50 protein-coding genes and 2 pseudogenes (2 of these 52 cut by a window edge) are annotated in these 57,671 nt (G+C 63.6%); 40 read left to right on the top strand and 12 right to left on the bottom strand.

Features of this window, described 5'->3' with window-relative positions; genetic code table 11:
- The 6 genes in view from C7440_RS15070 to C7440_RS15045 are tightly spaced (at most 39 nt apart) and all read left to right on the top strand, a layout consistent with a single transcriptional unit that may run on beyond the window.
- Positions 1-948, top strand: the 3' portion of a protein-coding gene (locus tag C7440_RS15070; RefSeq protein ID WP_017524654.1) for a type 4b pilus protein PilO2. The gene continues 456 nt to the left of window position 1, outside the view; 948 of the gene's 1,404 nt are visible here — the last part of the coding sequence; the start codon falls outside the window, past its left edge; the stop codon is at positions 946-948.
- A complete protein-coding gene (locus C7440_RS15065; RefSeq protein ID WP_133244300.1) occupies positions 899-1,318 on the top strand; it encodes a hypothetical protein in 420 nt (139 codons plus the stop codon). The genes C7440_RS15070 and C7440_RS15065 overlap by 50 nt, the downstream gene beginning before the upstream one ends.
- A 2-nt stretch (positions 1,319-1,320) precedes the next feature.
- Positions 1,321-3,084 carry an ATPase, T2SS/T4P/T4SS family gene (locus tag C7440_RS15060; RefSeq protein ID WP_243410937.1) on the top strand — a complete coding sequence of 588 codons (1,764 nt, stop codon included), beginning with the start codon at positions 1,321-1,323 and terminating at the stop codon, positions 3,082-3,084.
- Positions 3,081-4,211, top strand: a complete 1,131-nt coding sequence (locus C7440_RS19900; RefSeq protein ID WP_165832605.1) for a general secretion pathway protein — start codon at positions 3,081-3,083, stop codon at positions 4,209-4,211. Before C7440_RS15060 ends, C7440_RS19900 begins: the two co-directional genes overlap by 4 nt.
- 39 nt (positions 4,212-4,250) lie before the next feature.
- A complete protein-coding gene (locus C7440_RS15050; protein WP_116519096.1) occupies positions 4,251-4,820 on the top strand; it encodes a type 4 pilus major pilin in 570 nt (189 codons plus the stop codon).
- A 10-nt stretch (positions 4,821-4,830) separates the two neighbouring features.
- Positions 4,831-5,883 (top strand): type II secretion system protein, encoded by a 1,053-nt coding sequence (locus tag C7440_RS15045; RefSeq protein WP_116519095.1) that lies wholly within the window; start codon positions 4,831-4,833, stop codon positions 5,881-5,883.
- 46 nt (positions 5,884-5,929) lie between these two features.
- Here C7440_RS15045 and C7440_RS15040 read toward each other — a convergent pair whose 3' ends face one another.
- Positions 5,930-7,153, bottom strand: a complete 1,224-nt coding sequence (locus tag C7440_RS15040) for a urate hydroxylase PuuD (protein ID WP_116519094.1) — start codon at positions 7,151-7,153, stop codon at positions 5,930-5,932.
- 52 nt (positions 7,154-7,205) lie between these two features.
- Positions 7,206-7,559 carry a hydroxyisourate hydrolase gene (gene uraH, locus C7440_RS15035; RefSeq protein ID WP_017524647.1) on the bottom strand — a complete coding sequence of 118 codons (354 nt, stop codon included), beginning with the start codon at positions 7,557-7,559 and terminating at the stop codon, positions 7,206-7,208.
- 153 nt (positions 7,560-7,712) lie between these two features.
- Between uraH and C7440_RS15030 the strand changes: the two genes are divergently transcribed.
- The 13 genes from C7440_RS15030 to trmD all read left to right on the top strand — a co-directional run bounded on the left by C7440_RS15030 (position 7,713) and on the right by trmD (position 21,475).
- A complete protein-coding gene (locus C7440_RS15030) occupies positions 7,713-8,477 on the top strand; it encodes a GntR family transcriptional regulator (protein ID WP_017524646.1) in 765 nt (254 codons plus the stop codon).
- On the top strand, positions 8,474-9,418 hold the full coding sequence (puuE, locus tag C7440_RS15025) for an allantoinase PuuE (RefSeq protein WP_116519093.1): 945 nt from the start codon (positions 8,474-8,476) through the stop codon (positions 9,416-9,418). The genes C7440_RS15030 and puuE overlap by 4 nt, the downstream gene beginning before the upstream one ends.
- Entirely contained in the window at positions 9,415-9,936 is a 522-nt protein-coding gene (uraD, locus tag C7440_RS15020) for a 2-oxo-4-hydroxy-4-carboxy-5-ureidoimidazoline decarboxylase (protein WP_116519092.1), read from the top strand. The genes puuE and uraD overlap by 4 nt, the downstream gene beginning before the upstream one ends.
- 32 nt (positions 9,937-9,968) lie before the next feature.
- On the top strand, positions 9,969-11,018 hold the full coding sequence (gene alc, locus C7440_RS15015; RefSeq protein WP_116519091.1) for an allantoicase: 1,050 nt from the start codon (positions 9,969-9,971) through the stop codon (positions 11,016-11,018).
- 24 nt (positions 11,019-11,042) lie between these two features.
- On the top strand, positions 11,043-11,588 hold the full coding sequence (locus C7440_RS15010) for an ureidoglycolate lyase (RefSeq protein WP_017524642.1): 546 nt from the start codon (positions 11,043-11,045) through the stop codon (positions 11,586-11,588).
- A gap of 154 nt (positions 11,589-11,742) precedes the next feature.
- The gene (gene xdhA, locus C7440_RS15005; protein ID WP_017524641.1) at positions 11,743-13,203 is read left to right on the top strand and encodes a xanthine dehydrogenase small subunit; all 1,461 of its coding nucleotides are present in this window, start codon (positions 11,743-11,745) and stop codon (positions 13,201-13,203) included.
- Positions 13,200-15,590: a xanthine dehydrogenase molybdopterin binding subunit gene (gene xdhB / locus C7440_RS15000; RefSeq protein ID WP_116519090.1), complete on the top strand. Its 2,391-nt coding sequence runs from the start codon at positions 13,200-13,202 to the stop codon at positions 15,588-15,590. The genes xdhA and xdhB overlap by 4 nt, the downstream gene beginning before the upstream one ends.
- A complete protein-coding gene (gene xdhC, locus C7440_RS14995; protein WP_116519089.1) occupies positions 15,587-16,621 on the top strand; it encodes a xanthine dehydrogenase accessory protein XdhC in 1,035 nt (344 codons plus the stop codon). Before xdhB ends, xdhC begins: the two co-directional genes overlap by 4 nt.
- An 84-nt stretch (positions 16,622-16,705) precedes the next feature.
- Positions 16,706-19,330 (top strand): alanine--tRNA ligase, encoded by a 2,625-nt coding sequence (gene alaS / locus C7440_RS14990; RefSeq protein ID WP_116519088.1) that lies wholly within the window; start codon positions 16,706-16,708, stop codon positions 19,328-19,330.
- A 4-nt stretch (positions 19,331-19,334) separates the two neighbouring features.
- Entirely contained in the window at positions 19,335-19,583 is a 249-nt protein-coding gene (locus C7440_RS14985; protein ID WP_116519087.1) for a sulfurtransferase TusA family protein, read from the top strand.
- Between the two features lie 147 nt (positions 19,584-19,730).
- Positions 19,731-19,985 carry a 30S ribosomal protein S16 gene (rpsP, locus tag C7440_RS14980; RefSeq protein WP_017524636.1) on the top strand — a complete coding sequence of 85 codons (255 nt, stop codon included), beginning with the start codon at positions 19,731-19,733 and terminating at the stop codon, positions 19,983-19,985.
- A gap of 30 nt (positions 19,986-20,015) precedes the next feature.
- Positions 20,016-20,633, top strand: a complete 618-nt coding sequence (gene rimM, locus C7440_RS14975) for a ribosome maturation factor RimM (RefSeq protein WP_116519086.1) — start codon at positions 20,016-20,018, stop codon at positions 20,631-20,633.
- 5 nt (positions 20,634-20,638) lie between these two features.
- Entirely contained in the window at positions 20,639-21,475 is an 837-nt protein-coding gene (gene trmD / locus C7440_RS14970) for a tRNA (guanosine(37)-N1)-methyltransferase TrmD (protein WP_116519085.1), read from the top strand.
- Positions 21,476-21,552: 77 nt separating this feature from the next.
- On the opposite strand, the gene C7440_RS14965 is transcribed toward trmD, so the two are convergent.
- The gene (locus tag C7440_RS14965) at positions 21,553-24,402 is read right to left on the bottom strand and encodes a valine--tRNA ligase (RefSeq protein ID WP_116519084.1); all 2,850 of its coding nucleotides are present in this window, start codon (positions 24,400-24,402) and stop codon (positions 21,553-21,555) included.
- A 350-nt stretch (positions 24,403-24,752) separates the two neighbouring features.
- On the opposite strand from C7440_RS14965, the gene ndk reads away from it, so the two are divergent.
- The 20 genes from ndk (at position 24,753) to C7440_RS14865 (ending at position 46,810) form a co-directional block, all read left to right on the top strand.
- The gene (gene ndk / locus C7440_RS14960) at positions 24,753-25,178 is read left to right on the top strand and encodes a nucleoside-diphosphate kinase (RefSeq protein WP_017525238.1); all 426 of its coding nucleotides are present in this window, start codon (positions 24,753-24,755) and stop codon (positions 25,176-25,178) included.
- A gap of 37 nt (positions 25,179-25,215) precedes the next feature.
- Entirely contained in the window at positions 25,216-26,376 is a 1,161-nt protein-coding gene (rlmN, locus tag C7440_RS14955) for a dual-specificity RNA methyltransferase RlmN (protein ID WP_116519083.1), read from the top strand.
- A complete protein-coding gene (locus C7440_RS14950; RefSeq protein WP_017525240.1) occupies positions 26,373-26,879 on the top strand; it encodes a helix-turn-helix domain-containing protein in 507 nt (168 codons plus the stop codon). The genes rlmN and C7440_RS14950 overlap by 4 nt, the downstream gene beginning before the upstream one ends.
- On the top strand, positions 26,876-28,171 hold the full coding sequence (ispG, locus tag C7440_RS14945; protein ID WP_116519082.1) for a flavodoxin-dependent (E)-4-hydroxy-3-methylbut-2-enyl-diphosphate synthase: 1,296 nt from the start codon (positions 26,876-26,878) through the stop codon (positions 28,169-28,171). The genes C7440_RS14950 and ispG overlap by 4 nt, the downstream gene beginning before the upstream one ends.
- A 22-nt stretch (positions 28,172-28,193) precedes the next feature.
- Positions 28,194-29,480: a histidine--tRNA ligase gene (gene hisS / locus C7440_RS14940; RefSeq protein ID WP_116519081.1), complete on the top strand. Its 1,287-nt coding sequence runs from the start codon at positions 28,194-28,196 to the stop codon at positions 29,478-29,480.
- A gap of 3 nt (positions 29,481-29,483) precedes the next feature.
- Complete coding sequence (locus tag C7440_RS14935) at positions 29,484-30,119, top strand: YfgM family protein (RefSeq protein WP_116519080.1); 636 nt, start codon at positions 29,484-29,486, stop codon at positions 30,117-30,119.
- Between the two features lie 3 nt (positions 30,120-30,122).
- The gene (bamB, locus tag C7440_RS14930) at positions 30,123-31,280 is read left to right on the top strand and encodes an outer membrane protein assembly factor BamB (protein WP_116519079.1); all 1,158 of its coding nucleotides are present in this window, start codon (positions 30,123-30,125) and stop codon (positions 31,278-31,280) included.
- Positions 31,281-31,285: 5 nt separating this feature from the next.
- A complete protein-coding gene (gene der / locus C7440_RS14925; protein ID WP_116519136.1) occupies positions 31,286-32,743 on the top strand; it encodes a ribosome biogenesis GTPase Der in 1,458 nt (485 codons plus the stop codon).
- Complete coding sequence (hisC, locus tag C7440_RS14920) at positions 32,740-33,816, top strand: histidinol-phosphate transaminase (RefSeq protein WP_116519078.1); 1,077 nt, start codon at positions 32,740-32,742, stop codon at positions 33,814-33,816. The genes der and hisC overlap by 4 nt, the downstream gene beginning before the upstream one ends.
- A 118-nt stretch (positions 33,817-33,934) precedes the next feature.
- The gene (hfq, locus tag C7440_RS14915; RefSeq protein ID WP_116519077.1) at positions 33,935-34,174 is read left to right on the top strand and encodes an RNA chaperone Hfq; all 240 of its coding nucleotides are present in this window, start codon (positions 33,935-33,937) and stop codon (positions 34,172-34,174) included.
- A gap of 76 nt (positions 34,175-34,250) precedes the next feature.
- Positions 34,251-35,357: a GTPase HflX gene (gene hflX, locus C7440_RS14910; RefSeq protein WP_116519076.1), complete on the top strand. Its 1,107-nt coding sequence runs from the start codon at positions 34,251-34,253 to the stop codon at positions 35,355-35,357.
- Positions 35,323-36,630 (top strand): FtsH protease activity modulator HflK, encoded by a 1,308-nt coding sequence (gene hflK, locus C7440_RS14905; protein ID WP_017524076.1) that lies wholly within the window; start codon positions 35,323-35,325, stop codon positions 36,628-36,630. The genes hflX and hflK overlap by 35 nt, the downstream gene beginning before the upstream one ends.
- A 12-nt stretch (positions 36,631-36,642) precedes the next feature.
- On the top strand, positions 36,643-37,530 hold the full coding sequence (gene hflC, locus C7440_RS14900) for a protease modulator HflC (RefSeq protein WP_017524077.1): 888 nt from the start codon (positions 36,643-36,645) through the stop codon (positions 37,528-37,530).
- 165 nt (positions 37,531-37,695) lie between these two features.
- The gene (locus C7440_RS14895) at positions 37,696-38,859 is read left to right on the top strand and encodes an ATP phosphoribosyltransferase regulatory subunit (protein WP_116519135.1); all 1,164 of its coding nucleotides are present in this window, start codon (positions 37,696-37,698) and stop codon (positions 38,857-38,859) included.
- Between the two features lie 81 nt (positions 38,860-38,940).
- Positions 38,941-40,236, top strand: coding sequence for an adenylosuccinate synthase (locus tag C7440_RS14890; protein WP_017524079.1), 1,296 nt, complete (start codon positions 38,941-38,943; stop codon positions 40,234-40,236).
- Positions 40,237-40,303: 67 nt separating this feature from the next.
- Positions 40,304-40,852 (top strand): phosphoribosyltransferase, encoded by a 549-nt coding sequence (locus C7440_RS14885; RefSeq protein ID WP_017524080.1) that lies wholly within the window; start codon positions 40,304-40,306, stop codon positions 40,850-40,852.
- A gap of 193 nt (positions 40,853-41,045) precedes the next feature.
- The gene (rpsU, locus tag C7440_RS14880) at positions 41,046-41,258 is read left to right on the top strand and encodes a 30S ribosomal protein S21 (RefSeq protein ID WP_017524081.1); all 213 of its coding nucleotides are present in this window, start codon (positions 41,046-41,048) and stop codon (positions 41,256-41,258) included.
- Positions 41,255-43,144 carry a DNA primase gene (gene dnaG, locus C7440_RS14875; RefSeq protein WP_116519075.1) on the top strand — a complete coding sequence of 630 codons (1,890 nt, stop codon included), beginning with the start codon at positions 41,255-41,257 and terminating at the stop codon, positions 43,142-43,144. The genes rpsU and dnaG overlap by 4 nt, the downstream gene beginning before the upstream one ends.
- Before the next feature lie 234 nt (positions 43,145-43,378).
- The gene (rpoD, locus tag C7440_RS14870; RefSeq protein ID WP_116519074.1) at positions 43,379-45,649 is read left to right on the top strand and encodes an RNA polymerase sigma factor RpoD; all 2,271 of its coding nucleotides are present in this window, start codon (positions 43,379-43,381) and stop codon (positions 45,647-45,649) included.
- Between the two features lie 204 nt (positions 45,650-45,853).
- Positions 45,854-46,810: a Gfo/Idh/MocA family oxidoreductase gene (locus C7440_RS14865; RefSeq protein WP_116519073.1), complete on the top strand. Its 957-nt coding sequence runs from the start codon at positions 45,854-45,856 to the stop codon at positions 46,808-46,810.
- A 6-nt stretch (positions 46,811-46,816) separates the two neighbouring features.
- Here the strand turns inward: C7440_RS14865 and C7440_RS14860 are convergent, their stop codons facing one another.
- The 9 genes and pseudogenes from C7440_RS14860 to C7440_RS14825 form a co-directional block, all read right to left on the bottom strand.
- On the bottom strand, positions 46,817-47,029 hold the full coding sequence (locus C7440_RS14860) for a DUF3820 family protein (protein ID WP_116519072.1): 213 nt from the start codon (positions 47,027-47,029) through the stop codon (positions 46,817-46,819).
- 5 nt (positions 47,030-47,034) lie between these two features.
- Positions 47,035-47,487 carry a MarR family winged helix-turn-helix transcriptional regulator gene (locus tag C7440_RS14855; protein ID WP_116519071.1) on the bottom strand — a complete coding sequence of 151 codons (453 nt, stop codon included), beginning with the start codon at positions 47,485-47,487 and terminating at the stop codon, positions 47,035-47,037.
- A gap of 39 nt (positions 47,488-47,526) precedes the next feature.
- Positions 47,527-48,678: pseudogene (locus tag C7440_RS14850) on the bottom strand (FAD-dependent oxidoreductase).
- 42 nt (positions 48,679-48,720) lie between these two features.
- Complete coding sequence (locus C7440_RS14845; RefSeq protein ID WP_116519070.1) at positions 48,721-49,719, bottom strand: VOC family protein; 999 nt, start codon at positions 49,717-49,719, stop codon at positions 48,721-48,723.
- Between the two features lie 99 nt (positions 49,720-49,818).
- Positions 49,819-50,523, bottom strand: a complete 705-nt coding sequence (locus C7440_RS14840; RefSeq protein ID WP_243410934.1) for a hypothetical protein — start codon at positions 50,521-50,523, stop codon at positions 49,819-49,821.
- An 84-nt stretch (positions 50,524-50,607) separates the two neighbouring features.
- Positions 50,608-50,862 (bottom strand): annotated as a pseudogene (locus C7440_RS20320) (Rieske 2Fe-2S domain-containing protein); the annotation flags it as partial.
- A 106-nt stretch (positions 50,863-50,968) separates the two neighbouring features.
- Positions 50,969-52,207, bottom strand: coding sequence for an MFS transporter (locus tag C7440_RS14835; protein WP_116519134.1), 1,239 nt, complete (start codon positions 52,205-52,207; stop codon positions 50,969-50,971).
- A 458-nt stretch (positions 52,208-52,665) separates the two neighbouring features.
- Positions 52,666-54,984, bottom strand: coding sequence for an ATP-binding protein (locus C7440_RS14830; RefSeq protein WP_165832603.1), 2,319 nt, complete (start codon positions 54,982-54,984; stop codon positions 52,666-52,668).
- A gap of 8 nt (positions 54,985-54,992) precedes the next feature.
- Entirely contained in the window at positions 54,993-57,098 is a 2,106-nt protein-coding gene (locus tag C7440_RS14825; protein ID WP_165832602.1) for a TonB-dependent receptor family protein, read from the bottom strand.
- A gap of 125 nt (positions 57,099-57,223) precedes the next feature.
- On the opposite strand from C7440_RS14825, the gene C7440_RS14820 reads away from it, so the two are divergent.
- Positions 57,224-57,671: the 5' portion of a response regulator transcription factor gene (locus C7440_RS14820; RefSeq protein WP_116519066.1), read on the top strand. Its footprint extends 374 nt past the window's final position; only the first 448 of its 822 coding nucleotides appear in the window; its start codon is at positions 57,224-57,226; its stop codon lies beyond the right edge, outside the window.

Here is a 57,671-nt window from a genome sequence, read left to right as displayed (position 1 = left end):
GCGTCAGACGCGGGCACGGCATTGAAGAACACGGGCCATCGCCGCCGCCGGTGGCTGCTGGGCATGCTTGTGTTGGCCGCGACGGTTCTTGCATGGGTTGCGCTGAAGAACCCGGCGGATTCGGCGGTTGCGCGGCCGGGCTCTTTTGGCTTGGACGAGCACGAGATCCTGTTGCGATGGAGCAAGGCCTTCGCCTTGGCCGAGCAGGGCATTGCCATCCACGGCGTGGCGGCCACGCATGCCGTGCTGCGCCACTTGTACCAGGTTCCCGCCGCGATTGCGGGCTGGACGCTGCTGCGGGTCAATTGCAGCGCAAGCGCCAGCTCGTGGCGCTGCAATGCCGACTACGACCGCAAGCGACATGGCGCCGACAACCAGGGCCTGCTTGCGGCGGCGCCGCAAGACTGGCAGCTGGAGTTCCCCACGATAGACAGGGCGGGCGCCTCCTGGTCCTTCCGTACCGAGATTACGCCCATGGGGCGTGGCCACATCGATACCGCCGCCGACATTCGGCGCCACGTTCAAAGCGCCTGGCAGGGCATACGTCCGGCCTTCAGCCGTGTGGTGCTGGGTCCCGCGCGCCCGGTCGAGGTTCCGCCACCCCTGGATGACGCGGGCCGCCCCTTGCCGCGCCCCGCGGGCCTGCATGGCTATGCAAAAAGAACCGTCGATTTTGAAGGGCCGCTGCGCTCCATTAGCCTGTTGCTGCCTCATACCCGTTCCATTGCCTGGCGATCCATCACATTGGTCCTGGGCGACACCCCGCATCCCACGCTTGTGTCCAGCCGCTTGCGCGCCACGTTTCAAGGAGACCTTTATGAACTCTACGAAGCCGATAACTCCGCGAATGCCCCTTCTGCCGAGCAGGCTCACGTATCGGCCATGGACGAGGGCGGCAGTGCTGCTGGCCATGGCAGCGGGCTGCATGGGCCAGCCCCGGGCGAATGAGGTCGATCAACTGGCCTCCGACCAGATCTCGGTGCGCGAGCTGATGCGGCTTGAAACAGCCCAGGCCCTGCAGCGCCTGCGTGCCGCGGGCAAGCCCGCCATGGGCACCACCGCCTTGAGCACGGCCTTGCCGCTTGCCGCGCAGCCTTCGCCGGCCCGTCTCGTCGCGATCTACGGGGTGGGGGCCAAGCTCATGGCCGAGGTCCGGGTCGACGGCCAGACCTTGCTTTTCGTGCGCGGGCGCCCTGAAGCCGTGGGGCCTGGCAGGGCGCATGCCATGCGCCTTCTGGGCATCTCCGGCCGTTGCGTCGAGGTGTCGCTGCGGGGGCGGCAAGAATCCCTTTGCGCCGATCCGGCTGGCAGGCCCTAGCCATGCGAACCCCCTGGTCCAGGCTCATGCAGCCCCATCTGGCAGAAACCTCGGCGGCCCTGCCGCGTTTCGACAGCATCGACGCGCCGGTGTTCGAAGGACTCGACGACATACTGGCCATGCGGCCCGCCTTCCTGCGTTCGCTCAGCCTCGAGCTGGATGTCGAGGCGCTTGCCGCAAGGCTTTGCCCCATACTGCTCGAGGACGGCACGGTGGCCATACTGGCCCTGGCGGAACATGTCGGCGGCGATCAGGCCGACGCTCTTGCCCGCCATGCGGTCAGGCGGGGCTATCGACTGGCCCGGCAACAGCGTTATGTCCTGCCGGCTCCCCTGCTGCTTGCCATCGCGCGGGGCCAGGTCACTCCGGGAACCGCTGTGCACCGCAATGCACCCGACCCTTGTTCCGGAACGGCGCTTTCCGATGCCTTCCAGGACATGCTCGAATGGGGTGTACGCCATGGCGCAAGCGATCTGCACATCAACATCCACCTGCGCGAGGCCGAGTCCGAAGTCCGTTTCACGCTGTCGGGGCGCTACGTCGCGCCCGAGCGTTTCCAGCGCCTGCCCACCCGTACGCTCATGGACATGCTGGCGGTCGTATGGATGGAGGTCAAAAGCGGCAACGGGGCGGTGTTCGACCCTTCGGCCGAGCAGCAGGGCAGCCTCGTCAAAAGGGTGGACGGCCGCAGGGTGCTGCTGCGCTGGGCATCGCTGGCGGCCGAAAGGGGCCCCAGCGTATGCTTGCGCCTGCTTCACCGCGACGCGCTGGTCCAGATGCCTTCGCTGGCCAGCCTGGGCTACTTGCCGCATCAATGTTCGGCCATCGAGTCCGCCCTGGCCACGCAAGGCGGGGCCATCGTGTTTTCGGGCCTGGTGGGTTCGGGCAAGTCGACCAGCCTTGCCGCGATGATCGCGCGCGTGCCTTCCGACCGCAAGGTCATTACCCTGGAGGATCCGGTCGAGTACCTGATTCCCAATGCCGTGCAGAACAGCGTGGCGCGCGAGCTTCGGGAAACCGCCCACGACGATTACGGTTCAAAGCTGCGCACCTTGAAGCGCTCGGCCATGAACGACGTGCTGCTGGGCGAGGTGCGCGACCTTGAGTCGGGGCGCGCCTTCCTCGATCTGGTCGGTTCGGGAGTCAGCGTGTATACCACTACGCACGCCGCATCGGCCGCGCTGGTGGGCGACAGGCTGGCGTCCGACTTCATCGGCGTGCCGCGCGATTTCCTGGCCACCCCGGGCGTGCTCAAGCTGCTCGTGCACCAGGCGCTCTTGCCCGCGCTCTGCGCAGAGTGCGCCCTGAGCCTGGACGGTGTTGCCGAACTTGCCGAACCGCCCGCGGGAGCCGCGTCGTGGCAGTCGTGGCTGGACCTCCTGCAACGGCTCTATGGCGCTGACCCAGGGCAGCTGCGATGGCGCAATCCGGCCGGATGTCCTTCGTGCCGGCAGGCCGGCACGCTGCAACTGGCGGGTTATCGCGGCCGCACCGTGGTGGCCGAGCATATCGAGCCGGCACAAGAACACGAGCTGCTGCATTGCATGCGCCGGGGCGACAGTCTCGCCTATCTTGGCAAGCCTCATGCGGCCTTTCCGGGCATGCATCGCCCGGAAGCATTCACCTCCATCCTGCACTGTGCGATGTACAAGGCGCTGTCGGGCGTGATCGACATGCGCGACGTAGAGCGTGCCTTCGTGCCGTTGTCCAGGCAGGCGCGCCTGCAGTGCCTGGGGCAGGGGTCGGTCACGAGAATGCGGGCATGAGGCACTGGAGTCTTGCCGACGCTGCCGTCGCCCTGTTCAGCGCCCTGCTTGCCCGCCTGGACCGCCGGCTGTTCATGCCGGCGCGCGCCGACTACTACGAATTTCTTTCGGCCGTGATCAAGGGCGCCAAGGGCCGGCACACATTGCGCGACATCTTCGACCGCGATGCCCGCCGCTACGCGGGCACGGTGCGGGGCCGCTTGTCCAGCGCCTGGAGTCGCGGCTATCCGGCGGCCGGAGGCGATCTTTACGCCACCTGGCTGGGCTGTTTTCCCGCCAGCGAACTGGCCATCATCCGTGTTGCGCAGTTGTCGGGCAACGAGACGCTGGTGCACACCCTGGCCGATCTGGCCCATGCGCTTCGACTGTCGAAACGGTCGCGGCACATCGTGTGGGTCACCGTATGGTCGGGCGTGCTGTCCTTGTGCGTGCTGGCGGCCACCATCATGGCCGTGCCGCAGTTCACCGTGCCTCGCCTGGCACAACTGTTTGGAGCACTGCCTTTCGACTATTTCGGCTATTGGACGCAGGCCCTGTTCGCTTTCGCAGCCCTGGTGCGGGCGGCTTGGGCGCCGGTCCTGGCGGCATTGCTCGCTGGCGTCGCCATGCTGTGCTGGTCCATCCCCAACCTGACCGGAGCCCTTCGCAATCTGCTCGACCAGGTGTCGATCTGGAAGATTCACCGATGTCTCGGCGCCTTGCGCTTCATGTCGGTGCTGACCGTGGTGCTGCAGCGGCAGGGGGCTTCTTCCACCCAGCTGCGTACGGCAGTGGCGCTGCTCTGCGCCGGCGCGTCGCCCTGGATGCGCGGGCATCTCGAGGGCATGCTCGATCGCATAGACCATGGCCTGGTCGGCGCGGAAACCTTCGACACCGGCCTGCTCGATCGTGATCTGTACTGGTATCTGCAGGACATGGCCGAGGCGCGGGGCCTGGTGCGCGCGCTGGTGCTGCTGCGCGATCGCCTCGATGGGAGGGTGCTGCCGCAGGTGGCAAGGCAGGCTCAGGTGCTGCGCTGGGCGCTGCTGGTCTGCTGCGTGGCGGGCATGCTGGCACTGGGGCTGTGGCATTACGTCGTCATCGACGAATTGCGCCGTTCACTCATGATTTTCCACGCGAGCCAATGAGTGCGGCTCGCTTATTTTCAACGTTCCAAGGAGCTTTCCATGATCCACGCATTCTGCAACGCCGATCGCCAGCGAGGCTTTTCACTGGTCGAGGTCTCCATCGTCACGGCCATCGTGCTGCTGCTGGCCATCATAGGCATACCGGCCATAGGCAGCTACGTGGTCGAGAACAAAGTGCCCAAGGCGGGCGAGGAACTGGCCCGCTTCATCCTGCAGACCAAGGTCAATGCGCCCAACGGCACATCCTTGCCCTATGCCGCCATTGAAACCGCGCACTTTGCCTCTCTGGCGCGCGACTCGAGCGTCTTCTCGGTCGTCGGCGCCGATGCCGCCGCCAGGGTATTGCACGGCTTGGGCTCTGAAGGCGAGGTCACGGTGCAGCCGGCGGACTCGGGCGCCGCATTCTCCATCGGGCTGTCGCGTGTCCATCATGCCGCGTGCCCGTCGCTGGCCTCCATCCTGCAGCGCGTATCCGATGTCATCACGCTGACGCCCGACGGCGGCGGAGCGGTCGTCGTCAAGGACGCCACCACGTCCTACAGCGCGCTGGCGGTCGAGACTCAATGCGTGCGCGGCGACGCCAACGACTTTCTCTTCACCGTCAGCTAAAGGCGTTCCCATGACGGCTGGTTCTGGCTGCCCGCCACGCGCAACGACTGCAGGAACGCGCTGTCAACAAGGCTTCGTCCTTATTGAACTGGCCGTCGTATTGCTGATCGCGACCCTGGCGGCCGTGTTCGCCGCGGACCGCCTGGCCCAGGGCGCCCGCGACGCCGTGGCCGAGGCCCATGCGGCCTGGATGTCGTCCTTGCGGTCGGCTGCGCAGCGATATGTCGAACTGCATGGGCTCGTCCTGGCCGAAGAGGGCGGCGCAGCCCGGGTGCAGGGTTTTGCCAATGCTTTCGAGCCCACGGTGGCCGAGCTCAAAGAGACCGGCTTTCTGTCGCCGGGCTTTCCCGCCCGCGGCGCTCGCGGCCTGGGCGGGCGGGTGCTGTTGATACGCGGCGACGGCTGCCCGGCCGGCCTCTGCTCGATCGAAGCGCTGGTCTATAGCGATGGCGCTCTTGCTCGTGACGCCTCGGGCGGCCATGATTCCTCGATGGTGGCGCATTGGCTGAGTGTTTCCGGGGGACGAGGCGGCGCGGTCATGCCTGACCGACCCCATGTGGTCAGTGGCGCCGCCTTTTCCTTTCCCAACCCGCCGGTCGCGGGCATGCAAGCCCTGCCTGTCGGCACCGTGGCGATGTCGGTTACCACCGAGCAGCTTGCGAGTCTTGCCTACCTCAGGGTAGAAGACCGGCGCGACCCCCGCTTTCAGGGCTCGGCAAGCATTGCGGGCGACCTGAGCACCGGCGCGGCATTGCAGGTGCACGAGCATATTCGTATCGCCAGCCAGGCTCGGGCGCAAACCCCTTGCGATACGGGGGGTGCGATCGTGCGCGAGCAGAACGGAGGCCTGCTGGTATGCCGCGAAGGGCTGTGGCGCTCGGCTGGAGGCAGTGGCGGCGGAGGCTATTCGATCAACAGCCTGGCGGGCTGCGTCGCGGCAGGCGCCAACCCCATCACCGGCAACTGCTCCTGCCCGGCCGAGCACATGGCGGTGCGTATCGCCGACAGTACGTCGGCCGTGCCTTCCGAGGGCCGCACGCGCGGGTATATATGCGTGGGATGAGCAGGCCGCCCGTGCCGGGGCGGTGAGGGGCAGGCGCGTGATTCATTCAGGGCTTGCTTTGGGGCGCCGTCCACGCCGCGATGGTGTCGCGTTCGGCCTGGGTCATTTGCGTAAGATTGCCCAGCGGCATGTAGTTGTTGGCCACCACCTGCTTGACGAGATCGGGATGGGCAAGAAGCCCTTGCTCGGTTTCAAGAACCATGCCGGCGGGAGGGGCGGGAAAGCCCGGCTGGGTGGGATGTGCGGCGTGGCATTGCACGCAGCGCGCATGCATAATCTGCATGACCTGCGCCGTGCTCACGGTTTCGCCCTGGGCGTCCTGGCCTGTGGGTGCCGGCGCTGGCCGGGGTGCCGCGAGAAAGCCGATGGCCACCAGCAGGGCGACGCCCACGACCGGATACGCCAGCTTGTTCTGCCCGCTATGGCGCAGCACGAAGTACTGTCGTATGGCCGCCCCTGAAAAGATGAACAGGCTCAGGATGATCCAGGCATAGGGCCCGCTGTAGGTGAACGAATAGTGGTTGCTGAGCATCAGCAGCACCACGGGCAGGGTGAAATAGGTGTTGTGCACCGAGCGCTGCTTGCCCCGCTTGCCATCCAGCGGGTTGGGTTCGCGCCCGGCCTTCAGGGCATCGACCATGCGATGTTGCCCCGGGATGATCCAGAAGAATACGTTGGCGCTCATGCAGGTGGCCATGACGGCGCCGGTGATGAGGAATGCGGCGCGGCCCGGGAAAATCATGCAGCTCAGGTAGGCCACAACCACCATCATGACGGCCACCGCGACGCTAAGCACGCCGTCGCGTTCCATATTGGGGCTTATGCGGCGGCACAGCTGATCGTAGACGATCCAGCCAAGCAACAGGAAGACGATGGCGAGCAGGCTGGCCTGCCAGCCCGACATCGATGCGGCCCACGCCCAGCTGCTGCCCGGGTTGACCAGGTAGAAACCCGGTTTCAGCAGGTACATGGCCGCGAACAGGGCGAAGCCCGACAGCCATGTCGTGTAGGCCTTCCAGAACGACCAATGCAGGTCGTCGGGCAGTTCGGCCGGATTGGTGAGGTACTTCTGGTTGTGGTAGAAGCCGCCGCCGTGCACGCCCCACATCTCGCCGAATACGCCCCGCCTTTTTCCCTCGGCCGATTGGGGCGGGCGCAGGCTGTTGTCGAGCATGACGAAGTAGATCGATTCGCCTATCCAGGCGATGGCGGCCACCACATGCAGCCAGCGCAGCAGCACATTGCCGTATTCCAACAGGTAAGCTTCCATGGGTGTCAATCCCTTTGCGCGGCGCGCCCCGATGCGGGCGGCACACCCGGCATCAGCTGCCGCGGTAAGTGGAGTAGGACCAGGGCGTGACGACGAGCGGCACGTGGTAGTTCTGCTGCGCGTCGGCCACGCCGAAGTTGATGGCGACCTGGTCGAGAAACGGGGGATCGGGCAGGACGGTGCCCTTGGCGGCGAAATACTTGCCCACCTGGAACACCAGTTCGTATCGGCCCGGCTGCAGGCCGTCGCCTTGAAGCAGTGGAGCGTCGCAGCGTCCGTCGGCATTGGTAAGCACTTGCGCCAGAAGCTGCTTTTCGGCGCCCTGGATGGCGTAAAGCTGTATGCCCACCCCGTTTGCCGGCGTGCCGTGCAGGGTGTCGAGTACATGCGTGGAAAGCTTTCCCATGGTGTCTCCGGTTGCCTGCTCGAGCTGCCAGGTTTTTATCGCAAGAGGGAATCTGGCCGAAAACCAGATTGTCAACAATTTATGTTGACGATTCTGTTTTACATGCCAATAATTGTCAATAGCGGTTTGCCCATATTCTTCGACGGAGTAAACATGCTTTGCCTTGACCAGCATGCCGAACGCGACAGCGAAATCGCGGCGCCCAGAGCCTCGTCCTTGTTGGAAGGCGGGCTTGGGGGCGGCGAGGCCGACCGCGTCTATGCCGATATTTTCGACGCCGTCATGGATCGCCGCCTGCTGCCCGGCGCCAAGCTTACCGAGGCCACGCTGTGCGAGGTCTTCGCCTGCTCGCGCGCAACTGTGCGGGCGGCTCTGGCCCAGCTGGCGCACGACAAGATCGTGGTGCTCCGGCCCAATAGGGGCGCCTTCGTGTGGCGGCCCAGCCAGGCCGAAATGCGCGATGTCTTCGAACTTCGCCGGGACATGGAATGTCTGTTGATCGACAAGCTCGTGACCCTGACCGACCTGGCCCGGCGCCTGCAGCCCCTGCGCGACATGGTGCGCCAAGAGCACCAGGCCTTTGAGTGCGGCGACCGCATCAGCTGGCTCAGGCTGTCCAACGCCTTTCATGTAAAGCTGGCGCAATTGGCCGGCAACGAGGTTCTGACCGAGCTCATGCACAGCCTGTGCTCGCGTACCACCCTGATCATCGCCTACCGCGACACCCCCGCGGCCAGCACCTGCTCGTATATCGAGCACGAGCGCATACTCGATCTCCTGGCGGTGGCCGACCGCGAGGGTGCCCGCGAAGCAATGTCACATCATCTGAGCGATTGCGAACAACGCATGCTGCAGGTTTCGTCGGGGCGTACCGACCCCTGGGCAGCCTTCAGCGTCAAGCCCGAGGAGCAACCATGAGCCAAGCCTACCCCCGCGATCTCGTCGGCTATGGACGCAACCCGCCGCTGGCCGACTGGCCCGGCCAGGCCCGGCTGGCGGTGCAGTTCGTGCTCAACTACGAAGAGGGCGGCGAAAGCTGCGTGTTGCACGGGGACGAGGCGTCCGAGCAATTTCTGTCCGAGATCATCGGCGCGGCGGCTTATCCCGATCGGCACCTGTCGATGGAGTCCATCTACGAATACGGTTCGCGGGCCGGTGTCTGGCGCATCTTGAAAGAGTTCGAGCGCCGCGGGCTGCCGCTTACCGTCTTCGGCATCGGCATGGCGCTGGAGCGCAATGCCGAAGTCGCGCAGGCGCTGGTCGAGCTGGGCCACGAAATCGCGGCCCACGGCTATCGCTGGATCCATTATCAAAGCGTGCCTCCCGAGGTCGAGCAGGCGCACATGCGCCAGTGCGTGCAGGCCATCCAGGCGGTTACCGGCAGTGCGCCGTCGGGCTGGTACACGGGGCGCGACAGCCCGAATACCCGCCGGCTGGTGGTCGAGCATGGCGGCTTTCTGTACGACTCCGACTACTACGGCGACGACCTGCCGTTCTGGTGCGAGGTGGGCGTGTCAGACGGCTCGGTCAGGCCGCACCTGGTCGTGCCCTATACCCTTGATTGCAACGACATGCGCTTTGCCACCGCGCAGGGGTTCAACACCGGCGATCACTTCTGTTCCTATCTCAAAGACGCCTTCGACGTGCTGTACGCCGAGGGCGAGCATACGCCCAAGATGATGTCGATCGGCCTGCATTGCCGGCTGGTGGGCCGGCCGGGGCGTTTTGCCGGCCTGCAGCGCTTTCTTGATTACATCCAGCAGCGCGAGCGGGTGTGGATATGCCGCCGCGTCGACATTGCGCGCCATTGGGCCCAGCGCCACCCCTACCGGGGCGAGGCGGCAAGGACAATCGCATGAACATCACGCTTGCCGAGCTCAATGCCTTGCCCGTCGGGCGTTTCATAAGCCTGCTGGGGGGCGTCTTCGAGCACTCTCCGTGGGTGGCCGAGCAGGTCGCATCCCTGCGTCCCTTCGACAGTGTCGATGACCTGCATCGGGCCATGGTCGAGCGCGTTGCCGCCGCGGGGCCTCAGGCGCAAATGGAGCTCATCCGGGCCCACCCCGAGCTTGCCGGAAAGGCCGCCGTCCGCGGCGAACTCACGCCCGAGTCCACCTCCGAGCAGCAGGGCGCCGGCCTCGATCGCTGCACGCCCGACGAGTACAGCAGGCTTACCGCGCTGAACCAGGCCTATCGCGAGAAATTCGGATTTCCCTTCATTCTGGCGGTGCGCGGCCACGACAGGCAAAGCGTCATCCGTGAATTCAGGCGGCGGCTGGCATTGTCGCCGCCTGAAGAAACCGCCGAATGCCTTGAGCAAATCTACAAGATCGGGCGGTTTCGCCTCGATGACCTGGTCCGCAAGCCCGGTACCTGAGCTTGCCTCTTCTTTTTCTGGAGTGATGTCCCATGGCCGCCCCCAATTTGCCTGTTGGCACAGTAATCAACGCAGCACCCGTCACCGAGCCGCCGGTTTTCGCCGTGCGCCATGCCAACCTGGCTTCGGCCGATTTCGGCGCGCGCGTCGTGTCGTGCTCCGACGATTTCTTTGGTGAAGCCGACCGCATGCTGCAGTCGTCCGAATCGGTGTTCATCGTGGGCAAGTTCGATGACCACGGCAAGTGGGTCGACGGCTGGGAAACAAAGCGGCGTCGCCAGGGCGGACATGACCACGCGGTTGTGCGGCTAGGCCTGCCGGGCGTCGTCAAGGGGCTGGACATCGACACCAGCCATTTCACCGGCAACTATCCGCCGGCGGCGTCGGTGCAGGCCTGCTATTGCGCTGGTGGTGCCGACCCCGGCGCGGACGCCGACTGGGTCGAGCTTCTTCCCGCCACCTCTCTGTCGGGCGGCTCCCACCATTTCCTGCCCATCAGCGACGAACGTCCCTTTACGCATCTGCGCCTGAACATCTATCCGGACGGTGGTGTGGCCCGCTTCCGGGCCTATGGCCAGCCCTTGTGCGACTGGGCTGCAAAAGACCCGGACGCCCTGCACGAGGTCTCGGCGCTGGCCGCCGGCGGCCGCATCGTCAGCTACAGCGACGCCCACTTCGGCGTGCCTTTCCGCATGGTCATGCCGGGCCGCGGCGTGAACATGGGCGACGGCTGGGAGACCCGGCGGCGCCGCGACCCGGGCTACGACTGGTGCATCGTTGAACTGGGCCACGCCGCCGTGGTCGAAAAGATAGAAGTCGATACGGCGCATTTCAAGGGCAATTATCCCGACCGCGTCTCCATACAGGCGGCGCGGGTCGAGCAGGGCACAGACCAGTCCATCACCACCCAGGCCATGTTCTGGCCCGAGCTTCTGGGCGAGCAAAAAACCGAGATGGACAAGCAGCATTTTTATTCGGGCGATCAGATCCGTGCATTGGGCCCGATCACCCATGTCCGGCTCAATATGTTTCCCGATGGCGGCGTCAGCCGGCTGAGGATATGGGGGCGGCTGGCCCGATAGGGCGGCGGCGCTCAAGGAGAGATCATGGCCATACTCAAGCTCGAACGACTGGACAAGGAAGCCTTCGCACCCTTCGGCGATGTAATCGAGATGGGCGGACGGCCCTGGTTTCCGATCAACGGCGGGACCACCCGGCGATATCACGACCTGGGGCGTATCCAGCTCGGGGGCGACGACGGCCAGGCCGGCATCAGCATGGCGCGGGGCGATGCGTTCCAGCTTCCGTTGCGCATTGCCATGCTCGAACGCCATAGCCTGGGCAGCCAGGCCTGGATTCCCTGCAGCCAGACACCGTTCATCGCCGTGGTGGCGCCCGACGGCGCGGGCGACAGGCCGGACGAAGCCGCCATCCGCGCTTTCTACGTGGGCCCCGGCCAGGGCGTGAACTACCACCGGGGAACCTGGCACCATCCATTGATGGCGCTGGGCCGCCAGGGCGACTTCATCGTCATCGACCGCATCGGCGATGCGCCCGATTGCGACGAATACGTCCTGCACGAAGTACGCAGCATAGACGGCAGCTTCCGCAACCAGGCCGACGCCGTGGCGCTGCCGCCGGCAGGGGGCTGAAGGCCGCCGCCCGGGGTTCCCGGCCCGCCTTGCGCACACCGCGGGGCATGTTCGGAGCCCGGCTTATATTTAGGTATATAGTGTCCTTGCAGGGGCACGCATTACAAGAGCGGGCGAGGCAAAGGCCTTTGCCGTCGCCGGCCATGGAGACAACATGAACGTTCGAGGCGTCATCCGTTTTTACCTGAACGGCGTGCTTCACGAAGTTACGCCGCATTCGCCCACCCAGACCGTGCTTCAGTACCTGCGTGAAGACCGCAGGCTCACAGGCACCAAAGAGGGCTGCGGCGAAGGCGACTGCGGCGCGTGCACTGTTACGCAGGCCAGCCTGCAGGCTGACGGCCGCCTGGTTTTCCAGGCGATCAATGCCTGTATCCGCTTCTTGCCCACACTTGATGGCAAGGCGATGTGGACGGTCGAAGCACTGGAAGAAGGCGATTCGCTGCATCCGGTGCAACAGGCGATGGTCGATCATCACGGCTCGCAATGCGGCTTTTGCACGCCCGGCTTCGTCATGTCGATGTACACCATGTACCAGAACGGCCATACGCGTCCGGCCCGCCACGAGGTGTTCGACCACCTGTCGGGTAATTTGTGCCGCTGCACGGGCTACCGGCCCATTATCGATGCGGCCTGCGGCATGGATGCCTACCCGCCGGCCAGGCTCGACCACGAGGCGGTGCGCGGCCAGTTGCAGGGCTTGCGCGATACAAATGCGGGCATGCTGGCGATCGAGGCCCCGGGGCAATCTTATTTTGCGCCGACCACAACCGACGAGCTGGCCGAGCTTTACCTGCAACACCCCGACGCCATCTTGCTGGCCGGCGGAACCGACGTCGGCCTTTGGGTCACCAAGCAGCTCAAGACCCTGCCCGCCGTCATCTATCTGGGCGATATTGCCGAGCTGAACCGAATCGAAAAAACAAATGGGGCTTTGCGCATAGCCGCGGCGGTTTCGCTCAACGATGGCTACGAGGCCGTTGTCCAAGAGTATCCCGAGGCACACGAACTATGGAAGCGCTTTGCCTCCATGCCCATACGCAATTCGGGCACCCTGGTGGGCAACCTTGCCAATGGTTCGCCCATTGGCGACAGCGCGCCCCTGCTCATCGCCATCGGGTCCACCGTCATCCTGCGCAGGGGGGCGAGCCGCCGCGAGCTGCCGCTGGAAGATCTGTATCTCGACTACCGCAAGCAGGCTCGCGAGCCGGGCGAATTCGTAGAAGCCGTGGTCGTGCCCCGGCGCAATCCGCAATGCCGGGTGGCCACCTACAAGCTTTCCAAGCGCTTCGACCAGGACATCTCGGCCGTTTGCAGCGCCTACGCCCTGACTGTCGAACAAGGCAGGGTGGCTTCGCTGCGCATCGCCCATGGCGGCATGGCCGCTACGTCCAGGCGGGCACGCCACGCCGAAGAGGCCCTGCTGGGGAATGAATGGAGCGAAGCAAGCGTCGCGCTGGCAATGCAGGCGCTCGACCGCGATTACCAGCCCCTGACCGACATGCGGGCCTCGGACGACTACCGCCGAAAATCGGCTCGCAACCTGTTGTATCGCTTCTATCTTGAAAGCACCGGTCAGGCCGATGCGCGCATCCTGATGAAGGGGGTGTCATGAACAAGCCATATCAGACCGTCGGAAGGCCGCTGGCGCATGAAAGCGCTCGGCTGCATGTCACGGGCCAGGCGCAGTACACCGACGACGTGCCCGAGCAGCAAGGCACGCTTCACGCGGCGCTGGGCCTTTCGTCCCGTGCCCACGCCGCCATTGTTTCCATGGACCTGTCCAGGGTGCGGGCGGCGCCCGGCGTCGTGGAGGTCGTCTGTCTCGACGACGTGCCGGGCGAAAAATACCTGGGCGCCTACATCCACGATGAACCGGTCTTTGCCGATGGCCATGTCCAGTACGTCGGCCAGCCCCTGTTTGCGGTAGCCGCCATTTCGCACGACGCGGCGCGGCGGGCCGCCCAGCTGGCGCAGGTGCAATACCAGGAACTTGAACCGGTGCTTTCGGCCGACGATGGCGCCCGGCGCGAGTCTTATGTGCTGCCTCCGGTGCGCATCGCGCGCGGCGATGTGCCGGCCAAGCTGGAACACGGGCGGCATCGCCACCAGGGGCGACTGTATTGCGGCGGCCAGGAGCAGTTCTACCTCGAGGGCCAGATCGCCTACGCCCAGCCCGGCGAAAACGGCGAAATTCTGGTGCTCAGCTCCACCCAGCATCCCACCGAGATGCAGAGCATGATCGCCCATATGCTGGGACGGCCCCTGCATGCGGTCAGGGTGCAGTGCCGCCGCATGGGAGGCGGTTTCGGCGGCAAAGAAAGCCAGTCATGGCCTTTCGCCACGGCGGCGGCCCTGCTGGCGTGGCGCACGGGGCAGCCAGTCAAGCTGCGGGCCGACCGCGACGACGATTTCATGGTGACCGGCAAGCGGCACGACTTCTCGGCCGGCTATGACGTTGCCTATGACGACCAGGGCATGATCGAAGCCGTGTCCTTCGAGCAGCGGCTGCGCTGCGGCTATTCGGCCGACCTGTCGGGCGCGGTGGCCGACCGCCAGGTGTTCCACACCGACAATGCCTACTACCTGCCGGCCTTCGACATTCTTTCGCTGCGGGTCAAGACCAACACGCAGTCCAACACAGCATTCAGGGGCTTTGGGGGGCCGCAGGGCATATTGTGCATCGAGTATGTGCTTGACGACATCGCGCGGCGCCTGGGGCTCGACGCGCTTGATGTGCGCAAGCGCAATTTCTACGGCGTCGATGAGCGCAATGTCACGCCCTACGATACGGTGCTTGAAGATAATGTCCTGCAGCCATTGGTCGATCAGCTCGAGGCCTCTTGCGAGTATCGCCGCCGCCGAGACGAAATCCGGCGTTTCAACGCCGCAAGCAAGGTGCTTAAAAAAGGCCTTGCGCTGGTGCCCGTCAAGTTCGGCATCTCGTTCACGGCCACTCACCTGAACCAGGCGGGGGCGCTCGTCCATGTCTACACCGACGGCTCCATCCTGGTCAATCATGGCGGCACCGAGATGGGACAAGGGCTCAATACCAAGGTGGCGCAGATCGTCGCCGAAGAATTCGGCGTCGACATCGGCCAGGTGCGGGCCTCGGGCACCGACACCGCCAAGGTGGCCAACACGTCGGCCACGGCGGCATCCACCGGCACCGACCTGAACGGCAAGGCGGCGCAAGACGCCTGCCGCAAGATCAAGTCGGTCCTGGCCGCTTTCGCGGCCGACCAGTACGGCTGCGACGAGCAGCACATTCGCTTCGAGGACGGCCAGGTATATTGCGGCGACCGCGCCGTGCCGTTTCGCGAGTTCGTGCAAAAGGCCTATATGGCACGTGTTTCGCTGTGGTCGTCGGGCTTCTACAAGACGCCCAAGATCCACTACGACATGAAGAAGCTGACCGGCCGGCCCTTTTACTACTTCGTCTATGCGGCCGCCTGCTCCGAGGTCGTCATCGACACTCTTACCGGCGAGAACCGCCTGCTGCGCACCGACATACTCTACGACGCCGGGCGTCCGATCAACCCCGCGGTCGACCTGGGCCAGATAGAAGGGGGCTTCATACAGGGCGCAGGCTGGCTCACCTCTGAAGAGCTGTGGTGGGACGAGCAGGGCGCACTGAAAACGCATGCGCCCTCTACGTACAAGATTCCCTCGGTGTCCGATTGTCCCGAGCAGTTCAATGTCGCGTTCTTTGACAACGGCAATGCCGAGAACAATATCTATCAGTCCAAGGCCATGGGCGAGCCGCCCCTGCCACTGGCCATTTCGGTCTTCCTGGCCATACGCGACTCCATCGCCTCGGTGGCCGAGCCGCGCGCCGACATTCCGCTCGATGCGCCGGCTACCGCCGAACGTATCCTGCGGACGCTGGACCGGGTCGCGCCCAATCGCTTTTCTCCGACTGCAATGCCTGGCGAGGCGGTCGATTTGCCCGACGAGACCGTCGAGCTTTCGGCCGGGCCAGGCAGCGGAACAGGGCAATGAACACCCAGCTTGCGCCGTCCGCACTGACCGTCCATGGCCAGTGGCTGGCAGCCGCCCGTTCCCGCCTTCGGCAGGGCGAGCCCTTGGTGCTGATCACTGTCGCACGGGCTCTTGGATCTACCCCGCGTGATGCGGGCACGCGCATGTGGGTCGACGCCGACGGGGCTCATGCCACCATAGGCGGCGGGCATCTTGAACTGCAGGCCATCGAGGTGGCTCGCGCCATGCTGGCCGACGCCGGTGCGCCTTCGACACAGGTGCGCCACTATGCCTTGGGGCCCAGCCTGGGCCAGTGCTGCGGCGGCGCCGTATGGCTGGCGTTCGAGCGCCTGGAACCGCAAGACCTTGCATGGTGCGATGCGCTGCATCAAGTGCTTGAACGCGGAGCCGCGGGGCGCCGCGTGCGCCGCTGTTCCGCAAGGCAGGCCCCGGGCGGCGGGGCCCATGCGCCCGACGTACGCGTCGAAGCGGTGGACAGCCTGGCCGTGGCCCAGCCCGACGCCCGGTGGCATGAAGAAGACGAACTGCTGGTCGATCTTACCCCGGCCGCCGCGCCCCTCGTCGTGGTGTGCGGCGCGGGGCACGTGGGCAAGGCCATCGTGCGCGTCCTGGCCGAGCTTCCGGTTCGCGTGGCCTGGCTCGACCCGCGCGAAGACGAGTGGCCGGCCCATCTTCCGGACAATGTCCAATGCCTGAGCGGCGATGCCGACGATGTGCCCGATTTTCCGGATGACGCCTGCTGGCTGGTGCTGACGCACAGCCATGCGCTCGATCTGGAAATCGTCGAACGTGTGCTGCAGCACAAATCGTTTCGCTATCTGGGCCTTATCGGCTCGGACACCAAGCGCGCCAAATTCAGGGCGCGGCTGCTGCGCAAATTTCCATCACGGCTTGTCGACCGGGTGGTTTGCCCGATAGGCATCGTCGAAACCTCCAGCAAGCTGCCGGGCGTCATCGCGGTATCGGTAGCGGCCCAGATCGTGGGCCTGCTCGAGCACGCCGCCATGGCGCTCGAAGAGGCGGACGCCTAAGGGCTCAACCCCGCCGATTACCTTGTGCGCAACACCCTCTATAATGATTGGTTACCTACCTTAATTTGCGCGCGTTTTTCCCTGATGAAAACCACCGAAATCCGTCAAAAATTCCTTTCGTTTTTCGAATCGAAGGGCCATGCCGTCGTGCCGTCTTCGCCACTGATTCCGGCCAACGACCCCACCTTGCTGTTCACCAATGCAGGCATGGTGCAATTCAAGGACGTATTCACGGGCAAAGAAACGCGCCCCTATCACCGTGCGGTCAGTTCGCAGCGCTGCGTTCGGGCCGGCGGCAAGCACAACGACCTCGAGAACGTGGGCTACACGGCCCGGCACCACACGTTTTTCGAGATGCTGGGCAATTTCAGCTTTGGCGATTACTTCAAGCACGACGCCATTGCCTACGCCTGGGAACTTCTTACCAAGGTCTATGGCCTGCCTGCCGAGAAGCTCTGGGTCACGGTCTACCACGAAGACGACGAGGCCCACGACATCTGGCTGAACGAAATCAAGGTGCCCGCCGAGCGCATCATCCGCATCGGCGACAACAAGGGTGCACGCTATGCGTCCGACAACTTCTGGCAAATGGCCGACACCGGCCCTTGCGGTCCCTGCTCCGAAATCTTCTATGACCACGGCCCCGGCATCTGGGGCGGCCCTCCGGGCTCGCCCGAAGAAGACGGCGACCGCTATATCGAGATCTGGAACCTGGTGTTCATGCAGTTCGAGCGCGATGCGGCGGGCAATATGCTGCCCCTGCCCAAGCCCTGCGTCGACACCGGCATGGGCCTGGAGCGCATCGCGGCCGTACTGCAGCATGTGCATTCCAACTACGAAATCGACCTCTTCCAGGCGCTTATTGCCGCGGCGGGCCGCGAAACGGGCTGCACCGACCTGGCCGACAACTCCCTGAAGGTCATCGCCGACCACATCCGCGCCTGCAGCTTTCTGGTCGTCGACGGCGTCATCCCCAGCAACGAGGGCCGTGGCTATGTGCTGCGGCGCATTGTGCGTCGGGCGCTGCGGCATGGCCACAAACTGGGCCAGCCCAAGCCTTTCTTCCATCGCCTGGTGGGCGATCTGGTGGCGCAAATGGGCGACGCCTACCCCGAACTGGCCGCCAACCAGGCGCGGGTGGAGCAGGTGCTGCGCCAGGAAGAAGAGCGTTTCAGCGAAACCCTCGAAAACGGCATGAAGATACTCGAGGCCGCCCTGGGCGGACTGGGCAAGGGCGATCGCCTTGACGGCCAGACCCTGTTCACGCTGTACGACACCTATGGCTTTCCGGTGGATCTTACCGCCGACATCTGCCGCGAACGAGGCGTCGAGGTCGACCACGAAGGCTTCGAGGCGGCCATGGCGCGCCAGCGCGAACAGGCGCGCGCGGCGGGCAAGTTCAAGGCGGCCGAAGGGCTCAGCTACCAGGGGGTCGAAACCCGCTTCGAGGGCTACGAGCACCTGCAAGGGCAGGGCACGGTCACGGCCCTGTATGTCGACGGCGTATCGGTCGACCGCATCGAAGAAGGCGCCCAGGCCGTAGTGGTGCTGGACGCCACGCCCTTTTATGCCGAATCGGGCGGCCAGGTGGGCGACGCCGGCCTGTTGCAGGCGGGCCCGGCGCGTTTCCAGGTGTCCGACACGCAAAAGATTCAAAGCAATGTCTTCGGCCATCATGGCCAGCTTTCAGGCGGTGCCCTGGCCGTGGGCCAGGCCGTGCAGGCGCAGGTCGACGTCCAGCGCCGCGCCAGTACGGTGCGCAACCATTCGGCCACCCACCTCATGCACAAGGCGCTGCGCCAGGTGCTGGGCGAGCACGTGCAGCAGCGCGGCTCGCTGGTCGACCCCGACAAGACCCGTTTCGACTTCGCCCACGACGCTCCGCTCAGCGCCGCGCAGATCAGGCAGGTCGAGCAGATCGTCAACGACGAAGTCCTGCAGAATCGCGATGTCCAGGCAGCCTACATGTCGTATGACGAAGCCGTGGGCGGCGGCGCGGTGGCGCTGTTCGGCGAAAAATACGGCGACGTCGTCCGTGTGCTTGACATCGGCTTTTCCCGCGAACTCTGTGGCGGAACCCACGTGGCGCGCACCGGCGACATCGGCCTGTTCAAGGTGGTGTCCGAAGGGGGCGTGGCCGCCGGCGTGCGCCGCATCGAGGCGGTTACCGGCGACAACGCCCTGCATTGGGTGCAAGATACCCAGGCCGTGTTGCAGCAGGCGGCAGCCTTGCTCAAGGCCCAGCCGTCCGACCTGGGCGATCGTATCCAGCAACTGCAGGGCCAGCTTAAAAGCCTGGAGCGCGATCTCGATCAGGCCAAGAGCAAGCTGGCCGCCTCCGCAGGCAACGACCTGGCGGGCCAGGCGGTTGCCCTTACCGGCGAGGCCCGGCTTTTAGTGGCCAACATCGCCGGAGCCGATCCCAAGGCGCTGCGGGGCATGGCCGATCAGCTCAAGGCCAAGCTCAAGTCGGCGGTGGTGCTGTTGGCCACCGAGGCCGAGGGCAAGATCAGCCTGGTGGCGGGCGTCACCTCCGACCTTACCGGCAAGGTCAAGGCCGGCGATCTGGTCGGCATGGTGGCCGGCCAGGTGGGCGGCAAGGGTGGTGGCCGCCCAGACATGGCCATGGGCGGTGGTTCCGATTCGGCAGCCTTGCCGGGCGCCATGGCGCAGGTGAACGACTGGGTGCTGGCCAGGCTTCAGGGGTAGCGATATGTCCGACACTGGCGAAACGCCTCAATTCGATCTCGAGGTGGATGCAACGGGCCTGAAATGCCCGCTGCCCATCTTGCGCGCCAAGAAGGCGCTGGCGCAGTTGCAAAGCGGCCAGGTACTGAAGGTGATCACCACCGACCCCCATGCCGTGCGCGATTTTCAGGCTTTTTCCAAGCAGACCGGCAACGGCTTGCTGGCCCAGGTCGAAGGCGAGGGCAACGTCACCCATTTTCTGGCCCGTCGTTAAGCATCCGGCGCGGCGGATACGTGCCGTAGCGCCTCATATCTTGCGCGACGAAGCTTGTTTTGAGGATTCTTGCCTTTTCAGTTTGCCCAGCAAGCCCGAAAGATGCTAGAATCTATTGTTTTTCACCTCATTTTCAAAGGATTACCTATGGTGGTGATTCGCTTAGCCCGTGGCGGCTCGAAGAAGCGTCCGTTTTACAATGTAGTGGCAGCCGATTCACGCAATCGCCGTGATGGCCGCTTTATCGAGCGCCTGGGTTTTTACAACCCGGTAGCCAACGAAGGCCAGGAAAACCTGCGCCTGGCTCTGGACCGCGTTGAATACTGGACCAGCAACGGCGCACAGCTGTCGCCTGCCGTTACGCGTCTGGTTAAAGAATTCTCCGCCAAAGCGGCTGCCTGATCGCAGCAGGCCTGGTCGGACGAAGTCGGCATGACCGACACGCAATCCGGTGATTCGCCGCACGATCTGATCGAGCTGGGGCGTATTGTTTCGGCATATGGCGTGCAAGGCTGGGTCAAGATCCAGCCGCATTCGTCCCAGGCCGAGGTATTGCTGCAGTCGAAAGACTGGTGGTTGAAGGCGCCCGTCCCGCTTGCCGGCGGGGCGGGCGCTTTTGCGCCTGCACGTCCTGCCGATGTGCAGGCCGCGCGCGCCCACGGCTCGACCGTGGTGGCGCGGCTTGGCGTCGCCCCCGACCGCAATGCGGCCGAAGCGCTAAAGGGCCATACCGTCTGGGTGTCGCGCTCTCAGTTTCCGCCCGAACAAGACGACGAGTACTACTGGGTCGACCTTATAGGCTGCCTGCTGTATGGGAAAAAAGAGGGCGAGCCCGAGCTCATCGGGCAGGTCGTCGACGTTTCCGACAATGGCGCCCACGCCGTGCTGCACGTGGCCCGCGGGCAGATCGGCGCCGGCGGCGAAATCAGCTTGCTGCAAAACCAGAAAGGCCGCCATATCGAAATATTGGTGCCTTTCGTAAGCGCGCACGTGCATACTGTCGACATCGCCGCCAAACGGCTTGAAAGCGATTGGCCGGCCGACTTCTAGCCGCCATGCGCTTCGACGTCATTTCCCTGTTCCCCGAGCTGTTCTCCGCCGTGCGAGACCATGGCGTCACCGGCCGCGCGCACAAGCAGGGGCTGTGGTCGCTGCGGGTCTGGAATCCCCGAGATTTCACCCACGATGTGCATCGCACTGTGGACGACCGGCCCTATGGGGGCGGGCCCGGCATGGTGATGATGGCGCAGCCTCTTGAAGAGGCCGTGCAGGCGGCTCAGGCCGACCGTGCTGCCTGGGTGAATCGCGTCGCCCAACAAGATTGCGGCACCGAAACAGACCGTGCCGGCCGGGCGGCCTACACCGCCCAGCCCTCCGGCGGAGGCGCACCGGTTTGGCTCATGAGCCCCACGGGCCGCCGTTTCGACCAGCGCATGGCGCAGGAGCTGTCGGAAGGGCAGGGGGCGGTACTGATCTGCGGCCGCTACGAAGGGGTAGACCAGCGCTTCATCGAGCGCTGCGTCACCCACGAGGTTTCGATGGGCGACTTCGTGTTGTCGGGAGGCGAGATTCCGGCCCTGGCCATCATGGACAGTGCCGTGCGTCTGTTGCCGGGGGCGCTGAACGACCGGGAGTCGGCGCAGCAGGATTCTTTTCACGATATGCTCACGGGCCTGCTCGATAGCCCGCATTACACCCGGCCCGAGGTCTACCAAGGCGAATCGGTGCCGGCCGAATTGCTGTCGGGCCACCATGCGAACATCGCGCTATGGCGCCGTCGGCAGTCGCTGGCCCTTACCCAGGCCCGCCGACCCGACCTCATCGAGGCGGCCCGCAGGGCGGGGCGGCTCAGCAAGGCCGACGAGGCGTTTCTGGCTTCGCTCAAGCCTTAGAAAGTTTCTCTTATTAGACCTTGAGGCCGTTCCATCAGAGCAGTTTGCGGCGTTTCAGTCGCGCCAGAGGCGCATTGCTAGCCCAGCCGCTGCATCTGCTCGCGCACCTTTTGCAGCGTTTCACCGAACTGCGCGACGCGGGCTTTTTCCTGTTCGACCACTTGCGCCGGCGCCCGCTGCAGAAAGCTCTCATTCGACAGCTTGGCCTGTGCCTTCGCGATTTCTTTCTCGAGACGTTCGATCTCTTTGCCCAGGCGGGCACGTTCGGCCTCGACATCGATCTCGACGTGTAGCATGAGCTGGGTCGCGCCCACCACCTGCACCGGCGCGCCCAGGTCGGGCAGCGCTGATACGATCTCGACGCTTTCCAGCTTGGCCAGCGCCGCCAGATAGGGACTGTTGGCTGTCAGCACCTGTGCGTCGCCCAGGGCGATGAGCGGCACCCGCTGGGCGGGCGAGAGATTCATTTCGCCGCGTAGCGCGCGCACCGCCTCGACCTGCGCCTTGAGCTCGGCCACTTGCGCCTCGGCTTCCGCGTCGATCAGGGCGGGGTTGGAGACCGGATAAGGCTGCACGCAGATGCTGGTTTCAACTTCGGCCTTGCGCTTGCCCGCCACGACCGACACCTTCTGCCAGAGCTCTTCGGTGATGAAGGGCATGATAGGGTGGATGAGCCGCAGCACGGTCTCGAGCACGCGGATGAGCGTGCGGCGCGTGCCCAGTTGCTGCGCAGGCGTGCCTTGCTGGATCTGGACCTTGGCCAGCTCAAGGTACCAGTCGCAGTATTCGTCCCATACGAAGTGGTACAGGGCATTGGCGACGTTGTCGAAGCGGTACTCGTGGAAACCGCGCTCGACCTCGGCTTCGAGCCGCTGCAACTGGCTGGCTATCCAGCGGTCGGCAAATGAAAGCTCATGCTGTTCGCCGCCCGAAAGGTCGTGGCCCTCGGTGTTCATCAGCACGAAACGCGTGGCGTTCCAGAGCTTGTTGCAGAAGTTGCGGTAGCCTTCGCAGCGCTTGAGGTCGAAATTGATGTTGCGGCCCAGGGTGGCATAGGCCGCCATGGTGAAGCGCAGCGCGTCGGTACCATAGGCCGGGAAGCCCTGGGGGTAGTCCTTGCGGGTGCGTTTCTCGATGCTGGCCGCTTGGCGAGGGTTCATCAGGCCGGTGGTACGCTTGGCCACGAGCTGGTCAAGCTGCACGCCGTCGATGAGGTCGACCGGATCGATGGTGTTGCCCTTGGACTTGCTCATCTTCTTGCCTTCGAGGTCGCAAATGAGGCCGTGCACATAGACGTCGCGGAAGGGCACCTGGCCGGTCATGTGCATGCTCATCATGACCATGCGCGCAACCCAGAAGAAAATAATGTCGAAACCCGTGACCAGCACGCTGGAGGGCAGGTAGCGGGACAGGTCGGGCGACTCTTGCGGCCAGCCCAGGTCGGTAAAGGGCACCAGGGCCGACGAGAACCAGGTGTCGAGAACGTCGGGGTCGCGTACCAGGGGTCCGGTGACGCCGGCGGCACGCGCCTGCTGCTCGGCTTCTTCTTCGGAACGGGCCACGAAGATGCGGCCATCTGGCGCGTACCAGGCGGGAATCTGGTGGCCCCACCACAGCTGGCGCGAGATGCACCAGTCTTGGATTTTTTCCAGCCACTGGTTGTAGGTGGTGGTCCAGTTCTCGGGGTAGAAGCGGATGCGGCCGTCGGCCACGACCTCGAGCGCGACTTCGGTGATGCTTTTGCCGGGATGCAGCGTGCCTTCGGGGGCGGGCTTGCTCATGGCGACGAACCATTGGTCGGTGAGCATGGGCTCGATGACGGTATTGGTGCGGTCGCCGCGCGGCACCATCAGCTTGTGCGGCCTGACGGCCTGCAGCAGGCCCTGCGATTCGAGGTCGGCCACGATCTGCTTGCGGGCGTCGAAGCGGTCAAGCCCCTGATAGGCGGCGGGGCTGTTCTGGTTGATGCGGGCATCGAGGCTGAGGATGCTGATCTGGGGCAGGCCGTGGCGCTGGCCCACCGCATAGTCGTTGAAGTCGTGCGCCGGGGTTACCTTGACGACGCCCGTGCCGAATTCGCGATCGACGTAGTCGTCGGCGATGATGGGGATTTCGCGGTTGCACAGGGGCAGCAGCACGTTCTTGCCGATAAGGTGGGCATAGCGCTCGTCTTCGGGGTGGACCATGACGGCCACGTCGCCCAGCATGGTTTCGGGACGGGTGGTGGCCACGACCAGATGGCTCAGCCCGCGTTCGGGCTGGGCCAGCGGATAGCGAATTTCCCACATCGAGCCGTCTTCTTCTTCGCTGACGACTTCAAGGTCGGACACGGCCGTGCCCAGCACCGGGTCCCAGTTGACCAGGCGCTTGCCGCGATAGATGAGGCCCTGTTCGTGCAGGCGTACGAAGGTCTCGACCACGCCCCGCGACAGATTGTCGTCCATGGTGAAGTATTCGCGCGCCCAGTCGGCCGACGAGCCCAGCCTGCGGAACTGCTCGGTAATGGCGCTGCCCGACTTGTGCTTCCATTGCCAGACTTTCTCGACGAATTTCTCTCGGCCCAGGTCGTGGCGCGATACCTTCTGGGCGTCGAGCTGGCGCTCGACGACGATCTGGGTGGCGATGCCCGCGTGGTCGGTGCCGGGGATGAAGACCGTGTCGTCGCCCTTCATGCGGTGGTAGCGCACCAGGCCGTCCATGACGGTCTGGTTGAACGCATGCCCCATGTGCAGGGTGCCGGTTACATTGGGCGGCGGGAACTGAATGGCATACGGAACACTCTGATGGCCAGGAGCCGGTTCGACATGCTGGCCGCCCTTGAAATACCCCCGCGCTTCCCAGTGGGAATACCAGCGCGATTCAATTTCCTGGGGTTCGAAGCTTTTTGATAACTGGGCGGAGGCGTTCGTTGCGGAATCAGAGGTCATGGCAGAAAAAACAAGAAATGGGGCCGGCCGGGCACGTTGCGGGCAGACTGTCGCCGGGCGGCCTGGCGTTGCCGGTCGTGTCTTGAACAGACGTTCGCGGGGCGCGGGCGAAGAAGGATAAATCGTACGTCTGCGCGGGCCGGGTAATCCGCCATTTTATGATGGAGTGGCCGTTCATGGGCATGTTAAAATGTGCGGTTAGCGAAAACTTCGCAGAAGTCGTTGTTTTGTCTTGGAAAAATCCGTTTTTCACAACCTTGCGGTTTCTGACTTGCCGGCCGGCATGAATGCAGGTGTATTCACCCGTGGGCCCGGTGGGCGGGAATCTTTGTCTATTCCTTGGATATTTTATGGCTATTGAACGCACCCTTTCCATCATCAAGCCCGATGCCGTCGCCAAAAACGTCGTCGGACAAATCGTCGCACGTTTCGAGCAGGCCGGCCTGAAAGTCGTTGCCGCACGCCTGCAGCAATTGTCGCGCGGCGAAGCCGAGCGTTTCTATGCCGTGCACAAAGAGCGTCCCTTCTTCAAGGACCTGGTCGACTTCATGGTCTCGGGCCCCGTCTTCGTCCAGGTGCTCGAAGGCGACAACGCCATCCAGAAGAACCGCGACCTGATGGGCGCCACCGACCCCAAGAAGGCCGAGCCGGGCACCATCCGCGCCGACTTCGCCGACAGCATCGACGCCAATGCCGTCCACGGCTCCGATGCCGCCGAGACCGCCGCGGTCGAAATCGCTTTCTTCTTCCCCGAAAGCAACGTTTACAGCCGTTAATTTCACCGCCCGCGAAAAGCGGGCCACTGTCTTGCTCATGTCGTCTGCCGAACCTGTAAATCTTCTTGGCCTGGGTGGCCCCGAACTGCGCGATCTCGTGGCGCAGTGGGGCGGCAAGCCGTTTCGCGCCAAGCAGCTGCAGCGCTGGATGCACCAGCGCGGCGAGGATTCCTTCGACCACATGACCGACCTGGCCCGCGATTTTCGCCGCCAGCTGGGCGAGCGCTGCACCATAGTCGCGCCGAGCGTGGCCACTGAGCAGCGCTCCTCCGACGGCACCCGCAAGTGGCTGTTCGACGTCGGGCGCAACAATGCCGTCGAAACCGTCTTCATTCCCGAAGATGACCGCGGCACCCTGTGCATTTCCAGCCAGGCGGGCTGCACGGTGGCCTGCCCATTCTGCTCCACCGGCTACCAGGGCTTCAACCGCAACCTCACCATGGCCGAGATCATCGGCCAGCTGTGGCATGCCAAAAGGGTGCTCGAGGCCGATCTGGCCAGCGCGCGCATCCCGGGGGGCGACGGCTCCAGCGCCGCCGAACCCGTCCGTGTCATCAGCAATGTGGTCATGATGGGCATGGGCGAGCCCTTACTCAATTATGACCAGGTGCTTGGGGCCTTGCGTCTCATGCTCGACGACAATGCCTACGGCCTGTCGCGGCGGCGGGTCACGGTGTCCACCTCGGGCGTGGTGCCCATGATCGACCGGCTGGCGCACGATTGCCCCGTGGCGCTTGCCGTATCGCTGCACGCGCCCAACGACGCGCTGCGCGACAAGCTCGTGCCGCTCAACCGCAAGCACCCGCTGTCCGAATTGCTGGACGCCTGCAATCGCTATCTCGAGCATGCGCCCCGCGATTTCATCACCTTCGAATACATCATGCTCGACGGCGTCAACGATGCCGACGAGCATGCGGCGGAATTGATCGCTATTGCAAAACGCGTGCGATGCAAGTTTAATTTGATTCCGTTCAATCCCTTTCCGCAGTCGGGCCTGAAGCGTTCGCCTGCGGCTCGTGTGCGATTGTTCGCACAGCGTCTCATGGATGGTGGCGTCGTCACGACGGTACGCAAGACCCGCGGCGACGATATCGCCGCCGCTTGCGGGCAGTTGGCCGGCGACGTCAAGGACCGCACTCGCATCAACGAGCGGTTGCCCAATCGTGCGACCATAGCCATCAAAGAGGAACGCGAATGAACAAACCGCTGCTCAGAGCTGTCAGCTCCACACCGCAACCCGTTGTCGAGCCCGACGAAGCCCAGGGCCTGGGCGCATCGCTTCGCGCCATGCGCAAGGCCAGGGGCTGCAGTCTTTCCGACGCTTCGGCACGCCTGAAATACACCGTGCGCCAGCTCGATGCGCTCGAGAACGAGCAATGGCAGCAACTGCCAAAGGGCGTGCTGCTTCGGGGTCTGGTCAAGAACTATGGCCGCTTCCTCGAAACAGACGTCGAGGCCCTGCTCGTCATGCTCGACAACCAGGTAGGCACCCGTTCGGCCGCGTCGGTCTCGGTGCCCGTTCCGGCCGCTTCGCTCAGCGGCGCCGACCTGCCCCTGCACCCCGAAGGCGGTTCGCGCTCGTGGGGCTGGCTGCTGGTCATCGTGGTGCTGCTGGCCGTCGCCGGCATCTATGCCGTCGACCGTGGCTGGGTTCCCGATTCCTGGCTGGTCTTTGATTGGCTCAAAGCCCTCAAGCAATGACAGATTCTTCCCTCACCGGCCTTTGTGCGACCGCGCCTGTATCGGTGGGTCCGGCGGCGCGGCGCCCCACCCGGGGCGTGACCGTGCGCTGGGGCGACAAGGCCGTGCGCGTCGGCGGCGGGGCGCCGGTGGTCGTGCAGTCCATGACCAACACCGACACGGCCGATGCGGTGGCCACGGCCATCCAGGTCAAAGAACTGGCCTTGGCCGGCTCCGAACTTGTGCGCATCACGGTCAATACGCCCGAGGCCGCCCGCGAGGTGCCCGCGATCCGCGAGCAGCTCGACCGCATGGGTGTCTCGGTACCGCTGGTCGGAGACTTCCATTACAACGGCCACAAGCTGCTCAGCCAGTTTCCAGAGTGTGCCCAGGCCCTGTCCAAATACCGCATCAATCCCGGCAATATGGGTGGCGGCAAGAAACGCGACGACAATTTCGCCCAGATGATCGAAATTGCCGCCCGCTATCAAAAGCCGGTGCGCATAGGCGTGAATTGGGGCAGCCTCGACCATGAGCTGATGGCGCGCATGATGGATGAAAACAGCCGGCGCACCCAGCCCTGGACAGCCCAGGCGGTCATGCGCGACGCCCTGGTCGTGTCGGCCATCAGCAATGCCCGCCGGGCCGAGCAACTTGGCCTGCCCGGCGACGCCATCGTACTTTCGTGCAAGGTCAGCCATGTGCAAGACCTCATCGCCGTCTATCGCGACCTGGCTTCGCGCTGCGACTACCCCGCGCACCTGGGCCTTACCGAGGCCGGCATGGGCAGCAAGGGCATAGTCGCGTCCACCGCGGCGCTGGCCGTGCTGCTGCAAGAGGGCATAGGCGACACCATACGCATTTCGCTCACCCCCGAGCCCGGCGGCGACCGCACGCGCGAAGTGGTCGTGGCCCAGGAAATCCTGCAGACCATGGGCCTGCGCGCCTTCACGCCCATGGTCGTGGCGTGCCCCGGCTGCGGCCGCACCAGCAGCACGGTGTTCCAGGAACTTGCCGACAGCATACAGTCGTATCTGCGGCGCCAGATGCCCGTCTGGAAAACGCGTTATCCCGGCGTCGAGACCATGAACGTGGCCGTAATGGGCTGTGTGGTGAACGGGCCCGGAGAAAGCCGCCATGCCGACATCGGCATCAGCCTGCCCGGCACGGGCGAAGTGCCTTCAGCCCCGGTGTATATCGATGGCGAGCGTACGGTAACGCTCAAGGGCGATCACATCGCCAGCGAGTTCCAGGCCATCGTCGAGAACTACGTCGAGCGGCGCTACGGGGCGCCGGGCTCGCAACGACCTTAACCGAATTCTATAAAAAGCAGCTATGTCGCAGTCGTTCAAGAAGGTCCATGCCATCACCGGCATGAAGGACATCCTACCCGATGGCAGCGCCCACTGGGAGCATCTCGAAGAAACCGTCCGCCAGTGGCTGGCCGCCTATGGCTATCGCAATATGCGCACCCCCGTGCTCGAGCATACCCGGCTCTTCACGCGCGGAATCGGCGAAGTCACCGACATCGTCGAGAAAGAAATGTATTCGTTTACCGATGCGCTCAATGGCGAGCACCTGACCATGCGCCCCGAGTTCACCGCCGGCATGGTGCGCGCGACCATAGAGCACAATCTGCTCTATGATCGGCCGCAGCGGGTATATGCGCTGGGCCCGGTCTTTCGCCACGAGAAGCCGCAGCGCGGCCGCTACAGGCAGTTTCACCAGATCGACGTCGAGGCCCTGGGCATGGCCGGCCCCGACATCGATGCCGAGATGATCGTCATGCTGGCCCGGCTCTGGAAAATGCTGGGCCTTGCCGACATCCGCCTCGAGCTCAATTCCCTGGGCCAGGCCGACGAGCGCAGGGCGCATCGAGAAGCCCTGGTGCGCCATCTCGAACAGCACATCGAGGTGCTCGACGATGAAGCACGCCGGCGCATGCATACCAACCCGCTCAGGGTGCTCGACACCAAGAACCCCGCCATGCAAGAGATGGCCAACAGCGCACCGCGCCTGTTCGATTTTCTGGGTGAGGCCTCGCGCGCGCATTTCCAAGGGGTATGCAAGCGTCTCGACGACGCGGGCATTGCCTATACCCTGAACCCCCGTCTGGTGCGCGGGCTCGACTACTACAACCTCACGGTCTTCGAATGGGTAACCGACCGGCTGGGTGCGCAGGGCACGGTCTGCGGCGGCGGGCGCTACGACGGCCTGGTCGAACTGCTGGGCGGCAAGCCCGCCCCGGCCGTGGGTTTTGCCATAGGCGTGGAACGGCTGCTCGACCTTTGCGACCAGTCCGGAGCCTTCCAGGCCGCGCCCGAATGCCAGGTATATCTGGTGCATCAGTCCGAAGAAACCCAGCGCGAGGCGGCCACCCTGGCCGAAAAGCTGCGTGACGCCGGTTTTAAGGTTATCGTTCACCCCGGCTCCGCCAGCTTCAAGTCGCAATTCAAGCGCGCCGATGCAAGCGGGGCGCAGGTGGCCGTCATCCTGGGCGAAGACGAATTGCGCAACCGGCAGGCCAGCATCAAGTGGTTGCGTCAGGCAGACGATACACAAGCTCAGCAAGAGACCCTTCCCCTGGAAAGTCTCGTCGACGAATTGAAACAAAAGGTCTAAGGCATGGCATACGATTTAGAAGAACAGGAGAAACTCGACGCGCTGCGGGCATGGTGGGACCGCTACGGCACCTTGATCGCGGTGGTGGTGATCGGCGCGGTGCTGATCTTTGCCGGCTGGCGCGCCTGGCAGTGGTACCAGGGCCATCAGGCTGCCCAGGCTATGGGCTATTTCGAGGCGCTCGAGAACGCCGCCACGCGGCAAACCGAAGACTCCACGCCGCGCATCAAGGCGGCCAGCGCCACTTTGCGGCAAGACTTTCCCGATTCGGGCTATACCTCGCGCGGCATACTCATTGCGGCGGCCGCCCTCAAGGGGCAGGGCGATCTCGACGGCGCGCGCGAGCAGCTCGAATGGCTGGTCGCCCAGGGCAAGGACCCCGCGCTGGTTCCGCTGGCCAGGCTTCGGCTGGCGGGCATCCTGCTGGAACAGAAGCAGTACGATGAAGCCCTGGCGCAGCTCGACCCGGCCCCTTCGGCCTTCGAGGGCCTGTTTGCGGACCGCCGGGGCGACATTCTGGCGGCCCAGGGCAAAAAGGACGAGGCGATCGAGGCTTGGCAGAAGGCCATCGCGCAACTGGGCGCCGACCCGCTCGTGCAGGTCATTCAACTCAAAATCGATGCAACCGGTGGAGCCTAAGCCATGCAAACTACTCCCATCCGTCGTCTTCTGGCTGCAACAGCGCTCGTGTTCGGGGCATCCGTCCTGGCGGGCTGCTCGATGTTCTCGCCGAGCAATCCGCGTTACGAGCCGGTGCCTCTTACCGAATACCCCGCGGGCGTGTCGGCCAGCGTCGCCTGGAACGTCTCCATCGGACGTAATGGCGGCAGCGGCTTCGTGCCGCAGGTCGTAGGCGACTCGGTCTACGCGGCCGCGCCCAACGGCTCCATCGTCAAGGTGGCGCTGGGCACGGGGGCCATCCAGTGGCGGGCTGACGCCGGCACAGAGCTTTCGGCGGGCGTTGGCTCCGACGGCCGTGTCACGGCCGTCGCGGCGCGCGACGGCACCGTCATCGCCTTCGACGAGCAGGGCGGCGAAAAATGGCGTACCCGCGCTTCCAGCCAGGTCGACATTCCTCCCGCCGTGGGGGCCGGCATCGTGGCCGTGCGCAGCAGCGACTACCGCATCCAGGCCTTTGACGCCGACACGGGCGAGGCGCTGTGGAACGTACAGCGTCCCGGGCCGGCGCTGGCGCTCAAGACCAACATGCAGATGCTCATCCTCGAGAACATGGTTCTGTCGGGCCTGCCCAACGGGCGCCTGATCGCCATCGACGCCGCCAGCGGCGCGGTGCAGTGGGAAGGCACTGTCACGGTATCGCGCGGCGCCACCGACCTCGAGCGCATCAGCGACATCGTGGGCGCGCCGCAGGTGCAAGGGCCCTTGCTGTGCGGGGTGGCTTACCAGGGCCACATCGTCTGCTTCGACATCACCCAGGGCGGACGCCCCATCTGGGAACAGCCGTTCTCCAGCACCGCGGGCATAACCACCGATCCGCATCATGTCTATGCGGTCAATCAGCGCGATGTCGTGTTTGCCTATGGCCTGACCAACGGGCAAGAGGCCTGGAAGCAAGAAGGCTTGCGCAATCGCCGCCTGGCCGGCCCCGCCGTGGTGCCCCAGGCGCTTGCCGTCGGCGACTACGAGGGCTATGTGCATTTCCTGTCGCGCAGCGACGGCAGCCTGCTGGGCCGCGTCCAGGTCGGCGGCGGCGCAATCGTCTCGCCCTTGGTGGGCAGCGAGCGCGGCGTGCTGGTCCAGACGGGCAATGGCAATCTCATTCTGGTTGGTGTCAATTGAAACACGTGTCGTTCAAGCCGGTCGTCGCTCTGGTGGGACGGGCCAACGTGGGCAAGTCCACGTTGTTCAATCGCCTGACCCGCTCGCGGGCGGCATTGGTAGCTGATTTCTCGGGCCTTACCCGCGACCGGCACTACGGCGAAGGACGCATGGGCGATCGGCCTTTCCTGGTGGTGGACACCGGCGGGTTCGAGCCCGTGGCCAAAGACGGCATTCTGCGCGAGATGGCTCGCCAGACGCAGCAAGCCATAGCCGAAGCCGATGTGGTCATCTTCCTGGTGGATGCCAGGGCCGGCGTCAATGCGCACGACCACGAGATTGCGCGCCTGCTGCGCCGTTCTGGCCAGAAAGTGGTGCTGGCGGTCAACAAGGCCGAAGGCATGCGCCATGGCGGCGCGGTGGCCGAATTCCACGAACTGGGCCTGGGCGAACCCTGGCCCATCTCCGCCTCGCATGGCGACGGGGTGGCCGATGTGCTTGAAAAGGCGCTGTCTTATCTGGCCGACCCGGAAGACGAAGTGCCCGTGCCGGCCCTCGACGCCGATGCCTGGCCCGAGGCAGGCGATGAAGGCGCAGGGCCGCATGACATCGAGGCCTTGGCCCACGAGGGCGCCGAACCGGCGTCCGACGTTGCGCCCGGCCAGCCCATCGACCACCGCATCAAGCTGGCCATCGTGGGGCGCCCCAACGTGGGCAAGTCGACGCTCATCAATACGCTCCTGGGCGAAGAACGCGTCATCGCCTTCGACATGCCGGGCACCACGCGCGATGCGATCGAGATCGAGTTCAAGCGGGGCAACAAGTCGTACACCCTGATCGACACCGCCGGCCTGCGCAAGCGGGGCAAGGTATTCGAAGCGATAGAAAAATTCTCCGTCATCAAGACCTTGCAGGCGATCGAGGCGAGCAACGTCGTGGTGCTGATGCTGGACGCCAGCGCCGAGATATCCGACCAAGATGCGCACATCGCCGGGTTCATCCTTGAAACCGGGCGCGCGCTGGTCGTGGCCATCAACAAATGGGACGGCCTGGACGACGAGCAGCGCGACCGCATCCGCCGCGAGTTCGACCGCAAGCTGCGTTTCCTTTCCTTTGCCAAGATGCACACGGTGTCGGCCCTGAAGGGGCAGGGCGTGAATGCGCTGTTGCGCTCGGTCAATGCGGCCCATGCGGCGGCGTTCGCCAAGCTCTCCACGCCGCGCCTTACGCGTGAGCTGCTGGCCGCCGTCGAGCAGCAGCCGCCACCGCGCAAGGGCATCTTCCGCCCCAAGATGCGTTATGCTCACCAAGGGGGGCAGAATCCGCCGCGCATCATTGTGCACGGCAATGCACTCGACGCCGTGCCCGATTCATATCGCCGCTATCTCGAAGCCCGGTTCCGCACCGCCTTCGGCCTTGACGGCACGCCATTGCGCATAGAGTTCAAGTCTTCGCAGAACCCATACATACAGGAGTCCAAGTGAGCCGCTTCTGGAGCGACCACGTCGCCGGTCTGGTTCCCTACACGCCGGGAGAGCAGCCCAGGGTTGCCGACCTGCTCAAGCTCAACACCAACGAGAATCCCTACGGCCCCTCGCCCCAGGCCCTGAAGGCCATGAAAGAAGCCGTCGACGGGCGCCTGCGCCTGTATCCCGACCCCGAGGCGGCAGCCTTGCGCGAGGCCATTGCCGCCTACCACGGCCTGGCCAGCGCCCAGGTGTTCGTGGGCAATGGCTCGGACGAAGTGCTGGCCCATGTCTTTCATGGGCTGTTCCTGCGTGGCGGCAGGCCATTGCTGATGCCCGACATCACCTACAGCTTCTATCCGACCTATTGCCGCCTGTACGGCATTCCCTGTGAAACCGTGGCGCTGCGCGACGATTTCGCGCTCGACCCCCAAGACTACGTCGGCGGGCAGGGCGCGGCAGGCATCATCTTTGCCAATCCCAATGCACCCACTGGCATGGCGCTGGGCCTGGACGCCGTTGCCGGCATCTGCCGGGCCAATCCCGACACCGTGGTGGTGGTGGACGAAGCCTATGTCGATTTCGGCGCCGAATCGGCCGTGGCCCTGCTGCCCCGGCACGGCAATCTGCTGGTGGTCCACACCTTGTCCAAGTCGCGTTCGCTGGCAGGACTGCGCGTGGGCTATGCCATGGGCTCGGCCGATCTCATCGAAGGGCTGCGCCGCATAAAGGACAGCTTCAATTCCTACCCGCTCGATATGCTGGCTCAGGCGGGCGCGTTGGCCGCCATTCAGGACAAAGCCTATTTCGACAAGACGCGGCAGGCCATCATGCGCTCGCGCGACCAGCTGGCTGTCGACCTTGCGCAGATGGGCTTCGACGTGTTGCCGAGCATGGCCAACTTCGTGTTTGCCCGCCATCGCTCGAGCGATGCCGTCAAGCTGGCGGCGGCGCTGCGCGAACGGCACATACTGGTGCGCCATTTTGCCCTGCCGCGCATCGACCAGTACCTGCGCATAACCATCGGCACCGATGCCGACTGCGCCCGCCTGTGCGCGGCGCTGGCTGAAATATTACGCAAGGCGCAGTAAAAAAGACGCGCAAAAATATACACTAAGTCAACAGTCTCTCGTGGCGCATTGCGGGAAAACCCTGTAAAGTATCTTTTTGAGCGTCATCTCATATAACAACACAATTGGAGCTAAGCCAATGAGCAATAAAGGGCAAACACTACAAGATCCATTTCTGAACGCTTTACGTAAGGATCACGTGCCCGTTTCCATCTACCTCGTCAACGGAATCAAACTGCAGGGCCAGGTCGAATCGTTCGATCAATATGTGGTCCTGCTGCGCAACACTGTCACGCAAATGGTTTACAAGCACGCCATCTCCACCGTCGTTCCGGCCCGCCCGGTTACGTTCCAGGTGGACGATCAATCCGCAGCGTAGTCCGCTTGGCTTCAGTCAGCATGAAAACCCGCCGGAGCGCAGTGCGCCGGCGGGTATTTCGTTTTATAGGATGCCAATGAAGGCATTGATAGTCAGCGTCGATCTGGGCGATCCGGATTACCAGGCGCATGCCGACGAGTTCGTCATGCTTGCCGAGGGTGCGGGGGCGCAGGTCGTCGGAACCGTGGTCGCCCGCCGCGCACGGCCGGACGCCGCGTATTTTATCGGCAAGGGCAAGCTTGAAGAGGCCCAGTTGCTGGCCGAGGATGGCCAGGCCGAGGTCGTTCTGTTCGACCAGGCGTTAAGCCCTGCCCAGCAGCGCAACCTTGAAAGGTCGATAAACCTGCGGGTGGTCGACCGGGTAGCGCTCATTCTCGACATATTCGCCCTGCGGGCCAAAAGCCACGAAGGCAAGCTGCAGGTCGAGCTGGCCCAACTGCAGCATCTGTCGACCCGGCTTACACGCCTGTGGACCCACCTTGAACGCCAGCAGGGCGGCATCGGCATGCGGGGCCCGGGTGAATCGCAGCTGGAAATGGACCGGCGCATGATCGGCGCCAAGGTCAAGCTGCTGAAAGAGCGGCTTGAGCGGGCCCAGCGCCAGCGGGCCACCCAACGGCGCGCCCGCGCCCGGGGCAATACCTTGTCGGTTTCACTGGTGGGCTACACCAACGCCGGCAAGTCCACCCTGTTCAATGCCCTGACGCGGGCGGACGTCTATGCGGCCGACCAGCTGTTCGCCACCCTGGACACCACTACGCGCAAGCTCTGGATCGAAGGCGCGGGCCAGGTGGTGGTTTCGGATACCGTGGGTTTCATACGCGACTTGCCGCCGACCTTGATCGCGGCCTTCAGGGCCACGCTCGAAGAGACGGTGCACGCCGACCTGCTGCTGCACGTGGTCGATGCGTCGAGCCACCAGCGCGAAGAGCAGATACTCGAGGTCCGCAAGGTGCTGGAAGACATCGGGGCGGGGGCTATTCCCACCATTCTTGTCTATAACAAAATCGATGAAGCGGGCTACGAGCCCCGGGTCGAGCGCGATGAACATGGTACCATTGCGCGAGTATTTGTAAGCGCCCTGAGGCGTGCCGGCTTGGACGGTTTGCGTGGGGCAATTGTCGAGGCAGGTCAGACTACGAGACACAATGCGTTCAATATCGAAAATTTTCAACCTGAATGACCCGGGTTGGGGACGTGGCGGCAACAACAGCAACGACCCCGAGCCGCCTCGCCGCCCCAATCAAGGCGGCGGCCCTCCAGATCTGGATGAAGTCTGGCGTGATTTCAACAACAGGCTGGGGTCGCTTTTTGGCCGCAAGCCGCGCCGCGGCGGCAATGGCAATGGCGGCAGTGGCGGCCCGGGGGCTTCGCTGCCCAAGGGTTCGCCCAAAACCGTCGTGGTCATTCTGATCATCATCGTCGCGCTGTGGCTGGCCAGCGGCTTTACCATCGTCCAAGAAGGGCAGGTTGCCGTGGTGACGCGATTCGGCGCCTACACCAAGACCCTGACGCCCGGCTTGCAGTGGCGTCTGCCGTATCCCATCGAAGATTCCCAAACCGTCAATATTTCGCAGTTGCGTACGTTCGAAGTGGGCTTCCGGGGCAATGCGCGCAACAAGGTGCTGTCCGAATCGCTGATGCTGACCACCGACGAAAACATCGTCGATGTCCAGTTCGTGGTTCAGTACCGCCTCAATCCCGAAGGCGCACCCGATTATCTCTTCAGAACCAGCCAGCCCGACGAATCGGTGCGCCAGGCGGCCGAAACCGCCATGCGCGAGGTGGTCGGACAGCAGCCCATGGATTCCGTCCTGTATTCGGGCCGTACCGAAATTGCCGCGCGGGTGCAGCGCTTTGCTCAAGATATTCTCGATCGCTACCAGACAGGCATACAGATCAGTACGGTCGCCATCCAGAACGTGCAGCCTCCCGAGCAGGTGCAGGCGGCGTTCGACGATGCCGTCAAGGCCGGCCAGGACCGCGAGCGCCTCATCAACGAGGGCAATGCCTACGCCAGCCGGGTGCTGCCTGAAGCACAGGGCCAGGTGGCGCGCATGCTCCAAGAGGCCGAAGGCCACCGGGCGCGTGTCATTGGCGACGCACAGGGTAATACGGCCCGCTTCACCAGCATCGAGGCCGAATACGCCAAGGCACCCGACATTACCCGCGAGCGCATGTACCTGACCACCATGCAGGAAATCCTCGAACAAACCTCCAAGGTTCTGGTCGATACCGACAGCAACAACAATATGCTGTATCTGCCGCTGGACAAAATCGCGGGCCAGGCGGCGCGCAAGCCGGCACCCGAGTCCGGTTCCGATTCGGCCAGTCCATCCGCGGCCGCCGCTGCGGGCGGGGCAGCGTCCCAGGGCGATTCGCCTTCGTCCAGGACGCGAGGCACTCCGTATGGCAACGGTGCCGCGGGCGCGCTCGCCAATCCTTATTCGCGCTAACCGGGGGCCCTCATGCAACGCTTTTTTCCCTACCTGATCGGCCTCGTCATCCTGCTGGCCGTCTTGTCTTCCATGGTCTTCGTCGTGCGCGAACGCGACGCGGCGCTCGTGTTCGCCCTGGGCGAGGTGCGCGAAACCATTACCGAACCCGGGCTCCACTTCAAGCTGCCGCCGCCCTTCCAGAACGTGGTGCGGCTCGACAGGCGCCTGCAGACCATCGAGTCGAAAGACCCCGAGCGCATCCAGACCGCTGAAAAGAAGAACCTGCTGATCGACTCCTTCGTGAAATGGCGCATCATCGATCCGCGCCAGTTCTACGTTACCTTCGGCGCCAACACGCGCGCCGCCGAAGAGCGGCTCAGCGCCCAGATCCGCGATGCGCTCAACGCCTCGGTCAACGTGCGCACCGTCAAAGAAGTCGTTTCCAGCCAGCGGGGCGACATCATGAAAGAAATGCTCACCACAGTCGACTCGCGTGCCCGTCCTTTGGGTGTAGAGGTGGTCGACGTGCGCCTGCGCCGCATTGATTTCGCGCCCGAGATCTCTGAATCCGTCTATCGGCGCATGGAGGCCGAGCGCAAAGAAGAAGCCAACCGCCTGCGTGCCACCGGCGCGGCCGACAGCGAGCGCATCCGCGCCCAGGCCGATCGCCAGCGCGAAGAACTGCTTGCCGATGCTTTCGCCCAGGCCCAGAGTGTGCGGGGCGAGGGCGATGCCCGAGCCGCCTCCATCTATGCCGAGGCCTACGGCAAGAATCCCGAGTTCTACAGCTTTTTCAAAAGCCTAGAAGCCTACCGCTCGGCGTTCTCCAGCAAAGACGATCTGCTTGTGATCAGTCCCGAGACAGATTTCTTCCGTTACTGGGGCGGCGCGCAGGGCGCCGAACCGGCCAATCCCTAGGCGGCGCGGCTGGCGCCGTTCCCTCGCGTTATTTGGGAATGGCGCCACAACAGGGTACAATACGCCGTAAGTTGAAATACATCCGCAAGCGACTTGGCGGGCTTACGCCCCAAGTCGCTTTTTGTTTGTCCTTGACCTGTACCTGGTATTGAACGGAAACGCATGATGTCCACCTGGTTGTTGCCCGAAAGCCTGGCCGATGTTCTGCCGGCCGAAGCGCGCCGCATCGAAGAATTGCGCCGAGAGCTTCTGGACCTGTATCGCGCCTATGGATTCGAGCTCGTTGCACCGCCACTGGTCGAGTACCTGGATTCCCTGCTGTCCGACAAGGGCAGCGACCTGGCCCTTCGCACCTGCAAGCTGGTCGACCAGTTGTCGGGGCGTACGCTGGGCCTGCGCGCCGACATCACCCCGCAAATCGCCCGCATCGACGCGCACCTGCTCAATCGCGAGGGCGTTACACGCCTGTGCTATTGCGGCTCGGTACTGCATGCGCGTCCGGCGGGGCTGTTGTCCGACCGCGAGCTGTTGCAGATCGGGGCCGAGCTTTTCGGGCATGCGGGGGTCGAGGCCGACATCGAAATCATCCAGCTGGCCCTTGAAAGCGTGCAGCGGGCTGGTGTGGTGGGTGCCCGGCTCGACCTCAACCACCTGGGCATTGTGCGCGCCCTCATCGACTCAGACCTTGCGTTGGCTGATGTGGCCGATGAGGTCATCGAGTTACTAAGCACCAAAGATGTCCCGGGCATGCGGCAACTGGGCGGGCGCTTGCCCGACCTGCGGCCCGAAACCCTCCAGGCGCTCACTGTCCTGCCGTCGCTGTATGGCGGCGTCGAGGTCCTGGCCGAGGCATCCAGGGTGCTGCCGGCTCTGCCGCGCATCCAGCAGGCCATGGCCGATCTCCAGACCCTCATCCAGGCCATGCCCGAGTACGAGTTCAGCATCGACCTGGCCGATGCGGGCAGTGGCTACGGCTACCATTCCGGCGTCATGTTCTCCATCTATGCCCAGGGCTGGCACGATGCGCTCGTCAAGGGCGGACGCTACGACGGCATCGGAAGATCCTTCGGTCGCGAGCGGCCGGCAACCGGCTTCAGCCTCGATTTGCGCAAGCTGTCGTCGGGCCTGCCTCCAGCCCGGCTGGCCAAGGCCATCCGGGCCCCGTGGGGCACCGACCCGGCCCTTACCGAAGCCCTCCGCGGCCTGCGCGGCTCGGGCGAGATCGTCGTGCAGTCGCTGCCCGGCGAAACCCACGACCTGGACGAGTTCACGGTGGACCGCGAACTGGTCTTCGTTGACGGAGCATGGCGGGTCAGGGCTATAAACTAACCCTTTCTGTCGCGGCACAGGCAGGTCCGCGGCTCAACCTTTTATTTGCGGGCCCCCCGGGGCCGGATTCTTTGATAAGTTATGAGCAAGAACATCGTGGTGATAGGCACCCAATGGGGTGACGAAGGCAAGGGCAAGATCGTCGACTGGCTGGCCGAGTCGGCTCAGGGCGTTGTGCGCTTCCAGGGGGGCCACAATGCGGGCCACACTTTATGGATCAATGGGCAAAAGACCATTTTGCGCCTGATCCCCTCGGGCATCATGCATGCAGGTCTTACCTGCTACATCGGCAACGGGGTGGTCCTGTCGCCCGAGGCCCTGCTGAAGGAAATCGGCGAACTCGAGCAGGCCGGCCTTGACGTGCGTTCGCGCCTGCAGATATCGCCGGCATGCCCCTTGATCCTGCCGTATCACGTGGCGCTTGACCAGGCTCGCGAGCTGCGCAAGGGCGAAGGCAAGATCGGCACCACCGGCCGCGGCATCGGGCCCGCCTACGAAGACAAGGTGGCACGGCGTGCCTTGCGCGTACAAGATCTGTACGACCCGGCCATTTTCGATGAAAAGCTCAACGAAGCGCTCGACTATCACAATTTCGTGCTTACCCAGTACCTGGGCGCCGAGGCCGTTTCGGCCAGCCAGGTGCGCGACCAGGCCATGGAGCTGGCTGCTCAGATCCAGCCCATGGTGGCCGATGTGTCCAACAACCTGCATCTTGCCCAGAAGGCCGGCCACAACCTGCTGTTCGAAGGCGCGCAGGGTTCTTTGCTCGACATCGACCACGGCACTTATCCCTTCGTTACCAGCAGCAATTGCGTCGCCGGCGCGGCGGCGGCCGGCGCGGGCGTGGGGCCGCAAAGCCTGAACTATGTGCTGGGCATCGCCAAGGCCTACACCACGCGCGTCGGTTCGGGGCCTTTCCCCACCGAGCTTCTCGACGACACCGGTGTTCGCCTGGCCACCGTGGGCAAAGAATTCGGCTCGGTCACCGGGCGTCCGCGCCGTTGCGGATGGTTCGACGGCGCGGCCATGAAGCGCGCGGTCATGATCAACGGCATTTCGGGCCTGTGCGTCACCAAGCTCGACGTGCTCGATGGCGTTGAAACCATCAAGATCGGCGTGGGCTATCGCTACAAGGGCGAGTTCCTCGACGTGCTGCCCAATGGCGCCCATGCCACCGCCCAGGCAGAACCCGTGCTCGAAGAAATGCCTGGCTGGCAGGAATCCACCATCGGCATCACCGAATACGACGCCTTGCCCGTCAATGCGCGCCGCTACCTGCAGCGCATTGCCGAAGTCTGCGACGTGCCCATCGACATGGTGTCCACCGGCCCCGACCGCCTCGAAACCATTGTGTTGCGCCATCCCTTCGTAAGCTGACGTTTTGCAAGCAGGACGGGCGGGGGTATGATTACGCTCCTTGCTCAAGCAAAAAAGGGAGAACACCATGAGCCTGCCGCCCAGCACCGATCGCGATCTTTGGATCAGTTGGGACCAGTACCATGCGCTGATCGAGCGTCTTGCCCTGATCATCCATGAGTCGGCCTGGAAATTCGACAAGATCATCTGCCTGGCGCGCGGCGGCGTGCGCGTGGGCGACGTGCTTTCCCGCATCTACGACGTTCCGCTGGGCATATTGGCCACCAGCAGCTATCGCGAGGCCGCGGGCACCCAACAGGGAACGCTCGACATTGCCCAGTTCATCACCATTACCCGCGGCACGCTCGACGGCCGGGTGTTGCTGGTGGACGACATGGTGGATACAGGCATGACCTTCAACCGGGTGGGCGAGCATCTGCGCACGCAGTTCCCTGATATCACCGAAATGAAGAGCGCCGTGCTGTGGTGGAAGGGGCATGCCAAGGCCTCGCCCGATTATTACGTCGAGAAGCTGCCCACCAATCCCTGGATCCACCAGCCGTTCGAAGACTACGACAGCCTTCGGCCCCACCAGCTCGAGGCCTGGATCCGTAAGGGCAAGCGTAACGGCGAATAAGCCGGCCGTCCGGGCAAGAAGGCGCCTTGTCCTTTGCGCGGGTGCATGCGCATTTCGGCCACGAAAGGGCGACCAGGCTATGGTGGGGCTGCCGAGCGCAAAAAAGCGGCCAAATTCGTGAAATTTCGGGTTTCGTGGTAGAATCTAATGCTTTACGAATTTTGCTTACCCCTTTTACGAGGCTTACCCGTACATGCCTACTGTTCGTCTTAAAGAAAACGAGCCTTTTGAAGCCGCCTTGCGTCGTTTTAAGCGCACCATTGAAAAAATCGGCCTTCTGACCGAACTGCGCTCGCGCGAGTTCTATGAAAAGCCCACGGCCGAGCGCAAGCGCAAGCACGCCGCCGCGGTCAAGCGTCACTACAAGCGCATCCGCAGCCAACAATTGCCCCCGCGCCTGTATTGATACCTGAACCATTTGTTCAAGAGCTTCTCGCCCGGGTTGATGTAGTCGACGTCGTCGGGCGCTATGTGCAGTTGCGCAAGGGCGGGGCCAACTTGCTTGGCCTGTGTCCGTTTCACAACGAAAAAAGTCCCTCCTTTACTGTCAGCCCCACCAAGCAGTTTTATCACTGCTTCGGCTGCGGAGCGCACGGCAGTGCCATTTCGTTTCTCATGGAACACACCGGGGCCAGCTTCCCCGAGGCCGTGCGCAGCCTGGCTGCTTCCGTCGGCATGGTGGTTCCCGAAGAAAACCGCAGTCCGGCCCAACGGGCCGCGTCGCAGCGCCGCAAAGAAGAGGTCTCGAGGCACCAGCAGATACTCGATACCGCCCACGCTCATTATCAGCGTGGCCTGAAGGCCTCTCCGGCTGCCATCTCCTACCTCAAGCAGAGGGGCCTGAGCGGCTCGATCGCCGCGCGTTTCGGCCTTGGCTGGACCGGCGGAGACCGTCGCGGACTGGCGGCGGTTTTCCCCCATTACGAAGATCCGCTCCTGGTCGAATCCGGCCTGGTCATCGAGGCCGAGGACGGTCGCCGCTACGACCGCTTTCGCGAGCGCATCATGTTTCCCATTCGCAATACGCGCGGGAACATCATCGGCTTTGGCGGCCGCCTGATCGCCAAGGGCGAGCCCAAGTACCTGAATTCCCCCGAAACCGCCGTGTTTTCCAAGGGCCGCGAGCTATACGGCCTATGGGAGGCCAGGGCGGCCGTTCGTACAGAAGGCTGTGTGCTGGTGGTCGAGGGCTATATGGACGTGGTCGGCCTGGCCCAGCAGGGCATCGAGCACGCCGTCGCCACACTGGGCACGGCCACCACTCCCGAACACGTGCAGAAGCTCTTGCGCCTGAGCAACAAGGTCGTGTTCAGCTTCGATGGCGACAAGGCGGGGCGGCGCGCCGCGTGGCGGGCCCTGCAGGTATGCCTGCCTTTGTTGCGGGACGACGCTTCGATACGCTTTCTTTTCCTGCCGCAAGAGCACGACCCCGATTCCTACGTCCGCGAGTTTGGTGCCGAAGCCTTTCGCGCCTCGCTGGCTGAGGCCGACCCCTTGTCGCGCTTCATGCTCGATGAGCTGGCTTCGCACCACGCCATGGACGAGGCCGAGGGGCGGGCGGCCTGCGTGCACGAGGCCAAGCCCCTGCTGGCCCTGATGCCAGCGGGCACCTTGCGCATGCAGATCGAGCGCGAGTTTGCCCGGCTGGTCAAGCTTACCCCCGAAGAGCTGGCCGGAATGCTCGAGGCCGCGCCCGAGACGCCGCCGCATGCCGCTGCGCACGACGCGCGCCAGGGCGAACCCGATTACGCCGAACCCCCCGGTTTTATGGATATGCCGTCCGAAGGCTTCGTGCCGGCCGAACCCTGGGAAAATCCGCCGGGCGAACCCGCCCGCGGCGCCCAGCGGACGCAGCAGCGTTCGCGCGCCGTGACGCCCATGGCCAAGCGCCTGCTTCGCCTGCTGCTGGCGCATCCCGAGCTGGTCGACCGCCTGGGCGACCAGCAGCTTGAAATCCTCGAGCAGGGCCCCCATCTGATACTGGTAAGAGACCTGATCGCATTGGCCCACACCAGCGGCGCCCGCCATGTGGGGGCGTTGCTGCAGGCGGCGGACCCCGCCCAGGAACTGACCCAGGTCCTGAATAGTCTAAGTACAGAGTTGCTTGAGCAGGAAGACCTGCCCGATCCGTGGGCCGAGTGGAATGACGCGCTGCATCGCATCGAGCTCGAGACGATCAAGGCCGAACAATCCGAATTGATTGCGGGCGGCCTGCGAGACGACGCTTCGCGCCTGCGGTACCAGGAATTGACGCGCAGGCTGGCTCTTTTGAATAGTGCCGCTACGCGTTGACTGTTGTAAAATAAAGAGTTTCGCATCGCCATCAGGCGCATTGCGCAAAATTTGCGGTTTTAAGCGGTTGCCCCATTTTGGCCTTGCATATGAAAGACAAGGATACTTCTACATTCGGGCACCGGGCGAAAAATCGTTTTTTGCGCCGCCCCGACGCCGTTGCGAAAGTAGTTTTGCCCTGCAATGGCGGCGCGAGGTCCTTCGCGTGCGCGCATTGCACTTACGGAAGCCACTATGACCCAAGCCACTGGTAATACCCCGTTGTCAGCTGAGCAAGAAGCTGCAAAAAAAGCCCGATCGGCTGCTGCGACCAAAAGTGCCGCCAAGACCGCTGTAAAGGTCGCGGCCCTGGCGGATGCCAATGTGGCGGCCAAGAAGGCACCTGCCAAAAAGGCCGCAGTAAAGAAGGCGGCAGTCAAGAAAGCTGCCGTAAAGAAAACCGCCGTCAAGACGGCCGAAGGGGCCGAGGCCAAGAAAGCAGCCAAGCCCGGCCGTCCCGCATCCACCGGACGCCGTCCCGGCCGTCCGGCCAAGTCGGCCAACAATGATGCGGCCAACTTCACCGACGACGACGTCGATGTCGAAGCCGAAGTCATCCCCGATTTCAAGCCCATGCCCAAGCGCGGCGGCAAGCGCGGCAAGGGCGACAAAGACACGCCCGCCCGCAGCCAGATGACCCCTGAAGAACAAGAGGCGCGCCGCAACCGCCTCAAGGTTCTCATCAAGCTCGGCAAAGAGCGCGGCTATCTCACCTATGGCGAGATCAACGACCACCTGCCGGACGACCTGGTCGACGCCGAGGCCATCGACGGCATCATCAGCACCTTCAGCGACATGGGCATCTCGGTCTACGACCAAGCGCCCGATGCCGAATCGCTGCTGCTGAACGACAATGCGCCTGTCGCATCCAACGACGATGACGTCGAGGACGAAGCCGAGGCGGCCCTGACCACGGTCGATTCCGACTTTGGCCGCACCACCGATCCCGTCCGCATGTACATGCGCGAAATGGGAACGGTCGAACTGCTGACCCGCGAAGGCGAAATCGAAATCGCCAAGCGCATCGAAGACGGCCTCAAGCACATGGTCATGGCCATCGCCGCATGTCCCACCACCGTCAACGAAATCCTCGCCCACATACAGCGTGTGCGCGACGGCCACGCCCAGATCGACGAAGTCGTCGACGGCCTGGTCGACGAAGAGGGCGAAGAATACGCCGGGGCGGGCGTTTCGGTCGACAACGACGAGAACGAAGACGGCCCGGCAGGCGGCATGAGCAGCAAGCAGCTCGAGCATCTGCGCACGAAGTCGCTCAAGAAGTTCGAGAATGTCTCGGTCTGGTTCGAGAAAATGCGCAAGGCCTTCGAAACCAAGGGCTACGAAGCGCCCGAGTACGGACAGGCCCAGCAGGCCATTCTTGACGAACTCATGGGCATCCGCTTTACGGCCAAGATGGTCGAGCGCCTGGCCGACACCCTGCGCGACCAGGTGGCCCAGGTGCGCCAGCTCGAACGCGAGGTGCTGCACATCTGCGTCGATCGCGCCGGCATGCCGCGCGCCTACTTCATCAAGGTGTTCCCCGGCAACGAGACCAATCTCGACTGGGTTCTCCAGGAAGTCGCGGCGGGCCATCCGTATTCCGAGACGCTCGAGCGCCATGTTCCGGCCGTGCAAGAGCTGCAGCAAAAGCTCATCGACCTGCAGTCCAGCGTCGTGCTGCCGCTTAAAGACCTCAAGGACGTCAACAAGCGCATGGCCACCGGCGAGGCCAAGGCGCGCAAGGCCAAGCGCGAAATGACCGAGGCCAACCTGCGCCTGGTCATCTCCATCGCCAAGAAGTACACCAATCGCGGGCTGCAGTTCCTCGACCTCATCCAAGAGGGCAACATCGGCCTCATGAAGGCCGTCGACAAGTTCGAGTATCGCCGCGGCTACAAGTTCTCCACCTACGCCACCTGGTGGATCCGCCAGGCCATCACGCGGTCGATCGCCGACCAGGCGCGCACCATCCGCATTCCGGTGCACATGATCGAAACCATCAACAAGATGAACCGCATCAATCGCCAGATCCTCCAGGAAACCGGCGCCGAGCCCGATCCGGCCACGCTGGCTCAAAAGATGGACATGCCCGAAGACAAGGTGCGCAAGATCCTCAAGATCGCCAAAGAGCCCATCTCCATGGAGACTCCCATCGGCGACGACGACGATTCCCACCTGGGCGATTTCATCGAAGACACCGGCACGCTGTCGCCGTCCGAGTGGGCCCTGCATGGCTCGATGCGCGACGTGGTCAAAGAGGTGCTCGATTCGCTCACGCCTCGCGAGGCCAAGGTGTTGCGCATGCGTTTCGGCATCGAAATGAGCACCGACCAGACTCTCGAAGAGGTCGGCAAGCAGTTCGACGTTACGCGCGAACGCATACGCCAGATCGAGGCCAAGGCGTTGCGCAAGCTGCGTCACCCCAGCCGGGCCGACAAGCTCAAGAGCTTCCTCGAGGGGCAGTAAGCGGAGCGGGCGGTCGCCGCCCGCTTCATGGCGCAAAACGGGCCCCCTGGGCCCGTTTTGCCGTGCAGGCCCAACAGTCCCTTGGGTCATTGCAGCCGCGGCCGAAGCCCGTAGTGCGCGTCGTTCCAGTTTGGGCGAGGGGTCGCCTTTTCATGCCTTGAGCCGGTATCATGCCAGGCAGTGATACGGCACAAAGGCTTTTCAATGACTCGAGTCCTTAATATTGCAGTGGCGGGGGCCGGCGCATTCGGCATCAAGCATCTCGAAGGGCTGGCCCATGTTCCCGGCGCCAGGGTAATGGCAGTGGTCGACCCCGAGCTCGACAAGGCACGCGCCGCGGCTGCCCGTTTCGGCGTGCCCCATGCCTGCCCGGACCTTGCGGAGGCGCTTGCGCTGCCGGGGCTCGACGCAGCGATATTGTGCACGCCCACACCCATGCATGCGCGCCAGGCCATTGCCTGCCTGAAGGCCGGCAAGCATGTCCAGGTCGAAATCCCCCTGGCCGACCGGCTGGACGACGCCCGCGCAGTGGCCGGCGAGGCCCAGAGCCGGGGGCTGGTGGCCATGTGCGGCCATACGCGCCGATTCAATCCCAGCCATCAGTACGTGCGACGGGGCATCGAAGAAGGGCGCTTCCGCTTGCAGCACCTGGTCGCCCAGACTTTCTTTCTTCGCCGCAGCAACCTGAACGCCCTGGGCGAGCCGCGCAGCTGGACCGACCACCTGCTGTGGCATCACGCCGCGCATACGGTCGACCTTTTCCTGTACCAGGACGGCGGCGAGGTGGTGCAGGCCCATGCGGTTCAAGGGCCCATGCATCCCGAGCTGGGCATTGCCATGGACATGTCCATACAGCTCAAGAGCAGCACGGGCGCCTTGTGCACACTGGCCCTCAGCTTCAACAACGACGGCCCCCTGGGAACGACGTTTCGCTATATTGGCGACAGCGCCACCTACGTGGCCTCGTACGACGATCTGTACACGGGAAGCGGCGACAAAATAGACGTCAGCCGGGTCGACGTTTCCATCAACGGCATAGAGCTTCAAGATCGCGAATTCGTGGCAGCCGTAGGCGAACGGCGCGAGCCCAATGCCAGCGCCGCCCGCGTGCTGCCTTGCTACGAGGTGCTGGAGCGCCTGGCGCGGCAGATGGGGGGTTGAATCGGCTCAAGACCCGCGCAGCGGATCAAGCAGATGGCGCAGGCCGTTGTGGTCGATCTCGTGCATCAGGGCCAGCAGCCGGCCCGTCTCGCCCGGCGGGAAGCCCTTGCGGGCGAACCACGCCAGGTAGTAGCCTGGCAGGTCGGCAAACAGCCGGCCCTGGTACTTGCCGAAAGGCATGCTTTTGCTGACCAGCAGTTGCAGATCATCGTTGTTCATGATGTCTAAAACAGGTTGGCGGCCATTTTCTTGAGCAGCCGGCGCAGCGCCTCGCGCTCGCGTCCCTTGAAGCCCTTCAGCGAGGTTTCCAGCAGTTCGTGCGCGGGCGGCCAGGCCTCTTGATAGCGGCTGCGGCCGTGGTCGGTAAGATAGACGCGCATGCGGCGGCTGTCTTGAGGGTCGGCGCTGCGGCGCACCAGCGCGCGCTCTTCCATCTGGTCGATGACGCGGCTGAGCACCGGCTGGCGCACGACGATGGCGGCGGCGATTTCGCCTATTTGCCGGCCGTCTTTTTCATACAGGTACTGTAGCACCCGAAAATGGATGTAGGTGAGATCCAGCTTGCGCAATATCGTGTCGCGCAGGATCTGGTCCAGGCGAAAGATAATGGACGCCATCTGGGACGCGATGTTGTGGTCCAGCGAGGCGTCCGGCATGGAAGGGTCGTCATTGGGCATGCCGCATTATATCTACTGACTAGTGTCCTGCTTGGTTAATTAGCCAAACAGGACACTAGCGCCGGTGGGCTGGTGGTTGGCCGCGCGAAAGACCTGTCCGGCCACCCAGGGATGGGCCATTGCGCTGCGTATGACGGTGGTGCGAACCTCATCGGGCAGGAAGGTGACTTCGCCGTACAGGCAGGACCATTTCTGGCAATGCTCGACGATATCGCGTTCCTGCCGTTCCCAGCGCTCGAGCGCGTCGGGTATTTCTTGAGGCGCGGCCACATCTTGCAGGGCGGTGGCAAGCGCCAGCCCGTTCTGCATGGCCATGCCGCCGCCCTGGCCCAGGTTGGGCGGCTGGGCGTGCGCGGCATCGCCCAGGATGACGCTGCGCCCCGACGACCAGGCCTTGCACTTGATGGTGCTGTATACGCCCCACGACACCTCGTCGCCGATCCGGTCGATAAGGTGCGACCAGGCCGGAAACGAAGCCTTCCACAGCGATTTGTCGACCCGGGTGTTGCGGGCGGCGGTGTCGGTGGAGGGGCAGGTAAGCGCAAGATAAGTATGCTCTTGCGTTACCGGCGTAATCAGCAGCCGGCGTGTGCCGTTCCAGTTCTCGATGTACTTGCCCGTGTCTTCGGGCGCGAAATCACCCGGCCTGGCCGGTATCATGGTGCGCAGCGCGCCTTCCAGCGTCTGCTCGTGCAGCAGCTCGAGCCCCAGGGTTTCGCGCACCTTGGACCAGATGCCGTCGGCGCCCACCGCCAGGTCGGCGCGCTGCGTCTCGCCATTGGCAAACCGCAGTTCGCCTCGTGGCGTGGCGCCGATGACTTCTGCGCTGGTGACGATTTCCACCCCGGCGCGCAGGCAGGCGTCGCGCAGGGCGCCCAGCAACTGGCTGCGCTAGGTGGTCATCAGGCGGCGGTCGGAAGGGATGGCCGCTGATTCAATGATGGCGTTGCGGTTGTCGCGCTGCTCGAAGTGCGTGCCGCGAAATGCATCGCGGATCGCATCTTCGCAGGCGCCCAGGGCCTCGAGCACCCGCAGGCCGTTTTCCCAGATATAGATGCCCGAACCGTTGGCGCGCAGTTCGTTCTGCCGTTCGAACACCGTGACGCGCCAGCCCGTGCGGGCCAGGGCGGCGGCCGTGGCCAAGCCGCCCAGGCCGCCGCCGGCGATGATTGCTGTCAATGCTTTAGCCATATTGCTCTGCTTGTATCGTTGTATTGAATTGGAAATCGCTGTTCAGACTGCCCAGGCCAGCGGCGTGTCGCCGCGCCGGGCCAGGTCGATGGGCGCAGAGCGTGCAACATACCATTCGCTGAGCAGGCCGTCGACGTCCTTCATGAAGAAAGAACGCTTCCAAGGCAGGGCGGCCTGGCCGACGATTTTGCGTCCCGCCGCATCCAGGCGCTTCAGCGCCGCCTCGAGCTCCTGTTCGTCCTTGATCTGGAAAGAGGCGTGATGGTAGGCGGGGGCATCGCCCCGCACCAGCACCAGCGCGTGCTCGTAGCTTTCCAGCGAAGGGCGAAGGTAGACGACGTTCTCGTCCTGGCACGCGATGCGCAGGCCGCCTATGCGGGTGTAGAAGTCGGTCATGGCTTCCAGCTGCGCTGTCTGGAGCACGGCGTGGGTGATGCGGTAGGGATGGATGGGTGCCGATTCCACGAAGCGCAGCGTGGGCGAGGTGTCGTAGCGCCCTTCGGTGAAGGGCTCGGCCGAAGCCGGGTCCCACCGGCTGGTGATCAGCTCCATCTCGCCCTGGAGCACATTGCGCCAGTCTTTGACCGTGTCGCAATAGAACTCATTGTAGTTGCGGTCGGGGTCGAAGATGTACACGCTGTGCGCCACCTGGTGGTCCACCGTCATGTCCATCTCCACGCCGTCGTCGCGCATGCGCTTCCAGGCGGAGACCAGGTCGGCCTCGTTCTCCAGTTCCCAGGCCAGGTGGTTCAGGCCGGGGGCCAGGCCGATGCTGCCAGGAAGCTGCAGCAGGCCGTTGCGTCCGTAGCGGTCCACCCCCTTGGTGGTCTGCATCATGCCCAGGTCGTGGGGCGTGTGGCCCGTGCCCAGGAAGGTGGCGATGAGGTCGGGCTCGGTGAATTCGACGTTCAGGCCGCATACCTCGTTGTAAAAGCGTTCTGAGGCTCCCAGGTCGTCGACCCAAAGATTGACGTGGCCCAGGCGGCGGGGCTGGAAAAAGGCTGTCGGCGCTAGAAGCGAGTACTGGGATGAATGTGACATAGTCATAGCAATGGATTCTCAATATTCTCGTATGTGTTGGTCTAAAGCCGGTAGGTGACGGAAGCCGCAGCCTACGTAATTGAAAGTGTGAGGGAACGGTTATTCAGTGGTGTGCGCAACGCAGGTGCTGGCAGCCTCCTGCGCAATAGCCCGGTCCAGAATCCGCCGGCTCCGGACAGCGGCCGCATCACTTTCGAGAAGGATGGGTTTTGATGCCCAGAAATCTTGTGTCGGCCCCATCATGGCTGCGCATTTCTCGATCATAGGTAGATCCTCTTCGAGGAAGGCATGAGTCTGAAGCTTACGCATTTGCTCTATTGTGTCGTCGGGGTTGAGTCTCCCATGTGTACCGTAGAAATAATGAGTCGAATACTCTGTTTCGGGGGTAAGTATGTGGATGGCGTTGAAGTTGGAAGGGCGTTCTATGGGTTCGCCGCTTGCCGTGCCGCCGATATTCAGGCTTAGGCTTGAGGGACAGGTCCAGCGCATGTCCAACCACTGGTCGATGATGGGGCCGCGATTGCGTAGATAGGGAGGTGCCTCGCTCTGCGGCATCCAGAGGTTTGCACATACGTCGTTTCCGCTTTCGACGAGTTCTAGCTGGCCCGCCAGCATAGATTCGTTTCCAAGCGAACCTTCGTGCAGTATGCCGACATGAGTCAGGTCCATCAGGTTATCGATGATAAGTTGGTAGTTCGCTTGAACACGAAGATAGTTCCCGATATTGGCCTGATCCAGCGAGTCGTCGGTGATGTAGCTATAGTCGGGGATGGAGGCGGGATCGGCCGCATCGGGGTGGCCCATCCAGATCCAGAGCAATTGATGTCTTTCTATGATTGGGTACGACCGTACCTTTGTACGCGAGGGGACCTTTCCCTTGCCCATCGGGTTGGCTATGCAGTGACCTGTCCGATCAAATTTCAAACCATGGTAGCCGCATTGAACTACTCCGTCGGCCAGCAGTTTTCCGCAGTCTAGAGGGGCAAAGCGATGTGGGCAACGGTTGTCCAGAGCAACTGGACTCCCATCGGGCAATCGATATATAAGTATGGACTCGTTCAGAAGAGTGCGGGAAAACAGATCTCCCGTGATTTCGCTACTCCACCCTACGGCATACCATGTATTTCGTAAGAAGTTACTCATGATTTTCTTCCTTGTTGTCATGGCCAGTAGGACGCTTACGGCCATGAGCGTCGGTTTATAGGACCGGCTGCTGTTATGTATGTATCCAAGCCGGTGCTTTGGTGCGCTAGGCAGCAGCCATTCGGCGTTCCGTTCGCGTCATGGCAAGCAACGCGACCAGAACCCCCGCTTCTACAATAACGAAGGACCAGAAAGCTAGGCTGAAGGAATGAGTCATGCTCAATATCGCGCCCATCAAGGCAGGGGCGACGAAGGTGGCGAAGACGCCGCCCATTTCAGCATAGCCGGCGGCTGATGGGCCAAGATCGGTACCGTATTTCTCACCTACGAGGCTGAAAATTGCGCCTCCGCTGAAAACGCCGACGCCGGAAATGAGTGCCACGACTACGAGCATGTTGAACGACATCGGCCAAACGGTTGTTGCAACGCACAGAAGTGCCGCCAACAAGGTAAGCACAACGCCAATGAGTAGTGTGGAAATACGCGTAAGCTTATCGCTGAGATACCCGCCCAATATCAAGAACGCGACTTGCGCCAGCCCCATGATGGTACCGATGGCGGGTGCGAGCGAGGGATCCAGGTTTTGTGTCTCGATAAAGCTAGGAATCATCCAGGTTGCGCAGGCCGCCACGGAAAATAACGCGCCGAAGATTCCGAGTAGGCCGACCCAGACCCATTTCGACCGGAAAACCTCGACAAATACTTTGCGGCCGTGCTTGGCCGTATCGTGAGGAGCGCTGAAGGGGCCTGGTCTGACAAGGAATTGCCCGAGCACACCAACGGCCAATGTCAGAACGCCAAGGACAAAGAAGAATTCGCGCCAGCTTGTGGACATGGCGTATGGCAGGCCGAAGGCAAAATCCAATGTAATGGCCAAGGAGTATGCGCCGAGGATGACGCCCATCACGAGGCCCTGTCGTTCGCGGGTAAACCATTGCATGACGATTTTGACTGAGCCGATGAAAACGGCCGAATCAAAGAACCCGATGATGAGGCGCAGCACGACGAGTTCAAGAAATGAATTCGCATTCATCTGGACCAACATAAGAATGCCGCTCCCTGTAAGGCCAATCAAATATAGTCTCTTGGCCGTCATGCCGCGTCCACGCGGCGCCCAGTAAAGCATACCTAAGCCAAAAGAGATGCCGAAGGCGCCTTGTACCAGGCCGGCCTGGCTTGCGCTCAGGGCTAGGTCTTGCGATACAAGCGTGAGGACTGCCGCGAAGCCATAGAAATCGGCCGCAAGGCACATTTCTCCAAGGACGGCCATACAGAGCATAAGTATGGCGATGTGTTTTCCGGTGCCGGCGCGGGCGACGGCGTTCAATTCGACTGAGTTGGACATGCTGACTCCGTAATGAGGCAAGCTGAGTAGAGTGTTGACCATCGTTCTGGCGCGTTCCGTCCCATCCTCCTCGAGGGGGCGGCCCAGCGCGATGGGCCGGTGTCTTGTGACGTTTTGGACTTCCAACTACGAGCATGGGCGCCGGTTTCCGGCTGCTGCTGCGTTCCGATTCATGGGTTTGTTGCAAGACTCGGCATAAGCGGAATCCCCCGCGCAAACTCTTTTGAATCAGTTTTGATGAATGATAGAAACCGCCAATTTCTATGTCAATACATATTTATTGGTATATACCCTAGCGATAGGCGTGTCCGTATTTACTGTGTTTTAACGCAGGAGTGCGGAAAATTATTGTCCCGTCGAGTGCCTTAATAAGCCCATCGCGCGGCGCCTTGGGTAACTGATGAGTTGCGAGCGGGCACTTGCCCGGCGAAGCGCCCCCGCTCCTTCAGCGCTGGCGCTCAGGCAGCGGGCGAGGCGGGGTGTGCGAGAGCCAGGCGTTCAACCGCGTCGAGATCAAGGCGGCCAATCGCGTCCTGGATCGCCTGGAAATAGGACCGGCAGCCGGGGTAGTGGGGCAGCGTGCTTTCCAGCCAGCTTTCGATGTCGCTAAGCTGGCCGTTCTTGGCCATGAGGGCCAGTTCGCTGCGCACATGAGGAGGAGGCATGGCGGCGACAGGTTCGGGCTCTGCCGCCTCCATGGAAGCGCTTGCCGGGCGTGCCGGCGCCGCGGTCCTGTCTGCGGGGTGGTTCGCCGGAAGAAGCCGGGGGGCGCTCCAGGCCGCCACTTCATCGCCGACCGGCTTTACTTCGATTTCAAAGCTGAACGCCGACCCGTTTCCCGCCGAACTGTCCAGGCTCAGTTGGCCGCCCATCGTCTGCAATATGCTTTGCGCGATGTAAAGGCCCAGGCCCACTCCGGCGGAGTCGGGGTCGAGTTGGCGAAATTCTTCGAATATCTGTGTTTGCCCGTGGGCGTCGATGCCGACTCCGGAGTCGCTGACGGTGAAGCGCAGCCTCCAGCCGGCGTCGCTCCGCGTAGCGATCAGGTCCAGCCGGATGGTTCCCGCGCGTGTGAACTTGGCGGCATTGGACAGCAGGTTCAGCAGCACCTGACGCAGGCGCCGCCCGTCCGTGCATATCGTACGCGGAATACGGCCCGGCGCATGGGCGATGAAACGGTTGTTCTGTTGCCGGCTGAGCGCCACGGCGTGTTGGACCAGTTCATCGAGGTAGTCGGGCAGATCGATTGCATGGGGCTTAAGGGCCAGCGGCTTGAGTTCGGCAGCGGCATAGCCCAGAATGTCGTCGATCAAGGCCATCTGGTAGTCGACGCTGCGTGTGATCGCGTCGAGCAGGCCTTTTTGCCGCGGGTCGGCCGTCTGCTCGATGAGCCGGCTGTACCCCATGATGGTGGCCAGCGGCGCGCGCAGGTCGTGGCTTACATAGCTGACGATTTGCGCCTGCTGCCGGTTCTTCTCGCCGGCATATTCCAGCGCCTGGTTCAGCGCCTTTGTCTGGCGTGCCACCTCGAGCGCAAGGCGTTCGTTCTCTTCGCGCTGCAGGCGCGAAATCTTCTCAAGCGCGGTCCTGCGCTGGACGCCCACATGCGCCACCCAGCCGGCAAGCAAGGTCAGGTTGATGAACAAACCCGCCAGTGCAACAACCGGGTTCACCCAGAGCGTTCCCATGGACAGGCTGGCTACATACTCAGGCAGCGCACCGTTCACTTCAAGCGCAAGAAGGCTGGCGCGCGCCAGTGAAAATGCCGCAACCGCCAGCATCAGCTTGCGGGTAGGCGCGTTGCGCTTGATGAACAGGATGGCGATGGCCAGCAGGGTCAGGCTGAAGAATGGCCTGACGAACCCGGTCACCCAATACACGTGGTAGACGTTTCCAAAAGCCGACACCACCATCAGGCCGATGTAGTACGCGGCCCAAGCGGCAAGAAGCCTTCGCAGGGGCAGCCTTACCTTTTCGGCCCGAGCGATTTCCAGAACGAAAACAATGAAGAGCAGGATGATGAGCTGGCCCAGTATCAAGGGTGTCCGGTAAGCCCATTCGCCCATGGCAGCCAGCATGTGCTGCTGTCCGTAGCCGCGCCGCAGCACTTCGGCCAGCAAGGTGACGAAAGACAGGGCGGCCAACAGCAGAAAGCCTCTGCTGCGACTGAACAAGGCCAGTATCAGCGCGCTCCAGGCCAAAGCCAGCAAGCCGCCGAAAAGCAGCCCGTCCCAGATTGCGCTGCGCTCGAGGTAGGCACGGAACTTCGCATCGGAATACAGGTAGGGCGCCAGCTGGACGGGCGCCACACCCGTTGTCCTGATCAACACGACTTGGTCCTGGCCGGGAGCCAGGGTGAAGGCTTGCGAATGGTAGCGCTCGGCCGCTTTTTCCCCGGCGGGAGAAGCAGGGCGCTTCGGGCTTGTCCATTGGCCGTCGTTCAGTACGTAAAACTTGGCTGAATGAAAGACGGAACCCGGGCTCAGTATGAGGTGCAGGCGCTGCGTCGTATCACCGGTATTGGACAGGTGAACCCGTATCCACCACGGCGCCGGGTCCGGCTTGCCCGAACCGTCGAGTTCTTCGATGCCGACGAAGCCTCCGGGCCCGTCCGGAAGCCTGGCCACCTGTGCTGCGTTCATGCTCGCGCTACGGTCGTTGAACAGCCGGCTTTGGCCGGTCAGTTGCGAGCTCCATTGCGCATCGCCGACGTCGACGACCGCTGCCTGTACCGGGTTTAGGCAAAGGCAGGCGCACAACCATATCGCCCACAGCACACGCGCTCCTACCATAGTATCTGGGCGCCGGCGAAGATGGATCGGCGCATTCCGGGGTAGAAGGCTGCTTCGCCAGGGTCTGCCCGCGCCGTTTGTTCTATCGACGCCGCATAGCGTTTGTCTGCCAGGTTGCGAGCGTTCACGAAGACCCGAAAGCGTCCCGAAGCGGGGGCATAGCCGACGGTGAAGTTCACCACGCCGTAGCCGGGCGCCCGCAGCGTGTTGGCCTGGTCCACGTAGGATGAAGAGGCGAACACGAGTTCGGGGCCGAAGTACACGCCCGATGGATGGCGATAGCTTATGCTGGCTTGTCCATAGTGTTGGGGGATCAGCGGCAGGCGGTTGTCGCCAAAGGCCGTATCGCCGGCATGGCGGAAGCGGCTCCAGGTGTAGCTGAGGCTCCAGTGCACGGAGCCGGCCAGCGGTTCCGGCGACACTTCGCCGCGCAGCTGCAGTTCCAGTCCCAGGCGCCTGGTGTCCGGGATGTTTCCACCCTGGTAGCCTATCGGTTCGCCCGAGGGTCCCAGCTTGGCTATGTTGAGCAACTCGTCCTTGACGCGGCTGTAGAACAAGGCGGCCTCCCAATTGACCAGTCGGCTGGATCCGCGCGAGCCCACTTCCCACGTAGTGGCCTTCTGGGCTTCAGTCGTGCCTTGGGTGTTGTAGAACTGCAGGGTCGAAGGGGGCTCGAAGCTGCGGCTCAGGTTGGCAAAGACTTGCGCGTCCGGCGCCACTTGCCACAATAGTCCAAGCTTCGGGCTGAATCCGTTGTATCGCCGGTCCTGGTCGACGTCCTTGAAATAAGCGGGCAGCGCTGGCGGATTGCGCAGCGCCGTGATGCCGCGCCGCCTTTGTGCCGTGATCGCCTGCATGGCGGCCGAGACCGACAGCGCAGGCGTCAGCGAATATGAGTTCTCGAGATAGAACAGGGCGGTCTGGGCCGAGGTGGTGATGGCTTCATATTGTTCCGTCGATGGGTCAAGGATCATGCCGCCCGGCAGGACGAAAGGGCCGTAGGTCTGGCTGTTGCTGTGCCCCCGTGCCAGGCTGGCTCCCCAAGTGAGGCGGTTTTCATGGCCCCCGAGGTCGCGCAGTATTTCGCCGCGCAGCGCCACGCCGTAGTCGCGGGTGCGATAGAAGATGGGCACGACGGTGCCCAGCAGGTCCAGGGTGGTGTCGATGTAGTAGGTTCCCAGGCTCAGGGTGTCGCGCCCTTGGGTCAGGGTGTGCTGGTAGGCCAGCCGGACATGCGGGTGGGTGCGCGCACGGCGCTCGGGCCAGGGCGGGGAAGGGTTGTCCGGGCCGGCCTCGCCCCGCAGCTGGGCCATGGTCAAGGGGTTTGTGACGTCCTGGTCCATATCCAGAATGTCCACATGGAACCGGCCCCGGGAGCCCTCGCTGGCGCGATAGCCCAGATTGCCGTAGAAGCGCAAGGCCTTCTGGCGCGAATGCGCCGCAGACCCATCGGTCTGAAAATGGCCGACCGAGGCGAAGGCATCCAGGCCGTTGTCGAAGACCTGGCCCGCCCGCGCCTGCGCCTGCAGGTATCCGTATGAACCGCCCTGCAGGCGCGTTTCCAGGCCCGGATGCGAGTAGCCCGTGGGCGATACGATATTGATCGCCCCGCCCAATGTCGCCGCCCCGTAACGCAGGGCATTGGCCCCGCGCAGAATCTCGATGTAGCGGGCATTGAAGGGGTCGGCATAAGACGGATCGACGGTGCCGTCGGCCTGGTTCAGGGGCAGGCCGTCGCGCAGCAGCATGAGACCGCGCACGCCCAGGGGCGAGGTCAGCCCCGACCCTCGTATTGAAAGCTTTGCCGACTGCGGGCCCGCGGCCGACTGCGTGAACACGCCGGCCGTGCCGGCAAGTGCGTCTCCCAGGCCCAGGGCGGGCCGGTCGGCGTAGTCTTCCGCTGTGATCAGGCTGATATTGCCCGGTCGCGATTGCAGCGCCCGCAGGGCGGCCTGGGGTGACGGCGACAATGGATCGTTCACCGCGCCCGATACGATGATTGACTCCAGCAGCGGGGCCGCCCGGGTGCCGGAAGGCGCGGGCGCATTATCGGCCTTGCGCGCATGCAGCGGCGCCGATGCCAGAAGTCCGCATAGCACGAGGGCCGAACGGGTGTATTGAAGGCGACGACGTAACGGTAGCGGCGGCATTGCGTTCTATGAAGCTGTGCGTGTCATGAAGCTCTTTGGGCCGAGCAGGCAACTAATGATAATCTTAGGGATGCATGAATAAACCCGATGCCGTCCCCCAAATGAATGCAGAGCAGCCGCAACTTCTGTTGGTCGACGATGACCCGGATCAGTTGCGCCTGCTGGTCGAGGCGCTGCGGGCCACGCCCTGGCGCTTGAGCCTGGCATTTGACGGCATGCGCGGCTATGAAAGGGCAGTGGCCATTATGCCTGATCTCATCCTTCTGGACGTGCGCATGCCCCGCCTGGACGGGTTCGCGCTGTGCCGCAACCTGAAAGCCAATCCTTCCACCGCCCATATCCCCATTCTTTTCCTCAGCTCCGCCACCGACGTCGACGAAAGGCTGAAGGGGCTGCGGGGCGGCGCCGTCGATTACATCCTGAAGCCCTACTCTGCGCAAGAAGTCATTGCCCGCGTGCAGATACATCTAGAGTTGGCCGGCAAGGCCGCCGGGCGCACGAAAACCGATGCTTTCGGCGCTT

Origin of the sequence: Pusillimonas noertemannii (genome assembly GCF_003096595.1) — a bacterium.
GTDB classification, from domain to species: domain Bacteria; phylum Pseudomonadota; class Gammaproteobacteria; order Burkholderiales; family Burkholderiaceae_B; genus Pusillimonas; species Pusillimonas noertemannii.
Note: the sequence above shows the minus strand (reverse complement) of the source record. Positions and strands in the feature narration are given on the sequence as shown.

Bases quoted from the DNA above. Each gene is read 5' to 3' on its own strand.
- C7440_RS15045 (WP_116519095.1), top strand. From the start codon at position 4,831: ATGACGGCTGGTTCTGGCTGCCCGCCACGCGCAACGACTGCAGGAACG.
- uraD (WP_116519092.1), top strand. From the start codon at position 9,415: ATGAACATCACGCTTGCCGAGCTCAATGCCTTGCCCGTCGGGCGTTTC.
- ndk (WP_017525238.1), top strand. From the start codon at position 24,753: ATGGCTATTGAACGCACCCTTTCCATCATCAAGCCCGATGCCGTCGCC.
- C7440_RS14885 (WP_017524080.1), top strand. From the start codon at position 40,304: ATGAGCCTGCCGCCCAGCACCGATCGCGATCTTTGGATCAGTTGGGAC.
- xdhA (WP_017524641.1), top strand. From the start codon at position 11,743: ATGAACGTTCGAGGCGTCATCCGTTTTTACCTGAACGGCGTGCTTCAC.
- C7440_RS14895 (WP_116519135.1), top strand. From the start codon at position 37,696: ATGTCCACCTGGTTGTTGCCCGAAAGCCTGGCCGATGTTCTGCCGGCC.
- rpsP (WP_017524636.1), top strand. From the start codon at position 19,731: ATGGTGGTGATTCGCTTAGCCCGTGGCGGCTCGAAGAAGCGTCCGTTT.
- C7440_RS19900 (WP_165832605.1), top strand. From the start codon at position 3,081: ATGAGGCACTGGAGTCTTGCCGACGCTGCCGTCGCCCTGTTCAGCGCC.
- puuE (WP_116519093.1), top strand. From the start codon at position 8,474: ATGAGCCAAGCCTACCCCCGCGATCTCGTCGGCTATGGACGCAACCCG.
- C7440_RS14935 (WP_116519080.1), top strand. From the start codon at position 29,484: ATGGCATACGATTTAGAAGAACAGGAGAAACTCGACGCGCTGCGGGCA.
- rpsU (WP_017524081.1), top strand. From the start codon at position 41,046: ATGCCTACTGTTCGTCTTAAAGAAAACGAGCCTTTTGAAGCCGCCTTG.
- rpoD (WP_116519074.1), top strand. From the start codon at position 43,379: ATGACCCAAGCCACTGGTAATACCCCGTTGTCAGCTGAGCAAGAAGCT.
- hisS (WP_116519081.1), top strand. From the start codon at position 28,194: ATGTCGCAGTCGTTCAAGAAGGTCCATGCCATCACCGGCATGAAGGAC.
- C7440_RS14840 (WP_243410934.1), bottom strand. From the start codon at position 50,523: ATGGGCCACCCCGATGCGGCCGATCCCGCCTCCATCCCCGACTATAGC.
- C7440_RS14860 (WP_116519072.1), bottom strand. From the start codon at position 47,029: ATGAACAACGATGATCTGCAACTGCTGGTCAGCAAAAGCATGCCTTTC.
- C7440_RS14835 (WP_116519134.1), bottom strand. From the start codon at position 52,207: ATGTCCAACTCAGTCGAATTGAACGCCGTCGCCCGCGCCGGCACCGGA.
- rimM (WP_116519086.1), top strand. From the start codon at position 20,016: ATGACCGACACGCAATCCGGTGATTCGCCGCACGATCTGATCGAGCTG.
- bamB (WP_116519079.1), top strand. From the start codon at position 30,123: ATGCAAACTACTCCCATCCGTCGTCTTCTGGCTGCAACAGCGCTCGTG.
- xdhB (WP_116519090.1), top strand. From the start codon at position 13,200: ATGAACAAGCCATATCAGACCGTCGGAAGGCCGCTGGCGCATGAAAGC.
- C7440_RS15050 (WP_116519096.1), top strand. From the start codon at position 4,251: ATGATCCACGCATTCTGCAACGCCGATCGCCAGCGAGGCTTTTCACTG.
- C7440_RS15040 (WP_116519094.1), bottom strand. From the start codon at position 7,153: ATGGAAGCTTACCTGTTGGAATACGGCAATGTGCTGCTGCGCTGGCTG.
- hflK (WP_017524076.1), top strand. From the start codon at position 35,323: ATGCGTTCAATATCGAAAATTTTCAACCTGAATGACCCGGGTTGGGGA.
- C7440_RS14865 (WP_116519073.1), top strand. From the start codon at position 45,854: ATGACTCGAGTCCTTAATATTGCAGTGGCGGGGGCCGGCGCATTCGGC.
- rlmN (WP_116519083.1), top strand. From the start codon at position 25,216: ATGTCGTCTGCCGAACCTGTAAATCTTCTTGGCCTGGGTGGCCCCGAA.
- ispG (WP_116519082.1), top strand. From the start codon at position 26,876: ATGACAGATTCTTCCCTCACCGGCCTTTGTGCGACCGCGCCTGTATCG.
- C7440_RS14965 (WP_116519084.1), bottom strand. From the start codon at position 24,402: ATGACCTCTGATTCCGCAACGAACGCCTCCGCCCAGTTATCAAAAAGC.
- C7440_RS15010 (WP_017524642.1), top strand. From the start codon at position 11,043: ATGGCCATACTCAAGCTCGAACGACTGGACAAGGAAGCCTTCGCACCC.
- hflC (WP_017524077.1), top strand. From the start codon at position 36,643: ATGCAACGCTTTTTTCCCTACCTGATCGGCCTCGTCATCCTGCTGGCC.
- uraH (WP_017524647.1), bottom strand. From the start codon at position 7,559: ATGGGAAAGCTTTCCACGCATGTACTCGACACCCTGCACGGCACGCCG.
- hflX (WP_116519076.1), top strand. From the start codon at position 34,251: ATGAAGGCATTGATAGTCAGCGTCGATCTGGGCGATCCGGATTACCAG.
- C7440_RS15030 (WP_017524646.1), top strand. From the start codon at position 7,713: ATGCTTTGCCTTGACCAGCATGCCGAACGCGACAGCGAAATCGCGGCG.
- alaS (WP_116519088.1), top strand. From the start codon at position 16,706: ATGAAAACCACCGAAATCCGTCAAAAATTCCTTTCGTTTTTCGAATCG.
- C7440_RS14890 (WP_017524079.1), top strand. From the start codon at position 38,941: ATGAGCAAGAACATCGTGGTGATAGGCACCCAATGGGGTGACGAAGGC.
- C7440_RS14950 (WP_017525240.1), top strand. From the start codon at position 26,373: ATGAACAAACCGCTGCTCAGAGCTGTCAGCTCCACACCGCAACCCGTT.
- C7440_RS15060 (WP_243410937.1), top strand. From the start codon at position 1,321: ATGCGAACCCCCTGGTCCAGGCTCATGCAGCCCCATCTGGCAGAAACC.
- C7440_RS14855 (WP_116519071.1), bottom strand. From the start codon at position 47,487: ATGCCCAATGACGACCCTTCCATGCCGGACGCCTCGCTGGACCACAAC.
- alc (WP_116519091.1), top strand. From the start codon at position 9,969: ATGGCCGCCCCCAATTTGCCTGTTGGCACAGTAATCAACGCAGCACCC.
- C7440_RS14985 (WP_116519087.1), top strand. From the start codon at position 19,335: ATGTCCGACACTGGCGAAACGCCTCAATTCGATCTCGAGGTGGATGCA.
- trmD (WP_116519085.1), top strand. From the start codon at position 20,639: ATGCGCTTCGACGTCATTTCCCTGTTCCCCGAGCTGTTCTCCGCCGTG.
- hfq (WP_116519077.1), top strand. From the start codon at position 33,935: ATGAGCAATAAAGGGCAAACACTACAAGATCCATTTCTGAACGCTTTA.
- C7440_RS14845 (WP_116519070.1), bottom strand. From the start codon at position 49,719: ATGTCACATTCATCCCAGTACTCGCTTCTAGCGCCGACAGCCTTTTTC.
- xdhC (WP_116519089.1), top strand. From the start codon at position 15,587: ATGAACACCCAGCTTGCGCCGTCCGCACTGACCGTCCATGGCCAGTGG.